We start from the raw sequence: 57,671 nt of genomic DNA, 5'->3' as shown, positions 1-57,671 counted from the left end.
AGCACGATGGTCGGACGATTCGGAGCCTATACGAGTGAGGAAGTGAGGCGGCGGGCCAGCGAGCCGGGGCGCGGACGCGATGCCGAGGGCCCGCTGGATATTCCTTGGAAAGGCTGGAAAGATATCGCCCTTCGGCTCTACACGTCGTTTTTCGACGACCGCGTGATGCTGATTGCGGCCGGTGCGACCTTCTATTTGCTTCTCGCTCTGTTTCCGGCCTTCGCGGTCTTCGTCTCGCTCTATGGCTTTGTGAACGATCCGGCGACGATCTCGGAGCACATCGCTTTTATCGGCCGATTCCTGCCGCAAGCCGGCACCGAGCTATTGCAAAGCCAACTCGACACGTTGGTCAATCAGGATCCGGCCTCGCTCTCGGTCGGCTTTCTGACGGGTCTCGTCTTCGCGCTCTGGAGCGCCAATAACGGCATCAAGACGCTGTTCGAGGCGATGAACATCGCTTATGGCGAGGTGGAGCATCGCAGCTTCCTCAAGCTGAACGCCGTTGCCTTTTGCTTCACCATGAGCATGATCATCGTGGTGATCGTCCTCTTCGCCGCAATCGGCGTCGTCCCGGCGATCATGGCAATCTTCGGCCTTCAGTCCGTCACCGAGTCGATGATCGCTGCCTTGCGCTGGCCGGTCGTGTTCCTGCTGATCGTCTGCGCAATCGCGGCCATCTATCGCTATGGGCCGAGCCGCAGACGGGCGCGATGGAAATGGGTCATGCTCGGGGCCTTTCTGACCGCCCTTGTCTGGCTCGGCGCCTCGATCGGCTTCTCCTGGTATCTGCAGAATTTCGCCAATTACAACGCGACCTATGGTTCGCTCGGCGCGGTCATCGGCTTCATGATGTGGGTCTGGATCTCGTCCGTGATCTTCATCGTCGGCGCCGAGATCAATGCTGAGATCGAGCATCAGACGGCCATCGACACGACGGGCCAGCCCGCTCAACCGATCGGAGAACGGGGGGCGCGCGTTGCCGATACGCTCGGCAAGAGCGGACGCCGCAATTCCGGGGACGCCGCAGACAAACCCGCATCGCGATAAGCTCCCCGGACCCGGAAGAGGTCCGTCAAGCCGCTCCGATGGTTTTGGCTCACCCGGCAGAGCGCTCTGCGTGGTCGCCTATCGAATGAATGTGAAGTCTTCGCCCCCGATCTAGCGATCTGTCACGTCAGCCGTCTCGTCGAGGAATGAGCCATAAACGTAACCCGTGGTGCCGTTCGCGACCACTTCGCACCAGCCATCACAGGAGACGACGGTCACGGCGTCGCCTTTGCCAAGAACCGCGAGAATGACAGCCTCGTTCTCCGGCTTCTCGCGCATATTCACATTCGCATTGGCGACCGCCGTCGACATGGCGCTCGGCATGCCGGGCGCGATGTCCGTCCCCTTGTGGGCGGCCGGCTTCGCTTGATCATCGTCGGAGATGCCGTCAGTGACGGGGACTTCGATCGTTCGTGCGTCGTCGGACGTCTCGATCTGAAGGCTTGCCATTGGCCGCGACGTCGCGGGGCCTTCAACACTCGATTGCCGCCTGTCTTGCGACTGCGCCTGTATGCCCCCGTCAGAATGGGGAACGACGGAGCGAAGCACGTCCACTGACGTTTCCCCAGCAGGCGATCCACTTGAGAGCGCTGTCACCAGCTGGCCAAGATGCGCCTCTTCCGTGTTGTGATCCTCTCGCGGTCGAATGCTGCCGACCACCAACTCGCGATCCGCCGTGGTCGAGAGTGCCGTGGACGTCGCCCGACTGGAAAGAACCAAATCCGGCAAAGCGGCAGAGGCTGCCGGTCGCTCGGCGATGCGAGAGCCGGGCGCGTTCGTCTCATCCTGTGTTGTCGAGGCGAGCGCGACCCCATCTGCGGATGCCGATTGCTTATCACTCGCCTTCGCCCCGCCCATTGTGTTCGGCTCGATCGCGGCAGCTGAGTCCAGGCGGTCGCCCTTCTCCGCCAGGATGAGGTCGTCAGCCTTGTTAGACGCGGCGACGACAGGTGCGTCTCTTCGTGCCCCATACAAGCCGCCTGTCGATATCGCTGATGTCGAAACGAGGTCGGTCGAAAGCGTCGAAGGCATGAGCGACGCGCCCACTGGGATCGCGACGATCAAGAGCAGCGATACGCCAATAAAGCCTTTGACCGGATGGCGGCGCCAAAGGGCTTCGGGGTAGTCACGCGACGCATATTCTTCACGCATCGTTCGGCGCAGTCGCATGGAGGGCGTTTCCATGGAGCGATGCAACTCATACAGGCTCCGGCGATTGCGCAGCCTGTCCCGTATCGTCTGTTCGCTCGGACGGTCCTCACGACGCCGATCCAAATCGTCCATTCCCAATCCACCATCAGTCACGGACGGACCCCAGCAGGCACACAACGGCACAGCGCGCCACCGGCACAAGGCCCGGCTCGTCTCCAGTCGCCCCTTACTTCAAAGACTGCTCGCAATTTCGGCTGAGGCCCCTCATGCTTCAAAATGAAACAGATTCGACCCCGATCCAGCGACTTGGTTCTCGCATGGTTGGCCTCGTAAGGCGAGCGTGAGGATCGCTACCCTCAAGCTTCATGAAAGCCTAAGGCTTCGTGTTGCCATTTGATATCTTCTCACGCAAAGGAAGGAAATTCCGGCCGAGGCCTCTTAAATTACACCTTCGCCAATGGACTTTCCTCAGACTAAACAGAATCTTGAACATCCAATTTAAGAAACCGATTGAACATCGATCGCCAAGTTTGCATTAGTTCGATATGAAACCGTTAAACCATAAGGATCGTTACGATTGCACCCGCCTAGATTGCGCAGCATCTGATTGTACGAAAACGAGAAACGCATGTGAGCGCCGCATTTGTCTCAACGAATGCAAAAAAGGGAAACTCGTTAGCCGTATGAGGAGTCCTTAACCAAAAACACACGGCGCTATGGTTGCCTTATGTTACAATTCACACTTGCGTGAGAGCATCCATGCCCCCCGTCACCTGCCCCGGTTGCCAAACGTCCCGGCCGCTCGATTTCGATTTTTCGATGGCGTTTCAGCCTATTTACGACCTGGAAGCCGCGCGGGTCTGGGGCTATGAAGCGCTTGTCAGGGGACAGGAAGGCCAAAGCGCATTTGAGATTCTCTCGAAGGTCGCGCCCGATCAACGTTATCGATTCGATCAAGCGTGCCGGACCAAAGCGATCGAGCTCGCCGCCAAACTCTTCCCGAGGGAAGAAAACCTGCATTTGTCGATCAATTTCCTTCCGAACGCCGTATACGAGCCTGCGGCCTGTCTGCGTGCAACGCTTGCCGCCGCCCACAAGCATGCCTTTCCCCTCAACGACATCATGTTCGAATTCACCGAGAATGAGGAAATGGCGGATGTCGCCCATCTCAAGCGGATTATCGAGGAATATCGCCGTCGAAACTTCATCACGGCGCTCGACGATTTCGGCGCCGGATATGCCGGGCTCAACCTCCTCGCCGACTTTCAGCCGGACTTGATCAAGATCGACATGAAACTCGTGCGCGGCATCGAAACGTCCCATGCGCGCAAAGCGATCGTCTCGGCGATCATCCATGTCTGCCGCGAACTCGATATTTGCATCTTGGCCGAGGGCGTCGAAACCGAAGCGGAATTCGAGATCTTGAAGGGAGCCGGCGTCCATCTCTTCCAGGGTTATTGGCTGGCCAGACCTGAATTCGAACGCCTGCCATCGATCTCGCAGACATCCATGGCCGCAGCCGGCTGCACGATCGAAGCGGCCTGACGAAACGCGGCTCGCCGCTACGACGCTTACCGGTTAACCCCGATCCCGGCATAGCGTGTCGTCGGGACGGCTATCGGATATTTTCCAGAAAAAAAGCGCGAAGCCTGTCGGTCCGCGCTCAATTTCGGGCACGACGCAAATGTCGGCCCCCTATTCCGTCATCGGCGTCAGTCGGACGAAATCTCGGCTAGTCTGCGACGCACCACGCCGAGAGAGACGTCCATCGCGTTGATTGATTCCTCGATCTCCCGCTTCTGCTCTTCCAGGATGAGACGCTGGTCCTCGAAGCGCTCGAGCGCGACTTCGAGCTGTTTCCGCTGTCCGTCCGGCTGATGATAGATGTCGATTAGCTGCCGGGCTTCCGTCAACGAAAAGCCGAGCGTCTTGGCGAGAAGAACGAGCCTGAGACGAGCCCGATCCTGGCGACTGTAAAGCCGCGTCGTGCCCCGACGTTGCGGGCTCAAAAGCCCGCGGTCCTCATAGAAACGCAAAGTGCGAAGCGTCACGCCGAATTCACGCGCCAGATCGCCGATGCGGTAGGTTTCACGCTTATCGTCTTCTTCGCCGCTGAGACCGAGAAGAAATTCGATATCGACGGACGTTTCATCGTCCGTTCGTTCGTTTTGTTTCAGCTGTGCCATTACCTGATTCCATTGTGGCCATTGAAAGCGGCCTGGTCGACGGCGAATCGTCGGCCCCGTCTAACCCCATCAATATTGGTGCGACTTTGGCACTGACAAGACGCTACGTCATTCCCTATCCTGAATTTATCCTCCAGTTTCAGTCCGGCTCAATCGCCTAACGGTTAACGAGGCGTAACCGAGTTAACCCGTCATTTACCATGTTCCTTGAAAATGACGGGCCATGCGAGGGTAAGAGCGAGACACAGGCTCGCCCATCCGAACCGACTGACCAGGAAAGCGACATGGCCGAGCTGACGGGGTATCAAATCGACTTGGATCGCCGGGCGAAAGGGCACGCCTCGCTTGCGGACCTGACCCGAACTCTGGAAGTGCTGGAGCAGCGCCTGGATCGCGTGTCGCAGACACGCCAGGAGAAACGTCGCAGTGCTCAGCCGCGCGGCGAGACGCAGGGAACGGCGAGAAGCGCCCTTCGCAATCTTGCCGAGGGTGCGCAGACAACCCGGACGCAGATCCACGCCGAGCCGGCCCAGCCGCGCAGACGTCGGCCGGCAAGCCTCAACGACGCCGTCTCCGAAATTGTGATGCGGCAGAAGGTGCTGGATCGCCAGCCGGCGCCGCAGCCGCGGCAAGCCGCCGACCCACGTCGCAACCGTTCGATCGAACGTCCCGCGCGCGCTCCGGCTCATTCCGTTGCCGCGGACAGCGCACGCCACTCTGCGATGTACGAGGATCGTCGACCAAGCTCTCCCCTCGCTCGAACCCAGGCGTCCGATGGACGCTATGGCGACGATCGCGTTCGTCCCAAAAGCTCGACCGTCGAGGAATTGCGCGACGAGTTGATCCGGTTGCGCGAAGAACTCGGCCGCGATCTCGCCTCCGGTGTCGCGGAACAGGTCGAGGATATGCGTCGCGCTTTCGCCGATCTGCGCGAAACGATCGCCGACAAGTCGAGCGTCGAGCGGATCGACGAAGAGATCGGCCGGGTCCATGACGGTCTCGAGAAGATGGCGAGCACCGGCGTCGATCGCAATGTGATCGCCGATATGCGCGACGAATTGGACGACATGCGCCGGCTCGTCGCCTCAACCGCCCGCGAAGAGAGCCTTGAGGCGGTCGCCCGCCGCTGGGATAGTTTCGAAGAGGCGCAGACGAGCCGCGACGACCAGGCCCATGAGACGAAGCGCGAGCTCCATGCCGAGCTCGAGCGCCTGCGCGACTCGCTGTCCCGGCTCGCAAGCGAAGATCAAATCCGCGCGGTCGAACAACGCTGGGTCGATTTCGAGGACCGCGTCGTGGCCGAGATGGGGGCCGGCGACCGCTCGACTGCTTTTGCCGATCGGTTGTCCAACGAGATGGAGAGCCTGCGCCAGCAGCTCGCGAGCCTCGCATCCGAACAATCGATCCACGCCGTCGATACCCGGCTGGGTGAAAGGCTCGGCGCGATCGAGGATCGCTTCGCCTCACGCGAAGAGATGGACGTGACCGTCCGCACGCTCACAGACCGGCTGGCCCATCTCGAAGAATCGCTCGCCACGTTGCCCGAGGTTCTGCCCTTCGGCAGCCTCGATGAGCGGATCGGCGATCTTTCGCAGGCCATCGATCGCATCTCGGCGCGGACCGAGGCGAACGATTCCGCGGATCGATTTGCGCAGGTCGAAGACCGGCTCGACGAAATCACCCGTGCAATCGTTGCGGTCTCCGAACGGCGGCCGGAAATCGATCTCGGCCCGGTCGAGCGCCTGGAAGCCCGCCTCCAATCGCTGGCAGCCCGTGTCGACGACCTTGCCAATGACGGAACCGCCGCGCTTCTCGCCGAGCGGCTGGCGGAGATGACCGCTCGAATCGAGGAAATCGGCGCGCCCGATCCTTTCCCGGCCGAAATCGGTAAGCAGATCGACCGGCTGACGTGTCGCCTCGACGAGATCAGCCTTCCGGACGGCAACACGCAGCGCGACGTCACAGCTCTCGAGGCGCGCATCGCCTCGCTTGCCGAACGCATCGAAGAACAGCTGTCCGCGCCTCGGGACGACGACGCAGCCATGCGAGGCCTTCAGGAACAGATCACCCGGATCGCCGAAGTGGTGAATTCCGATGCATTTGGCGCCTCTTCCGGCCTTGAGAGGCGTATGGAGGAACTCGAACGCCGCATCGACGCGAATGGCGAGAATATCCTCGTCGCCGCCAAGGCCGCTGCCGACGAGGCGGTGCGCCAGATTCTGGAACAAGGCGACATGCGCCAGGGCGAGCATGTGGCGCGCCTGTCGGACGAACTCGCCAAGCTGCAGCAGCTCTCCAAGGACACGACCGTCCGTTCGAAGGACTTTTTCGAAGCTGTCAATTCGGCGCTCACCCGCGTCGTCGACCGGATCGACGCGATCGAGAAGGATCTGTCCCACGCGCCTGCACCGCGCGCCGCCTGGAGCGAGGAGACCTCTGCCTCCGAGCCGCCGAGAGCGATGGCCGCCCATGCCGCCGCAGCCGCCGTTGCGGAAATGGACCGCGAGGAAGAGGAAAAGGAAACCGGTCCTAAAGGGCTTCGCGCTCTTCTCAGCCGCAATTTCAAAGGGACAGGACGCAAGGAGGCGCCGGTCGCAGAGCGCTGGAGCGACGAAGCCGCGCACGGCCATGGCCAGACGGTTGCGCGCGATGACGTCCCCTCGCTGGATGCCGCCGACATCTTCGACAGCCCGGAAGCCAACCGGCCGCTCGCCATCGGCTCGGGCACGCCCGACATCGCCGCCCTTCTGGAACGCGTGCGCAACCAAAAGGCTGACGCGCAGCATCCCGCCGATGAAGGCGCCAAGGCCGATTTCATCGCAGCGGCCCGCCGCGCGGCTATGGCCGCAGCGGAAGAGGCCGAGCATTATTCCGAGGGCACCGAGGAGGAAAGCCGCTCCGGTGGCATCGGACAGGCGCTCGCTCGGCGCCGCAAGCCCATCATGCTGGCGGCCAACGCGGTTCTTCTCGCCCTCCTGGCGCTGCCGGCCGGCAAGTTCGTTGCCGAACAGACGGGGCTGATCGACGATGCACCGCTCGTCGAGCGTGATCTGATGTCGTCCTCGTCCGAGGCGATGTCCGGCGTCGTCATGCCCAAGAACGAGCCCCGTCGGTCTGCCGAGCTGAGCAGCCAGGCGGCCGAGAGCGAAGCCGGGATGGCAGTGCCAAGCGTGCCAGGCGTAGTTTCGGTCGAGGCTCGCAATGAGCCGGCTCCAGCTCCGGTGCAGGCGCCGTCCAGCGCGGAAGATCAGGACAGCCCTCGCCCTGGACCAACGCGGGAGGCCGCCGGCCTCGGCGACACGACCGTCACCAACGCGGCCTTCAGCCCCCAGACACCGCCCCAGTCCGTCACTGCGACCGACGAGACGAGCGCTGCCGCCTCCGTTGGGACAGTGCGCTATGACGAGGTCGTCAATGCACTGCCGGAAGGCATCGGCCCGACGCCGCTCCTCGAAGCTGCAAAGGGGGGCGATCCCAAGGCGCTGTTCGAGATCGGCCTTCGCCTTATGGAAGGGCGCACTGTCTCCTCCGATCCAACCAAGGCGGCCGAATGGTTCGAGCGTTCGGCCAAGCTTGGCTTCGCGCCGGCCCAATACAGCCTTGGAACGCTTTACGAGAAGGGCAACGGCGTCACCCGCGACACAGTCAAGGCCCGCGATTGGTATCTGAAGGCCGCAGAAGCCGGCAATGTGCGCGCCATGCACAATCTCGCCGTTCTCTTCGCGACCGGCGTCGACGGCAAGTCCGAGCCTGAACAGGCAGCCCGTTGGTTCGTCGACGCCGCCGAACACGGCATGACCGACAGCCAATACAATCTCGGCATCCTTTATGCCCGGGGCGCTGGCGTCGATCAGAACATGGTCGAATCCTATAAGTGGTTCTCGATCGTCGGCGCTGCCGGCGACCAGGATGCCGTGAACAAGCGAGACGAGGTGGCCAAGGCGCTTTCGCCACAGGAACTGGCCGACGCCAAGGCCGAAGTCGCGAGCTTCAAGGTCGAGGATCGCAACGAGGAGGCCAACACGGTCGATATCCCGAGCGAGTGGACGGCGGCGGCAGATCGCCCGACGACCACGTCGTCGATCGACATGAAGCGCGCCGTGCGCAACATCCAGGCGATCCTGACGAAGCTTGGCTACGAGCCGGGCGTGCCGGACGGCGTGATCGGCGACAAGACGACCGCGGCGATCAAATCTTTTCAGAAGGACGCGGGCCTTGATCCCAGTGGCGCGATCGACGAACCGCTAATCCGCGCCCTTTTGGAGCGCAAGGACGGCTGAGCCGCGTCGCAGTCGCGAGTCTTCCGCCGGCGACAGGCGGGCGCACATTCGAACGATTTGACAAGGTGGGGTCTTCGCGCCAAGACGTGAAAGGCCCCGCCGCCTTTCGTTTCCCTCGCGAAAAAGCCGAAGAAGCCCGTGTTTCTCTATCTCCCGATCGCGGAAATCTCGGTCAACATTCTCGTCATCATCGGCATGGGCGCTGCCGTGGGATTCCTGTCGGGGCTTTTCGGCGTCGGTGGCGGCTTCCTGATCACCCCGCTTCTCATCTTCTATAACATTCCCCCGGCCGTCGCGGTCGCCACTGGCGCGAACCAGGTCATCGCCTCGTCCTTTTCCGGCGCGCTCGTTCACTACAAGCGTGGAACCGTCGATATCAAACTCGGCACGATGTTGCTGATCGGAGGGACACTCGGTTCGATCGCGGGTGTCGCCTTATTCTCCCTTCTACGCTCGATCGGTCAGCTCGATCTGACGGTCTCCATCCTCTATGTCCTCTTTCTGGGCGGGATAGGCGGCCTGATGCTAACCGAAAGCGTCAAGTCGATGATCAAGCGTCGCAAAGGCGGCGGTGACGGAGACCTGCGGCGACCCGGTCAGCACAATTGGGTTCACGGCTTGCCGCTGAAGATGCGTTTCCCGCGCTCGCGGCTCTATGTTTCCATCATTCCGGTCATCGGCCTCGGCTTCCTCATCGGCGTCTTGGCGGCCATCATGGGCGTCGGCGGCGGTTTCGTCATGGTGCCGGCGATGATCTATCTCCTGCGCGTGCCGACCAATGTCGTCATCGGGACATCGCTCTATCAGATCGTCTTCACGGCCGCGGTCACGACCGTTCTCCAGGCAGCCACCAACGGGACGATCGATGTCGTTCTCGCCTTTCTCCTGATGATCGGCGGCGTCTTCGGTGCCCAGTTCGGTGCCGAGGCCGGGCGAAAGCTGCGGGGCGATCAGCTGCGTGCCCTTCTAGCCCTTCTCGTTCTGGCCGTTGGCATCCGACTTGGTGTCGAGCTGGTCATGCCGCCAAGCGAGATCTTCTCGCTCTCCGCCCCCTCGGGAGCGCGGCAATGACCGAACGACGTGCGAAGAGATTTGGCAGGTTCGCAAGGCGAACGCCCGCTTGCCATTGGCTTGCCGCATCGATCGTCGCCGGCCTTGCGGTGGCGGTTGCCAGCGCCCCCGTCAACGCGCAACTCAACACACAAGAAGAGCCGGTCGAGAGCTTTGAGATCGGGCTCTCCACCAACCGGATTGGCATCACCGCCGACTTCAACGGCGCGCAACTCGTCGTCTTTGGCGCGCTGGACAATGCCGATGCCCGTATCCAGCGCCAGCAGCGCTACGACATCGTCGTCGCCTTGTTCGGCCCCCGCGCTCCGGTGGTGGTGCGTGAGAAGCAGCCGGTTCTCGGCATCTGGGTGAACCAGGACTCGGAGACCTTCGACGCCGCTCCGACCACCTATTCGGTTGCTTCGACCCGCCCGTTTCAAGACATTGCGAGCAAGGCCGTGCGGGAGCGGCTTTCGCTCGGCATCGACTCCGTTCGGCTGTCGATTGCCGACGGTGCCGAGAGCGAGGCGGGTCAAACCAATCGCAGCGAGTTCGAAGCGGCTTTGCGGCGGATACGGACCAATAAAGGGCTCTATTCGGAAGCGACCGGCGAAGTGCGCTTTCTCGGACCTAGCCTCTTTCGCGCCGATCTGCGCCTTCCGGCCGACCTTCCCGTGGGCGTTCACACCGCGCGCGCCTACCTGTTTCGTCAGGGCGTTCTCATCCGCCAGAGCAGCCAACAGCTGACCGTCGTCAAAGTGGGCTTCGAGGCCTGGATCGACCGATTCTCCGAGGAGCACGGCGCCAGCTATGGCGTCCTTGCCGTGCTGCTCGCGGTCTTCACCGGCTGGTTCGGACGGGTGATCTTCCGCCGCGACTGACACCTATGGCCTCGGGATTTGACCGGTTGCGCTTGTCCCTTCCAGGGGGACGATGCGTCTGCATCTCAGATGGCCGGCATGAAGGTCGCCGCTGAGTCTCTTTAAGGCATTCCCTCGACCGTCTCGCTTCGACACGAGCACTTGCTTTTGCCGGTGGCTATCGTTGCGCAACATCATGCCGCATAGGGGAAGCGATTTTCCGGATCTTGAAACCTTTCGGATCGGCCCGAAAATGGAAGCATGAGCCAGACGCGCCTTCATGACGAACCAACCTCGTCGACAACCGATGCAAACGCTTTGCCGATCGAACGGCGGACGGCCTGGGCGCTGGGCCTTGGTGGCCTCATCCCCTTCGTGCTTCTCACCGCCATTATTGCCTATGGCGGAACCTCAACGATCGCGTTGCCGACGATCACCCTGGCGCTCGGCGCCTATTCGGCAGTGATCCTGTCATTTCTCGGCGGCATACGCTGGGGCCTCGCAATTGCGCCAAACCCGCGCTCGCAGCGGCACGATCTCGTCCTGTCCGTCCTGCCCTCGCTTCTGGCCTGGGTGCTGATCCTTGCGCCCGCCCCGTGGATTTTCGCCGGATTTGCGGGCGGGTTCGCTCTTCAGGGGGCGTGGGACTTCGTGTCTGCTCGGCGGGGGCACATACCGGCGTGGTTCGCAAGGTTACGACTGACACTGACGATCGTCGTCACCCTCTGCCAGGTTTTGGCTTTCCTGCGCAGCTGGGGCTGATGGAGCCTATCCGAGAGCCGAGAAGGGTATTGGATAGATCCGCGCCGTCCCGGCGACGAAGGCCTTGGCCGCCCGCGTCTCGAATAGTCCTGAAAAGGCTCGGTCCAGAACATTGAGCCCGCCGGTCGTGATGCCGAACGAAGGAAGAATCATGCGCGTCCCGTCGGAAGCGAAACAAGCGTGGCGCCCCTGGCTCACAGCCCCGCGAATTCGCGCGACGGGATGAAGATGGCCCGCGATCTCGCCGGGGCAGGCCCCAGCCGTCGGCTCATGGCGAAGCGCGAGCCCGCCGACGGATAAGGTCTCGACGGTCTCGCCGCCGAGGCCCTTTGGTGGCTCTGGATCGTGATTGCCGCTCACCCACACCCAGTCATGCCCCACCATCAGATCGACCAGAGCGTCGCGGAAGACGGTCGGCATGGCCTCGGCGCCGCGCCTATCGTGAAACGAATCGCCGAGACATACGACCCGGCGCACCGGATGCCGTGACAAGGCGCGCGCCAGAAGGGCAAGGGTTGCCGCCGTGTCGTAGGGTGGCAGCATCATGCCCCGCCGCGCGAAAGCGGCGCCTTTTTCCAGATGGAGATCCGAAACGACGAGCAGCGATTCGCTGGGCAAGACCAGAACGCCCGAAGGATCGAGCAAGGCGAGGGTGCCCGCGATTTCAGTCTCAAGGGGCTTTCCTGCCGTCTGCCGCATCCGCCGCGCCAATGCGTTCATCAAATTGCCGCCGCTCATGTCTTCAAGACGCGACCGCGTTGGTCGGTCCAATGGCCTGTCGTTGATTCCCTTTTCGTTCTCGCAAGAGAGCCTGACGAAGACAAGATGGATTGCGCCGAGTCGCATCGTCGCGGGTTGATTCCAACGTAAAGATCGGCCAGACGCTGCATTGCACCATGGACCCGGCTCCTTGTCGGGTGGCTATGCCGGGCGCCTATCCCTCGGCCAACGATCTCTCTGCTCTGCCCCCAAATCGGTTTGCTTCAGGCCGCTGGCAGCGCTGTGCTGATCCGCCCTCTCAGGCCGGAGCGCACGGAGAGACCCTTAGAACGAAAGCAGTGGCTGCAGCCGATGTTCTCGACACGCAATCTTAGAGCCGAATGGCTCGGCAATGTGCGGGCCGACCTCCTCTCGGGCCTCGTGGTCGCCCTCGCGCTGATTCCCGAGGCGATCGCTTTTTCCATCATCGCAGGCGTCGATCCGAAAGTCGGTCTCTACGCCTCCTTCTCCATCGCCTGTTTGACCGCCATCTTCGGCGGACGACCAGGTATGATCTCGGCCGCGACCGCCGCGACCGCCGTCCTCATGATCACGCTGGTCGCCGATCACGGGCTTCAATATCTCTTCGCGGCGACCGTACTCGCCGGTCTCATCCAGCTTCTATGCGGCTTCCTGAAGCTCGGCGATGCCATGCGCTTCGTCTCGCGCTCGGTCATGACAGGCTTCGTGAACGCGCTCGCCATTCTCATTTTCATGGCGCAGATTCCTGAACTGACCGGCGTCCCTTCCATGACCTATGTGATGGTCGCGCTGGGGCTCGCCATCATCTATCTCCTGCCGCGTCTGACGACCGCAATCCCCTCGCCGCTCGTCACGATCGTCGTTCTCACAGCTTTGTCGCTGACCTTCGGCATGGATCTGCGCACGGTCGGCGATATGGGAGAACTTCCGGACTCCCTGCCCTTCTTCCTCATTCCGGACGTGCCGCTGACGCTCGAGACGCTGACGATCATTCTGCCTTATTCCCTCGGCATCGCCGTGGTCGGGCTCCTGGAATCGTTGATGACCGCGCAGGTCGTCGACGATCTGACCGACACCGGCTCCGACAAGAATCGCGAATGCGTCGGCCAGGGCATCGCCAACACGGTCACAGGCTTCTTCGGCGGCATGGCGGGTTGTGCGATGATCGGCCAGTCGGTCATCAACGTGAAATCCGGCGGGCGCACGCGTCTGTCCTGTTTCTTCGCCGGCGTCGCGCTTCTGTTCCTGATCGTCGTGTTGGGTGATTTCGTTGCGATCATCCCCATGGCCGCGCTCGTCGCGATCATGATCATGGTCTCGATCGGCACATTTTCCTGGGAATCGATCGTCAATCTCAGGACCCATCCGCGCCGCTCCTCGATTGTGATGCTGGCAACGGTGGTGACGGTGGTCTGGACCCACAATCTCGCCATCGGCGTCATTGCCGGCGTTCTTCTCTCCGGCATCTTCTTCGCGTCCAAGGTCGCGCAGCTCTTCACCGTCGAGAGCGAGCTCTCGCCCGATAGGCGCCATCGGACCTATCGCGTCCTCGGCCAGGTGTTCTTCGCCTCCTCCGGCGATTTCGGCGAGGCCTTCGACTTCCGCGAAGACGTGGACAAGGTCACGATAGACGTCTCCCGCTCCCATATCTGGGACCTGTCGGGCGTCGGCGCTCTCGATCGCGCGGTGCTGAAATTCCGCCGCGAGGGAACGGATGTCGATGTCGTCGGCCTCAACGAAGCCAGCAGCACGCTTGTCGACCGGCTCGGCGTTGCCGACAAGCCAGACGCTCTGGAACGCATGAGCGCGCACTGAAAATCTGCTAAACCAGCGCTGGGAGGACATCGATCTTGGCGAATATCATCGCACTCATCGACGGCTCGACCTATACGGCGAGCGTCGTCGACAATGCCGCCTTCGCCGCCGAAAAGCTCGGAGAAGCGGTGAATCTCGTCCACGTGATCGGGCGACGCGACTTCGATTCGGCGCCTGCCGATCTGTCGGGCAATCTCGATCTCGGCGAACGGGAAGAGCTGTTGAAAGAGCTCGCCGATCTCGACGAGCGCAAGGCGAAACTTGCCCGCAAACGCGGACGCCACGTCCTCGACGATGCGGCGGCCCGTTTGCGGTCCGGCGGCGGCGATATCGTCGTCAAGGACGAGTTGGTCCTCGGCGATCTTCTGGAAACGATCGAAGCGCGGGAAGGCGATGCCGATCTCGTCGTCATCGGCAAACGCGGCGAGGCGGCGGATTTCGCGCAGCTTCACCTCGGCTCCAATCTGGAGCGGGTCCTGCGGCGCACCAAACGGCCGGTTCTCGTCGCGGCCCGAAGCTTTCGGCCCATTCGCCGCTTTCTCGTTGCCTATGACGGGGGCGCCAGCATCGCCAAGGCGATCGACTGGCTACAGACATCCCCATTCTTGAAAGGCTGTCCCTGCGAGCTCGTTTGCGTCTCCGATCGCAGGACCCATACCGAACTCGACCATGCGACCGAGATGCTACGGCATGCGGGCTATGAGGCGACAAGCCGTCTCATAGCCGGGGAACCGGATGAGATCATCGAAAAAGAAGCCGAGCGCGAGGATATCGACCTCGTCGTGATGGGCGCTTACGGGCATTCGCGTATCCGGTCCTTCCTGATTGGCTCCACCACGAGCGAGATCGTGCGCGGCTGCTATCGGCCGGTTCTGCTATTCCGCTAGGCGGCGCGGACGACAATCCGCAGGGCGTCGAAGGAATCTTCACCTTCTCATGGTTTGTTGGCGCGCAAGACAAGCGTGCCAGCGGATCTGCCATGACGCCAAGGGTCACAGTCGAACATCTCTTCGGCGCTCTCGACACGGTCGAGGCGGTGGTCACCCTGCCGACCTTTCGGCGACCGGATCATCTGATCCGCACGCTCGACTCGCTCGCCGCTCAGACCACAACTCGTCCTTTCGCCATCGTCGTCATGGAAAATGACGACGAGCGGCTCGAAGGGCGTGACGCGGCCCGCGCTTGGTTCGAACACACAGACCGAACCGGCATCGTCGTTGTCGCCCATGAACGCGGCAACTGCTCGGCCTACAATGCGGGCTGGGAAACGGCGCTTCGTCACTGCCCGGCCATGACCCATCTCCTTGTCATCGACGACGACGAACTCGCCATTCCCGAATGGATCGAGCGGATGGTCGGGACGGCGGAGAAGCTCAACGTAGATTTCGTTGGCGGTCCCCAGAAGCCGGTCTTCGAAGGCGAGAACGGTGCGCGATTTGCACGCCATCCGGTCTTCGTGCCCCATTACGCCGAGACCGGCCGCGTGCCTCTGCTTTTCTCCTCCGGCAATGTCGTCATGCGGCGGCAGGTGCTCGAGACGATGGGCGCACCGTTTCTCGATACGGCCTTCAATTTCATCGGCGGTGGCGACAGCGATTTCTATTCTCGTGCCAAGGAACGCGGCTTCACCTTCGGCTGGTGTTCCGAGGCGCCCGTGATGGAAACGACGCCGGCCCGGCGAACCGAGACCTCCTGGATCGTCGCCCGATCCTTACGTAACGGCGCCATTTCCGCCATCATCGAGCGGCGCCGTGGCAAGGGCCGTAGCGCCTGGGTGAAGAGGCAGTTAAAGAGCGCCGCCTTGCTCGCCGTCTCGCCCTTCCGCGCGCTTCGGCTCGGCTGGAACACGGGCTCCGCCTTTATCGGTATCTATCACATGCAAATTGCGGTCGGTCGCTTCATGGCCGAGTTCGGGCAGGTCAATGAGCAATATCGCCGGCCTGAACAGAACTAAGGCCTTCGAAGCGCCGGATCTATCGCGCTGGGTGCGTCTCCTGTCGGCGCAGCTTCTCTTCGTCTGTCTTCTCGTCAGCTTCTCGCCCTTTGCTCTCGACGCAAAGGGTGTCGCGGCATCGGGCGGCAATATCGTCAACCAGCTCGGCTATTCGGCCCTTGCCGCTCTGTCGCTGCTGATGATCGTGCTGTTCACCGATCCGAAGGTCGTCCTTTCGCTGTTTCGGCCGGTTTGGCTGCTCCTGTTCGGCGCACTTCTTCTATCTGTCCACGCGTCCGACTGGCCGGATGCCGCTTTGCGAGCCTATCTCTTCAGCGTCATGGTCATGATCGCGGCGGTTGGCGCCATGTGCCTGCCGGCCAGCATCCGCGACTTCCGCATCGCTTTGGCAACCGGCGCAATGGCGGTGCTCGGCCTCAGCTATTTCGGTATCGTCCTGATGCCGTCCATCGCCGTCCACCAGGCAGTTCCGCCCGAACCCCAGCATGCGGGCCTCTGGCACGGCATTTTCAGCCACAAGAATGTCGCTGGCGCCGCCGTCGCCATGCTGTTCTTTGCGGGTCTCTATATCTGGCGTAGCGGCCAGCGAAGCCTCGGCCTCATTATCGCGATCCTCGCCGCCCTCTTCGTCTATAAGACGGGATCGAAAACCACCCTCGTCCTCATGCCATGTGTCGTTCTAATGGTCATTGGCGGGCGCTGGTTCGGTGGCAGCGTCCTGCCGGCCTTCACCGTGCTGGCCGCCTTTTCGACGATGACCCTGATGACCCTTGGCACCGTCCTCTTCAAGCCGCTCGACACACTGCTCCAGGCCATCCTGCCGGGCACGACCTTCACCGGGCGAACCGATCTATGGCGATTCACCCTCGAGCTTCTGCGACCACGCGAATGGCGCGGCTTCGGGATAGAGAGCTTCTGGCTCACCCCCCATGTGACCAAAGCCGAGCAGCCCTTCGAACTGTCTTGGGACATGCGCGAGATCGTCAACGCCCATAATGGCTATCTGGAACTCGTCGTCTGGGGCGGATGGCCCCTGCTTGCCATCGGTATTCTCGTTCTCGTTCTCGCGCCGCTCTGGGACTATATGCGCACACCGCCGAACCGCGAGAACGTGCTCTTGGCCGATTTCTGCCTCATGGTGCTCTCCTTCGGGCTTCTCAACGCCTTTTTGGAAAGCTTCTTCCTATCACGCGGCAACCAGATTTGGCTGATGATGTGGATGGCGATCGTCGGGTTGCATCTTGCCCGCCGCTTCCGAATTACGTGACCTGGTCCGCAAGCATCAGACGATCAATCGGCATCGCCAGATGCTTTTGAATGGATGATCCACATCGGGCGCGGAGAAACCGGTCGCTGTTTTTTCGCCCGGCGTTCTGGCGCAATCGAAACGGGACATCGGTCCTGTTCCCGACGCTCACGGCGTGAGGCGACTTGCGGCAGCACCGCGTTTCGATCTATCGACCGTCACTCTCTTAGAATGAATCCGAGGCGCCTTCCTGTCCGCTCGGCAGACGAGCGCACCTCTTCAAACGTGACGAAGCAATACGAGGATCAGGCCCGATGTCGACGGTGGAAAAGTCCTTTCCGGTTTCCTGGGATCAGTTTCACCGCGATGCCCGGGCTCTCGCCTGGCGGCTCGCCGGTACGGGCCAGGAATGGAAGGCGATCGTCTGCATTACGAGGGGCGGTCTGGTGCCGGCTGCGATCATCGCGCGTGAGCTCGGAACACGCCTGATCGAAACCGTCTGCGTGGCTTCCTATCACGACTATAGCGAACAGGGCGAACTGCGAGTCCTGAAACAGATCTCACCGGAGCTGACGGCCGATGGCGGCGAGAACGTTCTCATCGTCGACGATCTGACCGATACGGGCAAAACCGCTGCGATCGTCCGCGAGATGCTGCCGAAGGCGCATTTTGCCGCCGTCTATGCCAAGCCGAAGGGTCGGCCGATGGTCGACACCTTCATCACCGAAGTCAGCCAGGACACCTGGATCTATTTCCCCTGGGATCTGGGGCTGACCTTCCAGGCGCCGATCGGCAAGGGCAGCGCCGGCTGATCACAGCGCACCTCCCTCTGGGGAGGCTGTGAGACGCAATCGCAGCTTGAGCGACAAGCCGCGCCCACTATCGAGGCGCTCGATTGTCCCGAAGAGTTGACGCTTGATGAGAAGGTCGAGAAGCTCCGTGCCGAAGCCGGAGCTTACCGACTGCTTGGCGCTGGGAGATGAATTCGCGCCCCTGTCCTCGTTCCATTCGAGAACGAGCCAACGATAGCCCCCCTCATCCTCCGCGTTCCAGCGAATGCTCAGAATGCCCTGTCCTTCGGGGTTGAGCGCGCCATGCTTGACCGCATTGGTGGTCAGTTCGTGGACGATCATGCCAAGGAAGACCGCGTCGCGCGCGTCGACGGCAATCGCCGGTCCGACGGCGTCGAGGCGTTCGCCGCCCGGATCATAGGGCGCGACTTCGCCTTTCAGGATCTCCGCAAACGTCACATCGCTGCCGGCCCTCGTGGCAAGCAATTCTTGGGTCGCACCAACCGCACCGATCCGCTCGATGAGGTCGCGGCGAAGACCGGCGACGTCCGGCGCGCGCAGCGAGAGCGAGACGATTGCCTGGACCATGGAGAAGGCGTTCTTCACCCGGTGTTCCAGCTCACGCGCCATGAGATGAAGGTCGTCTTCGGCACTTTTCCGCCGCTTCACCTCGGCGCGCAGATCGATTTCCGTTGCGACGAGTGCTGCCAGTTCGGTGAGGATGGCGAGGTCGTCCGGGCTCCATTCGCGCGCGACATGCTCGATCGCACAGAGGGAGCCCACCACGCGCCCGTCGCCGAGGACGATCGGCGCGCCGAGATAGGCTGCGACGCCGAGATCCTGGATGGCCGGGTTGTCCTTCACCCGATCGTCCTGACGCGAATCGGCGACGACCAACGGTTCGCGATCTTGAACGACCAGCCGGCAGAAGGAATGAGACACGGGCGTTTGCCGGCTCTCGGCATAGGGGCTCGCCAGGCCGAGTTGGCTCTTGAAGAATTGACGATCTGTCTCGACGATGGAGACCAGGGCGACCGGCACGCGTAGAAGCCGGGCGACCAGGGCGCCGATGCGGTCGAATTCGGGTTCCTGTTCCTCTCCGATGATGTCCAGCACGCTCAGTCTCTGACTCCTGACACTCGTCTGCTTGCAGCCCGGATCATCCATTCGCCGCCTTCAGGCTCAAGGTTCCACGCCGTGAGCGACAGACGGGACGGTCTTGCCTTCCTCATCTCGGGATATCCGAACATGAAACGATTGTCGGAACGCTCATCCATTGCGCGGCACGAATAGTCGCCGTCAACGCACCACATAGGAGCCGATCGGCCCTTCGACTACGGGCCCTCATGAATCCTTCGCATTCGATAAACTGCCAATTCGGCGGCCAACTCATGCGTTTCAGGGACCTATCTCTCCGTCCTTCGGTCGGGGGCTGTTTGCTCTTCCCCGCTCGTCTGTCCGCTTGAATCGTCATCCACAGGGTGCGGCGCCTTGGTATCGCTCGAAAATAGTCGAGATTGCCCGCTGATTTCGCCGTGGCTGGCCGGTTCGGCCTTCAGGATATCCACAGAGTTTTATCGATCTGTCAATGACCGGGGGAAGTCGCCAAAGAGGCATTGCCCGAATCCCCTCTGCTCCCTACCCTCCATGTGATCGGCTTCCTCGGCGACCCCGTCAGCCTGGCGTGAGAATCCAGTTGATAACCGGTCGGACAGCCCCGTCTTCCCCGAATTCAGATTCGCTTAACCCTCGCCGATATACTATATCTTGTATCGAGAGGCGCTCAGAAGGGCACATTTAGCGAGCAGGCTGGAACCGCATCGCAGGAGCGGAAGCGGCCGGCTTTTCAGTGTCGTCATCGCCGATCGAAACACACCATCAGTACGGGACGAGGCCGTCATCATGGGCATGAAGTTCGAACGCCGCTACACCCAAGCAGGCGAAAGCGCATATCACTCGATCGAGTTCCGCAAGGCGACGAGCGAGATTCGCAATCCCGACGGCTCGATCGTCTTCCGCCTGGAAGGAATCGACGTCCCGACGCAATTTAGCCAGGTAGCGTCCGATATTCTGGCGCAGAAATATTTCCGCAAGGCCGGTGTGCCCGCGCGGCTGAAGCGCGTCGAGGAGAACGACGTTCCCTCCTGGCTTTGGCGCTCGGTCGCCGACGAGGAGGCGTTGGCCGAGCTGCCCGAAGACGAACGATTCGGCTCGGAAATGGATGCGCGACAGGTCTTCGACCGTCTGGCCGGCACCTGGACCTATTGGGGCTGGAAGGGCGGCTATTTCGACGGCGAAGAGGATGCGGCGGCCTTCCGCGACGAACTCGCCTATATGCTCGCGACCCAAAAGGCGGCTCCGAACTCGCCCCAGTGGTTCAATACGGGCCTTCATTGGGCCTATGGCATCGATGGTCCGGGCCAGGGCCACTTCTATGTGGACTATCGGACCGGCGAGTTGCGCGCCTCGACCTCGGCCTATGAGCATCCGCAGCCCCATGCCTGCTTCATCCAGTCCGTCGCCGACGACCTCGTCAATGATGGCGGCATCATGGATCTGTGGGTTCGCGAGGCGCGTCTCTTCAAATACGGCTCGGGCACCGGCTCGAACTTTTCCAATCTTCGCGGCGAAGGCGAGAAGCTGTCCGGCGGCGGCAAGTCATCCGGTCTGATGAGCTTCCTGAAGATCGGCGACCGGGCGGCGGGCGCCATCAAGTCGGGCGGCACGACCCGCCGCGCGGCCAAGATGGTCGTGGTCGACATCGACCATCCCGATATCGAAGCCTACATCAACTGGAAGGTTCGCGAGGAGGAAAAGGTCGCGGCCCTCGTCACAGGCTCCAAGACCGTTTCCAAACATCTGAAGGCGATCATCTCGGCCTGCGTCAATTGCGAAGGCCCGGACGGCGATTGCTTCGATCCGATGAAGAACCCGGCCCTGAAGCGCGCCGTGAAGGACGCCAAGAAGGCCCAGGTCCCCGAGAATTACGTCAAGCGCGTCATCCAGTTCGCCCGCCAGGGCTACACGGATATTGAATTCCCAGTCTACAACACCGATTGGGACTCGGAAGCCTATCTGACGGTCGCCGGCCAGAACTCCAACAACTCCGTCTCGCTTACCGACGACTTCCTGCGCGCGGTCGAGAAGGACGAGGAGTGGCAACTGATCCGTCGCACCGACGGCAAGGTCCACAAGACCGTCAAGGCCCGCGAATTGTGGGATCAGATCGGCTACGCGGCCTGGGCCTCGGCCGATCCCGGCATCCATTTCAACACGACCATGAACGACTGGCACACCTGCCCCGCGGCAGGGTCCATCCGGGCCTCCAATCCGTGCTCGGAATATATGTTCCTGGATGATACGGCCTGCAATCTCGCCTCGCTGAACCTGCTTCAGTTCGTCGAGACGACGGGCGAAACCAAGCGCTTCGACACGGCGTCCTTCGAGCATGCGGTCAAGATCTGGACCGTCGTCCTCGAAGTCTCGGTGTTGATGGCTCAGTTCCCAAGCCGCGAGATCGCACGCCTGTCCTATGACTACCGCACGCTGGGCCTCGGCTTCGCCAATATCGGCGGTTTCCTGATGTCGTCGGGCATTCCCTACGACTCCAAGGAAGGCCGCGCGATTTGCGGCGCAATTTCGGCCCTTATGACCGGTGTCGCCTATCGCACATCGGCCGAGATGGCGGGCGAGCTCGGCACTTTCCCGGATTACGAGCGCAATGCCGACGCCATGCAGCGCGTCATCCGCAACCATGCCCGCGCTGCACACGGAATTGCCAATGGTTATGAGGCGCTCTCTGTCGATCCGGTGCCGCTCGACCACGCTTCGCTGAAGGACAAGCGTCTTTCGACCCGGGCCAAAGCCGCCTGGACCGAAGCGACCGAGCTCGGCCAGAAGAACGGTTTCCGCAATGCGCAGGTCTCCGTCATCGCGCCGACGGGCACGATCGGCCTCGTCATGGACTGTGACACGACGGGCATCGAGCCGGATTTCGCGCTTGTGAAGTTCAAGAAGCTCGCCGGCGGCGGCTATTTCAAGATCATTAACCGCGCCGTTCCCGACGCGCTGCGCTCGCTCGGCTATTCGGAAAGCCACATCGCCGAGATCGAGGCCTATGCCGTCGGTCATGGCAATCTCAACCAGGCCCCGGCGATTAACCCCTCCTCGCTGCGCTCAAAAGGCTTTGGCGACGCCGAGATCGAGAAGCTGAACGCCGCGCTCGGCTCGGCTTTCGACATCAAGTTCGTCTTCAACCGTTACACGCTCGGCGACGACTTCATGAAGGAGACGCTCGGCGTCTCGGACGAACAGCTCGCCGATTTCACCTTCGAGCTCCTGCCCTTCCTCGGCTTCTCAAGGAAGGATATCGAGGCCGCCAACGTCCATGTCTGCGGCGCGATGACGCTCGAAGGCGCGCCACATCTCAAGAACGAGCATTTCGCCGTCTTCGACTGCGCGACGCCCTGCGGTCGGATCGGCAAACGCTATCTTTCGGTGGAAAGCCATATCCGCATGATGGCGGCGGCCCAGCCCTTCATCTCGGGCGCCATCTCCAAGACGATCAACATGCCGAACGAGGCGAGCGTCGAGGATTGCAACGCCGCCTATCTCCTCTCGTGGAAACTCGCGCTGAAGGCCAATGCGCTCTATCGCGACGGCTCCAAGCTCTCCCAGCCGCTTAATGCCTCGCTCATCGCCGATGATGAAGACGAGGATGAGACGATCGAGGAAGTCGCGGCCGCGCTGCTCCAGGCCCCGGCTCCCGAACAGGCGGTGCAGGTCGCCGAGCGAGTCGTCGAGCGGATCGTCGAGAAGGTGGTGCGCGAGCGCGAGAAGCTGCCGAACCGGCGCAAGGGCTATACGCAGAAGGCGATCGTCGGCGGTCACAAGGTCTATCTCAGAACCGGCGAATTCGACGACGGGCGCCTCGGCGAGATCTTCATCGACATGCACAAGGAAGGCGCCGCCTTCCGCGCGATGATGAACAATTTCGCCATCGCGATCTCCCTCGGCCTGCAATTCGGTGTGCCGCTCGAGGAATATGTGGAGGCCTTCACCTTCACCCGCTTCGAGCCGGCGGGCATGGTTCAAGGCAATGAGGCAATCAAGAACGCCACTTCGATCCTGGACTACGTCTTCCGTGAGCTTGCCGTCTCCTATCTCGGCCGGCACGATCTCGCCCATGTCCAACCCGAGGACATCACCGCTTCGACGGTGGGCCGGGGCGTCGAGGGCGACAAACCCGCGCCGCTGCCGATCTCGAGCGGAATGGTGCGCGGCCAGACAGCGAAGTTCCGCCTCGTCTCATCCAACGAGCCCCAGGGTTCGATGAAAGACGGCGGATCGCGCGCGGAGCCCCCGCGTGCCGAGGCGAGGCCAGCAGCGCCCCGTCCCGCAGCTCAGCCTGTTGCCGCGTCGACCGGACGGCCGACGGCAAAACCGGTGACCGCGATCGCAGCGGCGAAGTCTCCTTCGCCGGTTGCCGCAACCGAGCTTGCCGCGACTGCCTTCAAGCGGGACTATGAAGCCGCGCCTCTATCCGAGCCGGCGCCGGTGGCCGATCATACCCCGGCCCAAGGCCTTTTCGATCAGCCGCTCGCCTATCCGGCCAGCGACCGCGACACGGCCAACGTCTCCTCGGCCCCGGCAGCCCGGAGCGACAGTGCGACCCCATCCCAAGGGTCAGACGCCAAGCCGATGCCCGTCATTGCCAGCGATGGCGAGCGCCGGGCTGTGGCGATGATGAAGGGCTATACGGGCGAGAGCTGCTCGGAATGCGGCAATTTCACAATGGTGCGCAACGGCACCTGCCTGAAATGCGACACCTGCGGCTCGACCAGCGGCTGCAGCTAAGCCGACAGTCGAACGACTGTCCGTATGAATCAACAAAGGGCCCGGCTGGATAAGCCGGGCCCTTTGTTCTTGATACGGAGACCGCGCCGCCATTGAGCTTTCCCGACAAGCGGCGATTAAAGCGAAATGCGATAAATCGGACTCGCGATTTTGCTCTAACTCTTTGTTTTGCCGCACGACGTTTTCCGAAAAGTCGTGCAACTTTTCGGTATCATGCTCTAGCGCGACTGCTCTTCTCGATCAGTCACGACTGGCGTGATCGCTCTGCACGAGGTTTTGCGCGGCGCGGGCCTTTGTCTTGGGCGTTCGTGCCTGGGCGCGGGGCCTTGAAGGCCTTGCGGTCGCGCTCACGCGCTGGGCCCTTCTTCAAGCTGTCCGCACCGTCGGCATAGGAGATCGTGATGTCATCGCCATCGCTATGGGCGGCGCTGTCGGCGAAGCGTTTGGCAACGCTTTCGGCAATCTCGAATTTCGTCTCGCGATCATAGATTTTGATCGCCCCGATCTCCTGGCGGCTGATCTTACCGCGTCGGCACAGAAGCGGCAGAAGCCATTTGGGATCGGCATTGTTGCGCCGCCCGACATCCATCTGGAACCAGACCGATGGGCCGCCGCGCCGCGATTTGGACGCGCCCTTTTCGTCGCGGTCGCGGGACGGACGCGCGCCTTTCGGATCGGGACCGAAATTCGGATCGAACACGTCCTCAGGCGCAGGCAGGCGCGAGCGCCACTGACGCACGAAGGCGGCCGCGAGGGTTTCCGGCGAATGGACTTCGAGAAGCCGGGCGACCACCGCGGCGTCCTCCTCGCTCACATCGCGGCTCAAGCTCGGATCGGCCAGAAGTCGGGCCTCGTCGGCACTGCGGATTTCCTCGGCTGAGGGACAGGCGCACCAGCGCGCATCGACTAGCGCCTCGGCCAGAAGCCGTTCGGCCTTTCGGCGCCGCGAGATCGGCACGAGCAGCGCGGAGACGCCCTTGCGCCCCGCCCGGCCCGTGCGGCCCGAGCGATGCTGCAGCGTTTCGGCATCGCTCGGCAGATCGGCGTGAATGACGAGATTGAGGCTCGGCAGATCGAGACCGCGCGCCGCGACATCGGTCGCGATACACACCTTCGCCCGTCCGTCGCGCAGCGCCTGGATCGCCTGATTCCGCTCGGCCTGGCCGAGCTCGCCGGAGAGCGTCACGGCCGCAAAGCCTCGCTCGATGAGGCCCGAGGAGAGATGCCGGACGCCTTCGCGCGTGTTGCAGAAGACGATGGCGCTCGGCGATTCTTCGTGGCGAAGAATATTCGTCACCGCATGCTCGACCTCGTTCGGCGCGATGCGAACCGCCCGATATTCGATATCGGCATGCCCCGCCTCGCCGCGCGCGATGGCGATGCGCTGGGCGTTGGCCTGATATTGCTTCGCCATCTGCATGATGGTCTTCGGCAGGGTCGCGGAGAACAGCAGCGTGCGCCGGGAGGCCGGCGTTGCCTGGAGAAGAAATTCGAGATCTTCGCGAAAGCCGAGATTGAGCATTTCGTCGGCCTCGTCGAGGACGAGTGCTTTCAGATTGCCGATCTGAAGAGCGCCGCGCGTCAAGTGATCGCGTAAGCGGCCGGGGGTTCCGACGACGATATGGACCCCTTGGGCGAGCCGGCGCCGCTCGGCGCGCGGATCCATGCCGCCAACCAGGGTCGCGAGCTTGGCGCCCGTCTCGGCATAGAGCCAGGTGAGCTCATTCGTCACCTGGATGGCGAGTTCGCGCGTCGGCGCGACAATGAGCGCGACCGGTTCGGCGGTCTCTGGAAAGGTCTCGGCATCGCCGATCAAAGTTGGTGCGATCGCCAGACCGTAAGCAACGGTCTTGCCCGAGCCGGTCTGGGCCGAGACGAGGAGATCGCGCCCGGCGGTTTCCTCCGTCGACACCGCCTTCTGGACGTCGGTGAGGTCAAAATAGCCACGGGCAGCGAGGGCGCGCGCAAGCGGTGCGCACGTCGTAAGAAGGGTCATTCAAGAAATCCTGGAGCGACATGGAGGCGCGAGCAATCGGCGCACGGTCCACGGGGTCAGCCGACGGCACAAAAGCCTTTCGGACTTTGCGGCTCCTTATCAGGGTTTGACGACAAAGCCAATCGCCACACCCCTACGGAATGGCTCTGCTCCGCAGATCGATGCGTCCAAGCACGCTTCCGCAATGCGTTCGGCTTGAACCATCGGATGCGAGAGCCTATCCGCATCAATACACGAACTGCCAATCATGCGGGATCGTCTGAATGCGCATTCTTCATACGGCCGATCTCCATTTGGGCCGACAATTCAATGGGATCAGCCTCGACGAGGACCATCAGGCGGCACTCGATCAGATCGAGACCGCGGTGCGCGAGCATGCGGTCGATGTTCTCGTGATTGCAGGCGATATTTTCGACCGCGCCGCGCCACCGGCGAGCGCCATTCGCCAGTTCAATAATTTCCTGACCCGGATCGCATCCGAGACCGAGGCAGCCGTTGTGATGATGGCCGGCAATCACGATTCCGGTGACCGGATCGGATCGATGGCGGTGATGACCGATCGGCGCCGCGCCCTCATCCGCGGAACGGTCGCCGCCGACGAGCCGCCGCTGGTGCTCAACGACGATCACGGCCAGGTCGCCTTTTCGGCGCTGCCCTTCTGTTACGAATATGCGGCGCGCGAATGCTTTGCGGACGAGACCCTGGCGTGCCCCGAAGACGTTCTGGCAGCGCAGATCGCCGCCGCCAGGCGCCATGTGCCGGACGGCGCGCGTTGGGTGATCGTCGCCCATGCCTTCGTCGCCGGCGGTGAAGGCAGCGAAAGCGAGCGCCCGCTCGTTCGGGTCGGGGGCATTGAGACGGTGCGGCCACAGGTCTTTGCAGGCGCCCACTATGTCGCGCTCGGCCACCTTCATCGCCCTCAGGCGATCGGCGCCGCCCATATCCGCTATAGTGGTTCCCCGCTCGCTTTCGGCTTCGACGAAGCGAATGCGGAAAAATCCATGTGTCTCGTCGAGATGGGCGCTGAGGGCGAGGTGCGCGTCGAGGCCATCCCCTTTTCGGCTCGGCGGGGGGTTAGAGTGTTAACGGGCCGGCATTCGGAGCTTCTGCAGGTCGAGCCCTCCGATGATTTCGTCAAGGCAATCCTCACCGACGAGGCGCCGGTGATCGATGCCATGAAACGGCTGCGCACCGTGTTTCCGAATGCTTGCGAATTGACCTATGCCGCGCGAGAGCGCGCGCCGGAAACGAAGGGAACCCAGAAGCGCCTGGCTCGCCTCTCCGATCCGGTTTCCGTCGCTAAAGACTTCGTTTCACTCGTCGAGGAAGCGCCGATGGGCGAAAGCGAAGAGCGCGTCGTCGCCGCTGCGCTCGATGCGCTTGTAAGAGGTGAGGACGCCGCATGAGGCCTGTTCGACTGACTATGCAGGCCTTCGGCCCCTATCCTGGGCGCGAGGTCGTGGATTTTCGCCATGCGGTCGAGGCCGGTGTGTTCGGGATCTATGGCCAAACGGGCTCCGGCAAATCGACCCTGTTCAGCGCCATGACTTTTGCTCTGTTCGGCCAAGCGTCGAGAAGCGAACAGGAGGCGCCGACGCTGCGCTCCGATCATGCCGATCCGGGCGTCGCGACCGAGGTGGAGTTTGTCTTCGATATGGGTGAAAAGCGCTATGTCGCGCTTCGCCAGCCTGATCAGCTGCGTCCCAAACAGCGTGGGTCGGGCGAGACAAAAAGCCCGCATGAGGCCCATCTCTTCGATGCGACCGGCTTGACGCTCGAAGACATCACCCACGACAGACGTGGCAGGATCCTCGCCGAAAAGAAGGTTCGCGACGTCGATGACGCGATTAGGGGCCTGCTTGGCTATGGTCCCGAACAATTCCGGCAGATCGTCCTTCTGCCTCAAGGGCGATTCGAGACCTTTCTTGCTGCCAAGACCCGCGACCGGCTCGACATTTTGCGCGAGCTTTTTGATGTCTCGCTCTACCGCAATCTCGCTGCGCATCTAAAGCGGCAAGCAGACGAGGCGGAAAAGCGTGTCAGCACCGAGCGCGAGCTTTGCGCGCGCCGGCTTGCCCAGGAAGGCTTCGAAAGCGCTGAAGCTCTCAATATCGGAATCACGGCCGTTCGCCAGTCGCAAACCGAACTCCAGAATGCCGAAGATGCAACACGCTCGGCGCGTGATGCGGCTCACCAGGCGCTGACCGCCGGCGAAACGCTGGAAGGCCGCTTTCACGAGGCCGAGAAGGCGGCGACCGCTCTCGCCGCGTTGTCGAAACGGCAGGATGCCATTACAGCTTTGAAGGAAAAGGTCAGGCAAGCCGATCGGGCCCGCGTTCTTCTCGACCTCGAACGCCATGTCCAAAGAACCGGCGAGGAGGCGCGCGAGGCCGAACGTTTCAAAGCGGAGCGCACGGAAGCGGCTCGGATTGCCGCGAAAGAGGCGATCGCCGCCGCCGAGACAGCGGTCAGCGAAAAGGCCCGTTCGGGCGAGATCGACGCGCTTCGCCGGAAGGCCGACGAGCTCAACACATATCGCGCTATCCTGGCGAATACGGTTCAGGAAAGCGAGGCGGTCTCATCCGCCGAGTGCAAATCGGCCGAACTCCGAGACAAGCTCGTCAAAGTCCTTGCCGGTTTGGAAACGTTGTCCAAACGACGTGTGTCCGGCTTGGAGACATTGAGAACGGCACGCCTCAACGAAGAGCGCCGCCGTGCAATCGCAGAGCGTCTGACGGTGCTGCAAGGAGCCTTGGAAAAGGCACTCGCCTTCGACAGGAGCCGCAAGGCGGTGGACGCGGCGCAGACGGCCTTCGACACGCTTTCCGGCCGATATACGAAAGCTGAACAGCGGGCGCGCGAGGCGCGAGAAACATTCGAGAATGCCGAACGAGCCCTTTCCGGCGCACAGGCGCTTCATCTCGCAGCAAAGCTCGAGGACGGATCGCCCTGCCCGGTCTGTGGTGCGCAGCACCACCCGGATCCCGTGACGGGCCACATCGAATCGGCGGGTCTGAACGACGCGTTCAAGGAAACCAAAGCAAAGTGGCAGACAGCAGACGAGGCCGCTCGTCGCACGGCCAACGAACTGGCAGTCGCCAAGAACACGCTCGAACTTCGTCAGGAGGATTTAAGAGGTTTGGACGTCCCGGAGCAAAGCGCTGAAGCGCTTCGCGAAGCAGTCGAGCAAACGAGCGAAGCGATGAATGCCCATGGCGATCCGGCGGATATTCCGTCCGCCGAAGAAGCGATCGACCAGCTGTCTCGTCGCATCGAGGCCGGAGAGGCCGAGCGGGAACGGGTTCGAACCGCCTTGTCCGAGAGCGAGCGCGATCACGCGTCTCTCAAGGCGGCGCTGGATGCGCGGCTGTCCGTCATCCCCGACGCCCTGCGCGAGCCGAAAGCGCTGACATCGGAAAGCGAGCGGATCGCCAAGGCGCTATCCGAGCGTCAGACGAGGCTCGAGGCGGCGATCACGGCCGAAACCCAAGCGAGCCGAATCGCCCATGGCCTTGAGAAGGAGCGCGAAGCGGCAGAGACAGCGCTCACCAAATGCCAGGCCGCTCACCAAGAGGCACAGGACACGTTTCTGATGCGCCTGACTGAAGCGGGCTTCGACCAGGACGCTTTCGACGCCTTGAAGCCCGCGATCCGCACAATCGAAGACGATCGCAGTCGCATCGAAGGCTTCAGTCGCGACCTCGCGGTAGCCGAAGAAGCGGCAAAGCGAACGGCGGAGGCGGTTCACGACGAGACGCGGCCGGATCTCAACGCCCTGAAGGGCCGCCTCACCGAGGCCGAGGCCGCACTCGCTTCTGCGAGCGAAAGAAAGAGCGAGGCCCAGCAAAGGGTTCGCCATCTTCAGGCGCTCAGAGCGAGTCTTGCGGAAACCCTGAAGCGGCTCGACGAAGACGAGGCGCATACAGGTCCATTGCGCCGGTTGGCCGGGCTATTCGATGGCAAGAATGCCCTCAATCTCGATCTCGAAACCTTTGCCATCGGCGCGATGTTCGATCAGGTCCTGGAGGCGGCCAATCTACGGCTCTCGCCGATGACCGCCGGGCGCTATCGGCTGGAGCGCGATATGGACGCTGGGCGAGGCCGCAGAGGTTTGGGCCTTCAGATCTTCGACCTTTTTACGGGCCGTGCGCGTCCGACATCAACCTTGTCCGGCGGCGAGACCTTCATCGCCGCTCTCGCCCTCGCGTTGGGTTTGGCGGATATCGTCGAGACGACGAGCGGCAAGGTCCGTCTCGACACGATCTTCATCGACGAAGGGTTCGGCAGTCTCGACACCGAAAACGGTTCGGGCACGCTCGACCTCGTCCTGCAAGTGCTCAATTCCTTGGTCATTCAAAACCGGGCCGTGGGCCTCATCTCCCACGTTCCGCTGGTTCAGGAAGCCATTCCAAACGGCTTCTATATCCGCAAAGGCGTGGGCGGAAGCCGCGTCGAGGCGCGCGGTTTTTCCTAAGGTCAAGCTTGGCGGCGCGACGAGGCTCGCGCTCAAGTGCAGTCCGACCGGCGCAAGAAAAAGGCCGGCCGGACTTCGCATGGGAAGCCGAAAAACACATGCGTGTTGGGGCGATGCGGCTTCAACCGAACGGAACCACGACCCTGCCTTCGCCGCCATACCCTGTCCGGGGTATGCTGCGCTAAAGTTGCGCCGCTAAATCTTCAGCATCGAATATTTCAGTTCGGTCGTTACCATGCTCCCCTGACGGCCAGACCCACTTGGCGTCAGAGGCGTGCAAACCGAACGCGGTCATGACGCGGTGTAAGCGTGGCAAATGAATGAAGCTCTGGTCCGTCAGGCCGAGAGGAAAGCGGGGATCATCGAAGCCTTCGAAGCGATGCCCAACGGGATCATCATTTTCGACGAGGCAGGCTCGGTGATCGAGATGAACCCGGCTGCGAAGGCGCTTCTGGCGGCAGGCGATCCGTTGCGCATGTCTGGCGGCATCGTCAGCGCACGGCTACCGGAGACAAGGCGCCGGATTACGGCCTTGATGACGGAGACGCTGCGCTTTCACGTCGGCATTTCCCAAGAACCTCCGGGCGCCGTCCTCGTGCAGCGCGAGAATGGCGGAATGCCTCTGCGTATTACCGCCTATGCCGCTTCGACGCGCTCGGCAAACGGCTTCTTCGGCGTCCTTCAGATCAGGGACATGGCGACGAACGCGATCCCCTCCGCCGATATGATCCTCCAAGCTACGCCGCTCTCGCAAGCCGAGGCCCGGCTCTGCCACGCGCTGCTATCGGGCCTGAAGATTGCAGACTACGCTGCCCAGTCCGGCATTTCGGAGCACACGGTCCGCACGCAGTTCAAGAATGTGCGCCACAAGCTCGACGCCCCGAGCCAAGCTGACGTCCTGGTCACGATCATGCGGCTTTGCGGCGGCTGATAGACGTCGGGCGACAGCATCCACCTCCCGACGCGTGTCATCTTTCGGCTACGCCAAGCCGGACTACTGAACCGCGACGCCCGGCCGGCTTGACTTCAATCGCCCCAGCTCGGTCATGGCCTGCGCCGTCATCGCCAACTGCAGATGAATCGACCCATCCTCGCGATCGTCCCGTGAAAGAACGGAAGCGTTCTCGTAGAACCAGGGAAGAAGCGTCATCGCCTCCGGCTCGAGATCGACTTCCACCTCGCCAATCCGGCCGGCAATGCGCTTTTCGACATCGGCGAGAAGCGGCTCGATACCCTCCCCGGTGATCGCCGAGACGAGGTGAAGATCGTCGCGTTGCAGGCTTCCCGTGGCGGCCGCCTCGATATGCTGGCGACCCGTCTCGTCGAGCCGGTCGATCTTGTTCCAGACCTCGATGACATGGTCGGCGTCATCGGCATCAATGCCAAGATCGCGAAGAATCTGCCGCACGTCCTCCGCCTGCGCCAGCGTGTCCGGATCGGAGACGTCGCGCACATGGAGGATGATATCCGCCTCGATCACCTCTTCGAGCGTTGCCCGGAAGGCCGCGACGAGATGGGTCGGCAATTCGGAGATGAAGCCCACCGTGTCCGAGAACAAAACCTCCGTGCCATGCGGCAGGGTCGCGCGGCGAAGCGTCGGGTCGAGCGTCGCGAAAAGGAGGTTCTTGGCGAAGACGTCCGCGCCGGTCATCCGGTTGAACAGGGTCGACTTACCGGCATTGGTGTAGCCGACGAGAGCGACGATTGGATGGGGGCGCTTGCGCCGCTTCTCGCGGTGAAGTTGGCGCGTGCGGCGCACCTGGTCGAGCTCCCCCTCCAAGCGCTTGATCCGCGTCTGAAGTTGGCGACGGTCCGCTTCGATCTGAGTTTCGCCCGGCCCACCGAGGAAGCCGGCACCGCCGCGCTGGCGCTCCAGATGGGTCCAGCTGCGCACGAGACGCCCGCGCTGATAGTTCAGATGGGCGAGTTCGACCTGCAGGCGGCCTTCCTTGGTGCGGGCCCGGCGACCGAAAATCTCGAGAATGAGCCCGGTCCGGTCGAGAACCTTGGCGTTCAGCTCCTTTTCGAGATTGCGCTGCTGAACTGGCGTCAGCGGATGGTCGATGACCACCAGACCGATCTCCTCGGCCGCAATGATGCCTTTCAGCTCGTCGACCTTGCCCGACCCTATAAGCGTTGCAGGCCGCGGCGAGCGCTGCATCAGAACGCCGCTGGAAACGACCTCTAGCTCGATCGCCGCCGCCAGCCCAAGCGCCTCCTCCAAGCGCGCCTCATGGCTGCGCTTGGGCAAATCGCCCCCCGATGCCGCGGTCTCACTAGCGAGCGCGTCCTTGAAGATCGGGACATAGACGGCCGCCCGGGTCGGCACCGCCTTGTGTTCGATCGGTCCGCGCGGACCGATATCCTTAAATTCTGCCAATCAGGCCTTCCTGTCGTCGTCGCCATCATACAATTGCACCGGCTGAGCCGGCATGATGGTCGATATAGCGTGCTTATAGACGAGTTGCGAATGCCCGTCGCGACGAAGCAGCACGCAGAAATTGTCGAACGAGGTCACGACGCCCGTCAGTTTCACGCCATTGACCAGAAAAATCGTGAGTGAAATCTTTTGCTTACGAACAGTGTTGAGGAACAGATCCTGAAGGTTCTGCGTGCGTTCGGCCATGAGATGGAATGCCTTTCCTTATTCTTATTGAGCCTGCCCGCGACGCGGCATGCTCATTTTTTTGCCGTGCCCAAGGTTAAAGGCTACGTGTGGTGGCGACGCAAGGGGATAGGCGGCAAGTTGCGGCGAAACTTCTTCGGGTTTTTCGGTCCACTCGCTCTTGGGGCGCGATAAACCGTTGCGGTCACCATTCCAGGCTTCCCGCAATTTCTTTAAAAGAATTCGAGACTTACGCGGAACATCTGCTCGACCTGTCGAACCGCGCCGGCTTTGGCAAAGATGACGACGCGGTCCCTCGCCCTGATCTTCAGATTGCCTGTCGGCTTCAGGAATTTCCCTTCCCGATAAACAGCGCCGATCCTTAGATCCTCAGGGAGATTCAATTCCTTGATCGGCGTGCCGACGATAGGGGATGTTTCCAGAGCCTCGGCCTCGATCGCCTCAGCAAGCCCGTTCTGGATGGAATGAACGGCGCGAATGCGGCCCCGACGCACATGCTGCAGAACGCGAGAGATGGTCACCGAGCGCGGATTGATAAAGGCATCGATGCCGAGTGGCCGCGTGAGCCCTTGAAAGTCCTGATTGTTCAAAAGCGCCAGATTGCCATAGCAGCCAAGACGCTTGGCCATGACGCTGGAGAGGACGTTGACCTTGTCATCATTGGTGAGGGCGACGAGCAGATCGCTTGTCTCGATATCGGCCTCCGACAAGAGCCCTTGATCGAGTCCCGATCCGTGCAAGACGATGGTCCGCTTGAGCGTATCGGCAATGCTGACTGCCCGATCGTGATTGGCCTCGATGACGCGCAGCTTGGCCCGGAGGTCCCGTCGCTCCATCTCCCGCGCGACATAATAGCCGATATTGCCGCCACCGACGATGACGATACGCGTCGCTTCCGGCTCGGCATGGCCGAAAAGGCCGAGCGTTCGCTTCACATGGGTGCGCTCGACGACGACATAAGCCACGTCCCCGGCCACCATCTGGTCCCCCGAGCCGGGGATGAAGAGATTGGTGCCGCGAAGGATGCCGACGACCGTGGCGCTAAGATCGGGGAAAAGATCAGTCAATTGGCCGAGCGGCGTGTTCACCACCGGGCAGTCGTCGCGGCACTCGATCGCCACCATCGCGGTCGAATTATCGGCAAAGCGCACCGCATCCATGGCGCCCGGCAGCGCAATGCGCCGGAGCACCATCTCGCCAACCTCCACCTCGGGCGAGATAATCACGTCGATCGGCATGTTGTCGGTCGAGAAGAGATCCTGCCAGTGGGACTGAAGGTAGCTCTGGGCGCGGATGCGGGCGATTTTGGTCGGGATGTTGAATAGCGAATGGGCCACCTGACAGGCGACCATGTTGACTTCGTCATGCAGCGTGACGGCGATCAGCATGTCCGCCTGCTCGGCGCCGGCTTCGGCCAAGACTTCGGGATGGGCACCATGCCCGATGAAGCCGCGTGCATCGAGATTCTCGCGGATCGCCTGGACGAGCGTTGGCGAGGTATCGATCACCGAGACGTCGTTGCGCTCGGAGGCCAGGCGTTCGGCAATACCGTATCCGACCTGGCCAGCGCCACAGATCACCACTCTCATGCGGCCGAAATCCCCGTCCGTCCTTGATGCGGCTTCGCCCTAGCCCAAAATCGCCCTGTCCCGCAAAGCCCATCACGCGGGAAGCTGGCCAAAGACGCAAGGAAACACCGCTCAGCGGCGATCAAATGCCGAGCGACTTCAGCTTGCGATGGAGCGCAGAGCGTTCCATGCCGACGAATTCGGCCGTCCGCGAGATATTGCCGCCGAACCGGCTGATCTGTGCGACGAGATATTCCTTCTCGAACACCTCGCGTGCATCGCGCAGCGGCAGCGCAAGGATTTGGCCGTTTGACTGGCTCGGCGTTCGCGGCAGCATGTCGCCGACCTCCGACGGCAGCATGTCGGCCGAGATCGGCTCGGCATCCTCCGAGTCGCGCGCCAGGATCATCAGACGCTCGATATTGTTACGCAGCTGGCGGATGTTGCCGGGCCATTCCGACGACTGAAGAACCGCGAGTGCCTCAGGGCTCAAGGCGCGAGGTTTGATGCCGGTCTGTTCGCTGATCTGGTTCATGAAGGCCTCGATCATCAGCGGAATATCCTGACGTCGCTCGGCGAGCGGCGGGATCAGGATCGGGACGACGGCGAGCCGGTGATAGAGATCCTCCCGGAATTGGCCCTCGGCGATCGACGATTCGAGGTTCTGCGCCGTCGAGGAGATGATCCGCACATCCACCTTGACGCGCTTGGTGCCGCCGACCCGTTCGAAGGACTGGTCGGTGAGAACGCGCAGAATCTTGTTCTGGGTCTCGCGCGGCATGTCGGCGACTTCGTCTAGATAGAGCGTTCCGCGATGGGCCTGCTCCAGAGCTCCGACCTTACGCTCGACACCGGGCGGCGTCTCATTGCCGAAAAGCTCGATCTCCATGCGCTCCGGCGTAATGGCTGCAGCATTGATCGCGATGAAAGGTCCCTCCGAGCGCTGGGAGGCCGCGTGAATGGCGCGCGCGACCATCTCCTTGCCGGTCCCCGAAGCGCCATGGATCATGATGCGCGAATTGGTCGGCGCCACACGCCCGATCACACCGCGAAGCTGGTTCATCGGCTGGGACTTGCCGATGAGTTCGGGAAAGTCGGAGGAGCGCCGGCGCAATTCGACGACCTCGCGCTTCAGCTTGGAAGTCTCCAGTGCTCGCTCAGCGATCAGGATCAATCGATCGGCCTTGAACGGCTTCTCGATGTAATCGTAGGCGCCCCGGCGGATCGCCGAGACAGCGGTTTCGATATTGCCGTGGCCCGAAATCATGACCACCGGCACTTCCGGATGCTGAGCCTTGATCATGTCGAGGAGGTCGAGCCCATCGACACGGCTCCCCTGCAGCCAGATGTCCAGAAAAACGAGTTGCGGCACGCGGTCGGCGATCGACTGCAATGCCATGTCGGCATTGCCGGCGGTCCGCGTCTCGTGACCCTCGTCTTCCAGAAGACCTGCCACCAGGTCACGGATGTCGGCCTCGTCGTCGACGATCAGGATGTCCGATGCCATCGCGCTTTCACGTCCTTCTCACTCGTTCCCTTCGCTCTCGACGACCGAATCCCCGGCTGGGAGGGCGATGCGCACCATGGCACCCGTCTCCTCCCCCGGCGCGTCATCGAGCAGAATGGAACCCCCATGTTCTTCGATGATCTTGCGAACGATCGCGAGACCCAAACCTGTGCCTTTTTCGCGCGTCGTCATGTAGGGCTCCAAGAGACGATCTCGATTCTCCTTGGGAAATCCCATGCCGTTGTCGACGATTTCGATCTCATGCCAATGGGCGCCGGGCCGAGCGCGGACCTCGATCCGGCCATTTTCGACATTCGCCCCTTCCAGCGCCTCGACCGCGTTCTTGACCAGATTGCCGAAGGCTTGACCGAGAAGGCGCGTATCGTAACGGCCGAGAAGCGGCTCTTCCGGGAGATCGGCGACGAAGGTGATTCCGTGGTCGCCCATTTCCCGCGTGAACATCGCCTCCTTGATGACCTCGCGCAGATCCGTCGGCTCCATACGAGGCTTCGGCATGCGGGCGAAATTGGAGAATTCGTCCACCATGCGGCCGATGTCGGATACCTGCCGCACGATGGTTTCGATGCAGCGATCGAAAACCTCCCGATCATCCTCGACCCGTTTGCCATAGCGCCGGCGGATTCGCTCGGCTGACAGCTGGATCGGTGTCAACGGGTTCTTGATCTCATGGGCAATGCGTCTTGCGACATCGGCCCACGCGGAGGAACGCTGCGCATCCACGAGATCGGTGATGTCGTCGATTGTCACGACGCTGGACTGGGCCTCGCCGGAGGGTTCGGCGCTAGTGATGCGGATCGAGAGGGTACGCTCGCGCTCGCGAATGCGCATCTTCACTTCCTCTTGATGATCCGATCGATGCGAGGCAATCGCCTCGTCGAGAATGCGTGCAAAGACCGGGAAGGCATCGCCCAGCGGGCGGCCCACCACGGCCGTCGCAGGCACGCCGAGAATGCGCTCGCCGGACGGATTGAGCATCGACACCCGACCGGAGGGTGCGACGCCGACGACGCCGACGGTCACACCCGACAGAACCGCTTCGGTGAAGCGACGGCGCTCGTCAATCACATCCTTGGCGTTGATGAGTTCGGCCCGCTGACTACGCAATTGACGCGTCATATTGTTGAAGGTGTTGGAGAGCGAGCCGACATCGCCATCCGAGGCGCGCACGGGAACCGAGACGGACAGATTGCCGGACGAGACCTCGTCGGCGGCGCCCATTAAGAGGCGGATCGGGCGCACCAGGCGGTCCGCGACGCCGATCCCGGTCCAGATAGCGGAAAGTAGGACGATCAGACAGATGCCGAGATAAAGGAGAGCGAAAGCGAGCTGAAGGCCGAAGCGATTATCCTGGAGGCTCGAATATTCCGCCGACCGCTCTTCCATCAAGCGCAACGCTGCCAGCACCTGCGGGTCGACCGCACGCACCGTGTAGAGAAAAGCGCCCGGGATCTGGCGCAGACGGATGACGGCGCCGACGAGATTGGTCACGCCCGGCGGGATGAAGACGAGACTGCCTTCGGCGGCCTGCTGCATGGCGTCGTCCGGCGGCACGGGCAGCGGCTGGTCGGCCTCCACATCGGCGACGAGGAACGGTTCCTTCTCGCGGGTGATGAGCTGGGCGCCGAGGAGGGAGCGACCCCGTGCCTGCTCGGTCATGAAATTCTTGAAGCCGGTGCGGTCAAGATCGAAGAGCCGCCGCTGCTGGTCGAGGTCATAGGCCATCGACAGGGTGGAGCCCTGCAGATTGCGCGCATTCTCGTTCACATAGGCCCGAGCGACGCTGATCGAGGAATCAACGATCGCCCGCGTTCTAATCTCGAACCAACGATCGAGCCCGAGATCGAGCGTCACGGAGGCGACGATGGCGACGAGGATCGCCGGGATCGCCGCGACGATCGAGAAGAGAACGACGATCCGCACATGAAGCCGCGAGGCGGCCCGCCCCTGACGGCGCGCGCGCACCATCCGGCTGACTTCCCGGCCGACCAGGACGATCAGAAGCAGAACGAAGAGACCGTTGACCGCCGTCGCGATCGTCACGACCGTGTCGGTCGGCGCGATCGGCGTCAGCCCCATCAAGACGACGAAGGAGATGGCGCCGCAGACCAGCGCGCCGATGACGGCGAGTAGGCCGGGGACGAGCATGAAACGCCGACGTTCCATCAGGAAAGGCAGCGTCGTCGCCTGATCGATCGATTCGCTTGTCATAGTCGGCCGCTGGTCATCATGTGCCGTTAGAGACACGGATTGTGGCCAGAATGCAACGAGAACGCAATATTCGAACGTTCGCCGCGCAAATGATCTGTGGATACGAAATACGGCGGCCGGCAGGAACTCTAACCGTTCCGCCGCGATCCCATCCGAATGGCCTTGACGATCAGACTACCGGATCGAGCGGACGACCGAAATATCGAGATCGCGAATTTTCTTGCGAAGCGTGTTTCGATTGACGCCGAGAAGGTCCGCCGCCTTCACCTGATTGCCACGCGTCGCCGCCAGGGCCGCAGCGATCAGCGGATATTCCACCTCCCGCAGAATGCGTCCATGCAGCCCCGGCGGGGGGAGATCGTCGCCGAAGGACGAGAAATAGTCCGACAGATACCGCTCCACCGCCTGGCCGAGATCGATCGCCTCTCCGCCGCCATCGTCGTAGCCGCCGAACTGGTTGGCGTCGTTCGACAATTCGTTTTCGACAAGCTCCGCCGTAATCTCGTCCTGCGGATAGAGGGCGCAGAAGCGGCGGATGAGGTTTTCGAGTTCGCGCACATTGCCGGGCCAAGTGTAGCGGCGCATGGCGTCGAGCGCACCGGGCGTCAGCGACTTACGCGGCAGGCCTTCCTTCGTCGCGGCGTTGAAGAAATGGCCGGCAAGGTCGGGAATGTCTTCAATGCGCTCGCGCAACGGCGGCAGGCGCAGGGGGACGACATTGAGGCGATAGAACAGATCTTCGCGGAAAAGGCCGCGACCGATGAGCTGGCGCAGATCCTTGTTGGTCGCCGCGACGATCCGAACATCCGTGGTGATCGGGGTACGGCCACCAACGGGCATATATTCGCCTTGCTGCAAAACACGGAGCAAGCGCGTCTGAGCTTCCATCGGCATGTCGCCGATCTCATCGAGAAAGAGCGTGCCGCCTTCCGCCTGTTCGAAACGGCCGGAGGAGCGCGCCTGGGCTCCGGTAAACGCGCCCTTTTCGTGGCCGAAGAGCTCCGATTCGATGAGATCGCGCGGGATCGCGGCCATGTTGATCGCGACGAAGGGTCCTTTGCGCCGACGGCCGTAATCATGAAGAGCCCGTGCGACGAGCTCCTTGCCCGTGCCCGATTCGCCGGTGATCGTGACGGTCAGGTCCGTCTGCATCATCCGGGCGAGCGCGCGATAGATGTCCTGCATGGCCGGCGACCGGCCGACGAGCGGCATCGCCTCGCCATTGTCGTCGGGCGCCTGACGCTTCTGTTCGCCCTTCGGCTCGGACAGGGCCCGACGCACGACGCCGACCAGTTCGTTGAGATCGAAGGGCTTCGGCACATAGTCATAGGCCCCTTTCTCCGAGGCCTTGATCGCGGTCATGAAGGTGTTTTGGGCACTCATGACGATGACCGGAAGGTCCGGCCGGGAATTCTTGATACGCGGCAGTGTATCGAAGGCATTGCCGTCTGGCATCAGAACATCGGTGATGACGAGATCGCCCTCGCCGCTCGATATCCAACGCCAGAGCGTGGCGATGTTGGACGTCGCGCGCACTTCGAAACCGGCGCGCATCAAAGCCTGGGAGACGACCGTGCGGATCGCGGCATCATCGTCGGCAACGAGAATCTGCTGAACCATATCGTTAACCCCGGCTCTTCTTTGGCAATGGCTTTGCGCCTTGTGGTCTGGTTCGCAGCTCCGACGGCTCTTTCCAGGCGGGCATCAGAATGCGAAAGATCGAGTGGCCCGGCTGCGAGTCGCATTCGATCACGCCGCCATGGTCGCCGATGATCTTCGCGACGAGTGCTAGGCCGAGCCCGGACCCGGACGGCTTAGTCGTCACAAACGGATCGAAGATGTTTTCTCGAATGTCTTCAGGAACCCCCGGCCCGTTGTCCTCGACGGTGAATTCGAGCGGCAGGGTGACCCGATCCCGGGAGCCGGGGACCGACAGGCGCACACCGGGCCTGAAGGCGGTGGTGAGCCTAATCTCCGGCTTTTCGACATGGGTAACCGCCTCGGCCGCGTTCTTCACCAGATTGAGAAAGACCTGAACGAGCTGATCGCGATTGGCATAGACCGGCGGCAGGGACGGATCATAAAGTTCTGCGATCGGAATATCGCGCGCAAAGCCGCTTTTGGCGATCGTCTTCACATACTCTAAGACGGAATGGATATTCACTGCCGAACGCTCGATCGGCCGCTGGTCCGAAAAGACCTCCATCCGGTTGACGAGCTTGCCAATCCGCTCGCTCTCTTCCTGAATGAGGCGGGTCAGGACACGGTCTTCGTCCGAGGCCGAAGTCGCCAGAAGCTGCGCGGCCCCCTTGATGCCCGACAAGGGATTGCGAATTTCATGGGCGAGCATCGCGGCAAGGCCCGTCACGGTACGCGCCGCCGAGCGATGGGTCAGCTGGCGATCCATCTTTTCGGCGATCGAGCGCAGCTGGATGATGACGACAGCCAGATGCGGCGTCTCCGGGACATTGGCGACATAAAGATCGACCAGACGCTCGGCTCCCAGACGGGGCGAAGAGAGATCGACGCGATATTCGCTGAAGCGCGATTGCTCCACCAAGACCTTCTCGATCAACGAGAAGACCGGATTGTCCAGCGGAATGAAATCCTGCAGGCGTCGCCGCAAAAGATAGGTTCGGCTCGCCGAGAAGAACTGCTCGGCATCCGTATTGGCATAGTGAAAGAAGCCGTCCTTGTCGCAAACGATCACCGGATGCGGCAAAGCGCCGAGAATATGCATCTCCTGGTTTTCGCTTCTGGGGTTTGCGGGCGCGGTCATGTCAGGCGGCATCTTTCACTTGACGGGCATCGGAGGCCTCGCCCGTTTCGAGATCGGCAAGGCTCACCCCGGCAAACAGCCGGCGAAGCCGATCGAGAACGAGACCCGGCTCTTTCGCGGTCAGAATCTCGGCTTTGCTTTGCTGAAGATCGGCGCCGGAAAAGGCGCTGAGGCGTTCGATCGACCAGGCGAGATGCTTGCGCGCGTGGCGCAAGCCGGACGCAGCGCCATAATGCGCCAGCATCGCCTCGTAATGTTCGCAGACGAGATCGGACGCCTTGCGCCTTGCCAGTTCATCAAGCGTTACGGCACCGGCGATGAGGCCGGGAAGCCAGGGCCGGCCTTGCGCTCCGCGTCCCACCATAACCGCATCGGCCCCGCTCGCCTCCAGCATGCGCGGCAGATCGGCGGCGCGGGTCAGATCACCATTGGCGACAAGCGGCACCTCGACCGCGCGCCTGACCTCGGCGATAGCGTGCCAATCCGCCTGGCCTTCGTAAAAATCAGCGCGAGTTCGGCCGTGAACCGTGATCATGGCGACGCCCGCCGCCTCGGCCCTTGCCGCGATCTCAGCGGCATTCATGGTCGCGCGATCCCAACCGAGACGCATCTTCAGACTGACAGGAACCTCGCTGGCCCCTCGCACGGTCGCCTCGACGATCCGAAGCGCAAGCTCGGGTTCGCGCATCAAGGCCGAACCGGAGAGACCGCCGACCACTTTTTTGGCGGGGCAGCCCATGTTGATATCGATGAGATCGACACCCGATTCGGCGAGCTGCCGCGCGGCGCGCTCCATCCATTGCGGGTCGCGGCCGGCAAGCTGGACAGCATGAATGCCGTCGCCGGCCCGCATCGCCCGGACAGCGCTTTCTGCGCAGCCCTTCACGAACTCACCGCTGGCAACCATTTCGGAAAAGACCAGGCCTGCCCCGAACCGGCGCGTCAGACGGCGGAAGGGCACATCCGAAATGCCGGATAGGGGCGCAGCAAAGACGCGATTGGGCAAGGTCAAGCCGCCCAACACCATCGGACGCATTGCCGATACCGCCGCTGTCCGCGTTTGGCTCATTTATTACGCGCCACTCGAATCTGTCTTCTTTTTCGTCACTGGTGCTGTACCTTAATCAGGCATGCACAAAAGACAAGCATAGCACCACCCGCTTGACGGCATGGCTGACCTGCATTCATTCGGTAGCTATCCGAAGGGAGTGGTGAATGATGTTCCAAAGGGTTGCGGCGCTCGTGGTCGCCGGTGGTCGCGGCGAGCGTGCGGGGCCGCATGCGGATGGGCCGAAACAGTTTCGACGGATCGGCGGGGTTGCCGTGCTTTTGCGCACACTTCGCCTTTTTGCCGCTCACCCTCGCATCTCCGACCTGATCCTCGTCGGCCATGCCGCGGATCGCGAGCGGATCTTCGATCTTCTTGCCGGCACCGATCTGAGTGAAAGGGTCGATCTCGTCGATGGTGGCCCAAGCCGACAGGCTTCGGTCGCCAACGGCCTGCAAGCCATGGAGCGACGAGCGCCGGATGCCGTGCTGATCCATGACGCGGTACGCCCCTTCGTGGACGCAGCACTGATCGACCGGGTGATCGCAGCCATAGAGCCCAGTGCCGGCGCCCTGCCAGTCGTCGCCGTCGCCGATACGCTCAAGGCAGGGAAGGACGGCCTCGTTGTGCGAACAGTCGACCGCGCCGGGCTTTATGCCGCGCAAACGCCGCAAGGCTTTCCGTTCAGTCCTATACTCGAAGCTCATCTCAAGGCGGCTCGATCCGGCGGCGAAGCCTTCACCGACGACGCGTCGATCGCCGAATGGGCGGGCCTCCCCGTTCGCCTCGTCGAAGGCGACCCGAGCAATGTGAAACTGACGACGGCGCGCGACATCGCGCTCGCCGACCGTCAGATTAGTCAATCCAAGGAGGCGCAATTGCCGATCGATGTACGGACGGGCAATGGCTATGATGTCCATCGTCTCGTCGAAGGCGACCACGTTACATTGTGCGGCGTACGGATCCGGCACGATCAGTCGCTTTCAGGCCATTCCGACGCCGATGTCGGCTTCCACGCCCTCACCGACGCTCTTCTCGCCACCTGCGGGGCAGGCGATATCGGAGATCATTTTCCGCCCAGCGATCCCCAATGGCGGGGCGCGGCCTCGCACATTTTCCTCAGCCACGCCAAGGCTGTCGTGGAAGCCAAAGGCGGACGCATCATGAATGCCGATGTCTCGCTCATTTGCGAGGCGCCGAAGATCGCGCCCCATCGCGAGGCCATGTGCGCCGAGATCGGGCGCCTTCTCGGCCTCGAGCGCGACCGCGTCTCCGTCAAGGCGACGACCAACGAGACGATCGGCTTTGTCGGGCGCCGGGAGGGGATCGCCGCGATCGCGACGGCATCGGTCGCCTTCGGGGAAGATCGATGAGTGAACGGAGCGACGAGATTATCGGCCTGGCAGAGCGGCTCGTGCGTCACTTTGCGGACAAAGGCCTGATGCTGGCCACCGTCGAATCCTGCACGGGCGGCCTGGTCGCCGGCGCGGTTACGGAGATCGCCGGCTCCTCCGCTGTTCTCGACCGCGGCTTCGTGACCTATACGAACGAGGCCAAGATGGATCTCGTCGGGGTTGATCCCGCCGCCCTCGCCGCCCATGGCGCGGTGTCCGAAACCGTCGCGCGGCAGATGGCCGAAGGGGGCTTGAGCCATTCCCGCGCGGCCGTCAGCGTCGCGATCACGGGGATTGCCGGACCCGGCGGAGGGTCGGACGCAAAGCCGGTCGGCCTCGTCCATTTCGCTTGCGCCGGTCCGAAGGGCATCATCCATAAGGAATGTCGCTTCGGCGCCATCGGTCGACAGGCCGTGCGCGAAGCCAGCGTCATTCAAGCGCTGCAAATGGCGCTCGAGGCGAGCTAGCTCGGATTCGGCCCATAGATTTCGTCGGCGCGTTTCTCAAAAGCCTCGGCAAACCGGCGAAAGGCGAAATCGAACATCGAGCCCATTAGAAGACCAAGAGTGCGGCTCTTGAATTCGTAGTCGATGAAGAATTTCACGTCGCACTGCGCTTCGCCAGCGGGTTCGAAGGTCCAGCGATTGTCGAGATATCGGAAGGGACCGTCGACATATTTCACATCGATCTGATGGTCTTCAGGCTTCAGGAGCACCTGGCTCGTGAATGTCTCGCGGACCATCTTGTAGGCCACCGTCATGTCGGCGATCAAAAGCCGCTTGCCGTCCCGCTCGCGCTCTGAGCGCACGACGAGGCTCTGGCAGAGAGGCAGAAACTCCGGATATTTCTCCACATCCGCCACGAGCTCGAACATTTCCTCGGGCGTATGGCGGACACGGCGGGTCGTTTCGTATTTCGGCATCGCTTGTCAGAACGCTCTCAAGCCGCCCGAAGGCGTGCGAGACGCGCAGCCTTCAACCGCTCGAAGTCCTCGCCCGCATGATGGGACGAGCGTGTGAGGGGGCTGGCGGACACGACAAGGAAGCCCTTGGCCATCGCCACCGTTTCGAAGGACTTGAACTCGTCCGGCGTCACATAGCGGATGACCGGATGATGCTTGCGGGTCGGCTGAAGATACTGGCCGATGGTCAGGAAGTCGACATCGGCCGAACGCAGGTCATCCATCAGCTGCAGAACTTCGTTCCGCTCCTCGCCCAGGCCGACCATGATGCCGGATTTGGTGAAGATCGTCGGATCAAGCTCTTTCACCTGTTGAAGAAGCCGGATTGAATGGAAGTAGCGAGCACCTGGACGAACCGTCAGATATTTTGACGGGACGGTCTCCAGATTGTGGTTGAAGACGTCGGGCCGCGCCTCGACCACGCGCTCCAGCGCGCCTGGCTTGCGCAGAAAGTCCGGCGTCAGGATTTCAATGGTCGTGCCAGGAGCCGCAGCCCGGATCGCGCGGATCGTGCGCACGAAATGCTCGGCGCCACCATCGGCCAGATCGTCCCGATCAACCGAGGTGATGACGACGTGGTTCAAGCCCATCTTGGCGACAGCACGGCCGACGCTTTCCGGCTCGCTCTCGTCGAGAGCATGGGGCATGCCGGTCGCCACATTGCAGAAAGAGCAGGCGCGCGTGCAGATGCCGCCCATGATCATGAAGGTCGCGTGCTTCTTGTCCCAGCATTCCCCGATATTCGGGCAGCCAGCTTCCTCGCAGACCGTCACAAGCTTATTGGAGCGGGCGATCTTGCGGGTCTCTTCGAAGCCACGCCCAACAGGCGCGCGCACTCTTATCCAGTCCGGCTTGGGCGGGCTGGCGGCCGTATCCGGCCTATGCGCTTTTTCCGGATGACGAAGCCGCGGCTTGGCGGCTTCGTCGCGATTATCGAGCACGGTGACCATGGACGTTACTTAAGTCGAGCGGCACACCGATGCAATCGTTGCGTCAGGCGCGGCCGCGGATGAGACGGAAGATGAAGATCAACAGGCAGGCGCCGACAAAACCCGTGATCAGATAGGCGAAGGAGAACGACGCGCCGGCGCCGACACCAAGCCCGGTCAGCTGCAGGAGAAAGCTCAGAACGATCGCACCGACAATACCGAGTATGATGTTCATGAACACGCCCATGTCGCTGCCCATGACCTTTTCGGCAAGCCATCCTGCGATGCCGCCGACGATGATTGCTGCAAGCCAACCCATTACCAAATCTCCTTGAGAGTCCGATTTCGCTCAAGGAAGATAGGGGCTCTCGCGACGAGACAAGACGAATTGTCGCGATTCGCCCCCGATTTTCTTGCGCAAGTTTCGACGGCGAGCGGTCAGTGGGCCCCTCGCCTCGCCCCTTACATGTGAATGACACGACCAAAGGCGTCGAGCGCGGATTCATGCATCATTTCCGACAAGGTTGGATGCGGGAAGACCGTGTGGAAAAGCTCTTCCTCGGTCGTCTCCAACCCCATGGCGACGACGAAGCCCTGAATGAGTTCGGTGACTTCCGCGCCCACCATATGGGCGCCCAGAAGCTCGCCGGTCTTGGCATCAAACACAGTCTTGACCATGCCGTCCGGCTCGCCGAGCGCGATCGCCTTGCCGTTGCCGGTGAAGCTGAAACGGCCGACCTTCACCTCGCGGCCAGCCTCCTTCGCCTTCGCCTCAGTCAGGCCGACACTGGCAATCTGCGGCTGACAATAGGTGCAGCCCGGGATCTGAGTGGACTTCATGGGATGGGCGTCGAGGCCTTTGATCGCTTCCACACAGATCGTGCCCTCATGCTCGGCCTTGTGGGCGAGCATCGGGGGACCGGCGACGTCACCGATGGCGTAGATACCGGAAACGTTGGTGCGACCGAGGCCATCGGTCTTGACAACGCCGCGTTCGATGGTGACGCCCGCTTCTTCCAGGCCGAGCCCCTCGATATTGCCCTGAACGCCAACGGCCGAGATCAGGCGCTCGGCCTTCAAGGTCTCGCTCTTACCGCCCTTCGTCTCCACCGTGACCGTGACGCCATCCGAACCCTTCTCGACCTTCGCCACCTTGGCGTCGGTCATGATCTTCATGCCCTGCTTCTCGAACTGCTTGCGGGCAAGCTTAGCGACCTCGGCATCCTCGACGGGCAGAATCTGCGGCAGAAGCTCGATAACCGTCACGTCGGCGCCCATCGTGCGATAGAAGGAGGCGAATTCGATGCCGATCGCGCCCGATCCCATGACGATCAAGCTCTTCGGCATCGCCTTCGGCTTCATCGCCTCGAAATAGGTCCAGATCCGATCGCCATCGGGCTCGATACCGGGCAGGACGCGCGGGCGCGCGCCCGTCGCGACGATGACGTGCTTGGCCTTGTAGGTCCCCTCGCCCAAGACGCCTTTCGGGACCGGGTTCTGCGGCTCCACGGCCGGTTTGGCACTCTTGCCGACGGAGACTTCGACCGGCGCGCCCTTGGCCGCCTTGGCGATCTTCGCCTGGCCCCAGATGACATCGATCTTGTTCTTCTTCATCAGATAGGCGACGCCGCCATTCAGCTGCGCAGAGACGCCCCGCGAGCGCTTGACCACGGCCTCCATGTCGAAGCTCGGCTTCTCGATCTTCAGACCGTAATTGGCACCATGTTCGGCATAGTGGAAGATTTCCGCCGAGCGCAGCAGGGCCTTGGTCGGAATGCAGCCCCAGTTCAGGCAGATGCCGCCGAGATGCTCGCGCTCGACGACGGCGGTCTTGAAGCCGAGCTGGGCGGCGCGGATCGCCGCCACATAGCCCCCCGGCCCGCCGCCGATGATCAAGATATCGTAGGTGTCAGCCAATGGGTCGTCTCCCCGATCTGTTCGTTGTGTCGACGCGTTGAACGTCTCAAATTATCGTTGGCCGTCGCGGTCAGTCGCCGAGATCGAGCAATTCACGGACGGGGCCGACCAAGGCCTCGCCAAGGCGCCTCGTGTTCTCGGCATCGAGATGAACCCCGTCGAGCGGCGAGGTCTCGCACACCTCGCCGGCGTCGAACATCGCGCATCCATATTCCTCGGCAACCTTGGTGACCGCCGAGCGGAAATGGATCGATTCCTCGACCGCATGGCCGAAGAGCAGCGCAAAGTCCGGCTCCATCGTCTCGCAGAAGGGCGGCGGCGCGACGAGCAGAAGCTTAGGCGCCTCATAGCCCCGCTGATAGGGAAAGCACTGGACGATCTCGACCAGCCTTTCGAGACCCTGCCGGCTCTCGAAGACCCGCCCGCCGCCGGTGCTTCTCTTCAGATCGTTGGTCCCCAGCATGATGACGACGAGGTCGAGCGGCTGATGGCTGGCGAGAAGCGTGGGCAACACTCGCGCGCCATTGCGATCGGCCGCGACGAAATCCTCGTCAAACGCCGTGGTCCGCCCGTTCAGCCCTTCTGAGATGACGCGCACCTTATGGCCAAGAGCGCGGCCGACGACGTTCGGCCAACGGTCGAAGAACTCGTGGCGCAAGGCCGTTTCCGGATTGTAGCCCCAGGTGAGCGAGTCGCCGAAGGCGAGGATCGTCTTCATCGATCGTCGCCCCTTAGACCAGCATGGACATCGGGTTTTCGATGAACTGCTTGAAGGCCGAGATCAGCTCGGCGCCCAGCGCGCCATCCACCGTGCGGTGATCGGTCGACAGAGTGACGGTCATCACCGTCGCGACCTTGATCTCACCATTATTCACGACCGCGCGCTGCTCGCCGCCGCCGACCGCCAGGATCGTCGAATGGGGCGGGTTGATCACGGCGGAGAAGTCCTTGATCCCGAACATACCGAGATTGGACACCGCCGTCGTACCGCCCTGATATTCCTGCGGCTGGAGCTTGCGGGCACGGGCTCGCTTGGCAAGGTCCTTCATCTCGTTGGAGATGGTCGACAGCGTCTTCTCCTCGGCCTTACGGATGATCGGCGTAATCAAACCGCCTTCGATCGCAACCGCGACGCCCACATCGGCGTGCTTGTGTTTGATCGTCGCCGTCTCGGTCCAGGAGACATTCGCCATCGGCACGGCCTTCAAAGCCAGCGCCATGGCCTTGATGACCATATCGTTGACGGACAACTTGTAGGCCGGCTTGTCGCCCTGGTCGGTCTTGACCGATGGCGCGGCGCCATTCAGTTGCTGACGGAGGGCAAGAAGCGCGTCGAGCTCGCAATCCACCGAGAGATAGAAATGCGGGACGGTCTGCTTGGATTCGACCAACCGCTTGGCGATCGTCTTGCGCATTCCATCATGAGGAATCTTTTCGTAGGAGCCTTCCTCGAAGAGCTTGAGGATCGCCTCCTCGCTGGCGCCCTTGGCCATCGGCGCGGGGGCTGCTGCCTTCGGCGCCTCTTTCGGCTGCTCGCTCTTGGCGGCGGCCGCCTTGCCGGTGCCTTCGCTCTTGGCCTTTTCGATATCGGCCTTCACGACGCGGCCATGCGGCCCGGTCCCCGACACTGCGGACAAGTCGAGGCCTGCATCCTTGGCGAGACGGCGTGCAAGCGGCGAGGCAAAAACACGATCGCCGCCGCCCGATGCCTTGGCGTCCGACCCACCGCCCGCGGGACGGCTGTCGCCGCGCATCTCCGGGTCCTTGGCATCGGCTTCGCTGCCCTTGGCCGGCGCATCGGCTTTCGTATCGGCATTCATCGCGCCGCCCTTGGCATCGCCAGACGGTGCCGGATCGCTATCGCCACCGCCTTTGGCGGCCTCGGACACGTCCTCGCCCTCGGCCGCCAGGATCGCGATCACGGCATTGACCTTCACGCCCTCGGTGCCAGCCGGAACGACGATCTTGGCAAGAACGCCCTCGTCGACCGCCTCGACTTCCATCGTCGCCTTGTCGGTCTCGATCTCGGCGATGACATCGCCCGCCGCGATCTCGTCGCCTTCCTTCTTCAGCCATTTGGCGAGGTTGCCCTCCTCCATGGTCGGAGACAGAGCGGGCATGGTGACGTTGATCGGCATGGGCGTCTCCGGACGGTTCTTAGTTGTCGTCTTTTGCAGTTTCAGCCGCCGTCTTCAGCGGCCAGAGAATGGAAAGAGGAAAGGCGATGGCGTCGAAGGGCGGCGCGGCAACCTCGTCGCCCTCCTCATAGGTTCGACCCACCAACCACTCGCCATTCGTGAGAACGAAGGTCTCCAAGATCTCCAAACGCGGATCCAGCAACCAGTAATGCGACACGCCGGCCTGCGCATAGGTCCGCCGCTTTCGCCCCCGATCCAGGCGTTCCGTCGAAGGAGACAGAACCTCACAGACCCAGTCGGGCGCGGTCTCGAAATAAGCTTTGTCGGGAAGGACCCGCAGGCGATCGATCCGCCATCCGGCGAGATCGGGGACGATAACTTCCTGGCACAGATGTAATTCAGGCTCGTCGAAAAACACCCAACCGCCGGGCCCCGAACGGCCGCGCTCGAAAGCGTCGCCAAGTTCAATGCCGAGCGATGTTGCTGCCTTGGCGTGTTTCGGCGCCGGACGCGGATGGGTCACCAATTCGCCGCCGATGATCTCGGCGACGAGATGGTCCGGCACGGCTTCGAGATCGGCATAGGTCGCGCGGCGCGTGCCGCTATGCCCCTCGCTCTCGAAGCCCATTTTTCCCATGACCGTTCAATGCCCCTCATTCGGTTCGTCGCCGCCGCCGCCATGTTGTTCGGCATGGCTTGCGAGATTGGCCAGATGAAGCGTCCAGCCGATCTCATGTTCGCCGAGAAGATCTGCCCGATCCGCCTCCGGCGCCTTCTCCCAGCCCTGATGCTCGATCGAGATGCGGGTCCCGCCCTCGACCTCTTCAAGCGTCACGGACACCACCGTATCGAAGGTCCAGTCCTCGTCGGCCCAGACCATGACGAAGCCCTCGGGCGGATGATAGGCGGTGACTTGCGCGCGGGTGGTTCGCATCGTTCCGTCAGGGGTCTTCCAAGGCTCGGTGAAACGTCCCCCGAGCTTCGGCTCGAAATCGACGGTCTCTCGCCACCATACCTTGAAGCAGTCGGGCTCGGTGAGACACCGCCAGACATGCTGGCGGGAGGCTGCGATCGTCTTTTCGATCAGCAGCCGACCCGTTTCGGCATCGACCCGTTCGGACCCGGCAGTGACGGGAGCGAGCATCGCCTCACCTCAGTCGCGATAGCAGACGGCCTTGACCGCATCGATCACATCTTTGACCGAAGGCAGCGCCAGCTTTTCGAGATTGGCCGCATAGGGCATCGGCACATCCTTGCCCGCGACCTTCAGGACCGGCGCATCGAGATAGTCGAAGGCATGGACCATAATTTCCGAGGCGATATGGGCGCCGACGGAGGATTGCGGAAAGCCCTCCTCGACGGTCACGCAGCGATTGGTCTTCTTCACCGAGCGAAGCACCGTCTGCATGTCCATCGGGCGGATGGTGCGAAGATCGATGACCTCCGCATCGATTCCCTGACCGGCAAGCTCCTCGGCGGCCTTCACTGCATAGGTCATGCCGATGCCGAAGGAGACGATCGTCACGTCGCTCCCCTTGCGATGGACGCGGGCCTTGCCGATCGGCACCGTCCAGTCATCGAGCTTCGGCACGTCGAAGGACTGGCCGTAGAGGATCTCGTTTTCCAGGAAGATGACAGGATTCGGATCGCGAATGGCCGATTTCAAGAGGCCCTTCGCGTCGGCAGCTGAATAGGGCTGAACGACCTTCAGACCCGGAATATGGCTGTACCAGGCAGCGTAATCCTGGCTGTGCTGAGCCGCCACGCGCGCCGCCGCGCCGTTCGGACCGCGGAAGACGATCGGGCAGCCCATCTGACCGCCGGCCATATAAAGCGTCTTCGCCGCCGAATTGATGATCTGATCGATCGCCTGCATGGCGAAGTTGAAGGTCATGAATTCGACGATCGGGCGCAGACCGCCGAAAGCAGCACCGACTCCGAGACCGGCAAAGCCATGTTCGGTGATCGGCGTATCGACGACGCGGCGGGCACCGAATTCGTCGAGCAGACCTTGGGTGATCTTATAGGCGCCCTGATATTCGGCGACCTCTTCACCCATGACGAAGACCGCCTGGTCGCGGCGCATCTCTTCGGCCATGGCATCACGAAGCGCTTCGCGAACCGTGGTGGAGACCATCTCAGTGCCTTCCGGGATCTCCTGAGCGAAATCGCCGACGGGATCTTCCGGGTCAGGATGGGTCTTGCCTTCGGCCGGGACGCGGCGCTCTTCGAGCGGCGTCACCGTCGCGGCGCTGCGGGCCTGGTCTCCGCTATGGGCAACCGGCTCGTCGTCGGTCTTGGTCGCGACCTTCGGCTCGCCGCCGGCAGAGCCGCCGCTCTTGCCGATATCGCTTTCACTCTCGCCTTCTGCGAGAAGAATGGCGATCGGCGCATTCACCTTCACGCCTTCGGTGCCGGCCTCGACGAGGATCTTGCCGATCCGGCCCTCGTCGACGGCCTCGACTTCCATGGTCGCCTTGTCGGTCTCAATCTCGGCGATGACGTCGCCGGGCGCGACCTCGTCACCGACATTCTTGACCCATTTGGCGAGCGTGCCTTCCTCCATCGTCGGAGAAAGAGCGGGCATCAGGATTTCGGTTGGCATGTCCGCCCCTCCCCTTAATTATTCTGCGACCTGCGGAATCTCGTCCGCATAAATGTCCGTCCAGAGCTCGGAGGGATCCGGCTCGGGATCGTTCTGAGCGAAATCGGCGGAGTCGGCGACGATCTCGCGGACCTCCTTGTCGATCTCCTTGACCTCGTCTTCGGACATCCCATGATTTTCGAGGAGCCGCTTCTTGACCTGCTCGATCGGATCGGATTCCGAGCGCATCTTCTGCACTTCGTCGCGGGTCCGGTATTTCGCGGGGTCGGACATGGAGTGGCCGCGATAGCGATAGGTCATCATTTCGAGAATGATCGGCCCCTCGCCCGAGCGGCAATGCTCTGCCGCCATGTCGCCGGCCGCCTTCACGGCGCGCACATCCATACCGTCGATCTGAATGCCCGGGATCTTGAAGGACAATCCGCGATGGGAGAAATCGGTCTCCGCCGACGCGCGGGCGACAGACGTGCCCATCGCATATCGGTTGTTCTCGATCACGTAGATGACCGGGAGCTTCCACAACGAGGCCATGTTGAAGCTCTCATAGACCTGACCCTGATTGGCCGCGCCATCGCCGAAATAGGTGATGGCGACCGAGTCCTGATCGTTGTAGCGATTGGCGAAGGCAAGACCGGTTCCGATCGGCACCTGCGCGCCGACGATGCCGTGACCTCCGTAGAATTTCTTCTCCTTGGAGAACATGTGCATCGAGCCGCCCTTGCCTTTCGAGTAGCCCGAACGGCGACCCGTCAGCTCGGCCATGACGCCCCGCGCCTCCATGCCCGTGGCGAGCATGTGGCCGTGATCGCGGTAACCGGTGATCACCTGATCACCGTCCTTCATCGCCATCTGCATACCGACGACAACGGCTTCCTGGCCTATGTAGAGATGGCAGAAGCCGCCGATGAAGCCCATGCCATAAAGCTGGCCGGCCTTCTCCTCAAAGCGGCGAATCAGGAGCATGTCCCGATAGGCTCTAAGCTCATCGTCATTCGAAAAATCCGCAGGCTTGGGCGCCGAGAACTCTTCGAGGGTGCGGACGATCTCCTTGCCGGATTCGGTATCGACGGTTTTCGACCGTTTGGATTTTGCCGAACCGCCGGAGGCGCTGCTTTGCCGACCCGCCATGGTTCCTCCCAGCTGAACGAAGGTTTCGATTGTTTGTCAGCTGATGAGTAGCGCAGGAACCCAAGCCCTTCAAGCGCTCGAGGCACTTTAACCTGATTTCAGTTCAACAACGCAACTGCACAATCTTTAACGCAATTTCGGTTGAAGCTTGGCAAAACTCGATTGTTCGCGCTGAAATCAGCACGGCGCTCCTCATCGCCATTTGACCCCATACTTAGAGCATTTTGCGCGGAAGCAATCCAAACGAATGATCAAAGCAATCAGTTGAGGATCACGATCTCGTCTGCCGTCACGACGTTCAGAGCGCGGCGCGCCTGTTCGTCGATCATGTCGCGCTCCAGCGTTCCGTCGTGCAGCATTCCGACCCGGCGCTCCAAGCGCTCACGCTCGCCCTTCAACTCGTTGAGCGCCGCTGTCCGCACGGCGATCCGCCGCTCGAGCTGCTCCTTAGCCAAAAGGCCATAGCCCCCCGTCTGCGCATGGACGGTGAAATAGGCCAGAATGATCGCGGTGATCGTCGGAACGATCAATCGTCCGAGCCGTGTCCGTCGTTTCTGAATGGTCCGCATAGGGGTCTCCTTGGGCCGGAGCCTGCCATGAGATGGTTAAAGCATTGTATAACCGCACCTTTCACAGGTCCGTCATCGGCTCGTTCCTGACATGGGGTAGCGAAATTCGACGGCGAACCGGCGTCGAGAGTCGACCTCGACAAGAAGACGCGAAGCGGGCCGGCGGTTTGACGTTGTGACGGGGCTTGCAGTTCATTTCGTCCGCCATGGAAGCCCTCCAATCGGTGCGGTTCTGCACTACGACTACCCGCAATCCCGTTCTGTCCCGACATGATCAAACTCTCGGCATCGTGCCGACTTCATCAGTGCAAGCTCTAATTTCGAAAGATCAACATTTGGCATCGGCGATCATCGTTGGATGCCGCAGCGGGACGGAGTGCTTATGGACAGACCGGAAGATGACATCGTCCGCAAGGAAAATCGCCAGAGCGAAAAAGAAGAGGCGATGCGCCGAAGCGATCCGGATGACGAACTGGAAAATGCGCCGGACAAGGGTGAGACGCTGGCCGATTATTTCTCCTTCGAGGAAGTCTTCGCCCGGGTCCTGTCATCCGCCGATCACGAGCTCCACGTCACCAACCGCTATCTCTTCTGGAGTGGGCTCGGCGCCGGCGGCGCGATCGGACTGACCTTCCTAGCCCGTGTCATCTTCACCGAAGCGTCCGGCGAGGCCGAGCCAGGACTTCTCGGGAACCTGCTCTACCCCGTCGGCTTCCTCATCATCGTTCTCGGCCGATATCAGCTCTTCACCGAAAACACCCTCACCCCCGTCGTCCTGGTCCTCACCAAGCTTGCAAGCATCGTCAATCTCTTGCGGCTTTGGGGCGTCGTTCTCGTCGCCAATCTCGTCGGCGCGCTCGGCGTTGCGGCTCTCGTCGCCTATTTCGATGTCCTTGATCCCGAACGCGTCGCGAAGGGAATCGAGATCGGCCGCCACGCTTACGAGACGGGATGGTACACGCTTTTCTCCAAAGCCGTCATCGCCGGATGGATCGTCGCTGCCATGGTCTGGCTTATTCATGCCTCGCGCGATACGATCTCGAAAATCGCCATCGTCTATATCCTGATGTATTTTCTCGCGGTCTGCGGATTCTACCACGTCGTCACCTCGTCGGTTGAAGTGTTCTATCTGTCCTTCCGCACGGATGTTCCTTTCCTCCCGCTGTTCCCACAATTCGTTCTGCCAGTCCTTCTCGGCAATACGATCGGTGGGGTCACCTTCGTCGCGGTCCTCAACTACGCGCAATTTGCTGAGCACAAGGATTCGTTGATGTTCGAGCGCTATGGCGAGCGGATGAGCTTGAAGGATTGGGTGTTCGGTCGACGCTCGAATGAGGCGAGTTGATCGACCGCCTCTCGCCGGCCGATAAAAAAGCGTAGCGCATAGCCGTCACCATGTCTGTGCTGTTTGCATCGGGCGATGAGCCATCATCGCCCGATGTCATATGTGGTGACGAGATCGCCGCTGGCTCTAGCGCCGTCGCGACGCTCCCACGCATTTGCCTTTAATCCCAGTAACGGTTCCCATCGCTGGCAAGGACCAACACAGGCCCTTCGTAGACTGGGTGACACTCGTGCTTACTGCCGTCCATGGTTTGACGCCGCCTTGGAAGAAGCGCCTGCACCCTTTCAAGCGGCCGCGGAGAGATCGATCCCCGAATAGAACCATCCCGAATGAGTTTCGGTCATCCGGGATGCAAGAGCATATAGCGAAAAGAGAGACCTATCGTGCAGGTTCGGGATCCGGCCCCTTATCGGCGGCAGCACGATCGTCGGCTTCGCCCCCGCTGGTTTTATTCGACTCTTTTCTGGCGCGCGCCCATGGGAAGCCCATCCCCGTCTTGGCGCGCTCACGGCCCGGACCGTCGCCGTCATCCTCCTGGCCCCAGAGCTTGCCCTTCTTGCCCTCGGCCAGACGCTGCACCAAGGCGTAAAGGGCCGGCACGATGAAGATGCCGATCAGCGTCGCCGCCAGCATTCCGCCGATCGAGGTCATACCGATCGCGTTTCGAGCCGCCGCACCCGCCCCTGTCGCCAGAGCTAGAGGTACGATGCCGAGGATGAACGCGATCGCCGTCATCAGCACCGCGCGAAGACGCTGGCGGGAGCCGGTGATCGCAGCCTCGGTGATCGAAGCGCCTTCGTCATGCCGATCGCGGGCGAATTCAACGATGAGAATGGCGTTTTTCGAGGCAAGGCCGATCAGCATGACGATGCCGATCTGGGAATAGATGTTCGACGTGTAGCCGAACAGATAGAGCGTGCCGGCAGCACCCGCCGCCGCAATCATCAGCGAGAACATAACGGCGAGTGGCAGAAGCCAGCTTTCATATTGGCCAACCAGGAAGAGATAGGCGAAGACGAAGGCCAGGGCGAAGGCGATATAGGTGACGTCTCCGGCTTGCTGCTCCTGATAGGACGTGCCGGAAAACTGGTAGGAATAGCCGTCTGGCAGGGTCTGGGACGCAACCTCTTGAAGCGCGCTCAACGCCGCGCCAGACGAATAGCCCTGGGCGGGATTCCCCGACAATTCCGCCGCGAGATAAAGGTTGAATCGCGGTATCGCATAGGGTCCGAACTCGGTACGCACGGTCACAACGGTTCGGATCGGCACCATCTGCCCTTGTCGGTTCTGGGCGTAGATGTTGAGAATATCGTCTTCGGTGGCCCGCTGCGCAGCTTCGGCCTGAAGGCGAACCTGATAGACGCGGCCTTGATAGTTGAACTGATTGACGAAGACCTGTCCGAGGGTCGAACCAATGGCGTCATAGATCGAAGATGTCGTCAGTCCGAGTGTTTCGGCTCGGTCGCGATCGATCTCCAGAAAGAGACGGGGCACATCCGCCGAGAAGGTGGTGCGTGCTCCCGAAATTTCGGGTCGTTCATTGGCCGCCGCGACAAAGGCTCGGGCGACTTGCGCCATCTCCTGAGGATCCTGGCTCTGCTGGGCGAGAATCTGGAAGCTGAAGCCGCCGACGGAGCCGAGGCCGGGAATGGGCGGCGGCGGGAAAGCCGCCACGGTCGCCCCGGGAATTTGCGAGAACCGGCCGGTCAACTCCCCGAGGATGGTGAACAGATCCCGTCTCTCGCCCCACACCTTGAGACCGATAATGCCGACGCCGGCGGAGGGCCGCTGAGCGGACTGAAGCAGGCTGAAGCCCGCGGCCGTCGTGTAAGCCTCAACCCCGTCCGTCGTATCGATAATCTTGGCAATCTGCTCCATCACCTCGTCAGTTCGCTGAAGAGAAGCGGCATTGGGCAAGGAGACGTCGAAGAGAATTGCACCCTGGTCTTCATCGGGAATGAGGCTCTGGGGCAGGCTCGTGAAGGAGAAGGCAGCGATCACCGCGCCGGCGGCTAGAATGACCAGCGCGACCAGCACACGGCGAACGAGGAAGCCGACCACGCGGGAATAGCCTGACGAGGTTTTCTCCAGCCCTTTCGAGAAGAGGCGCAAGGGCAGCCAGCTTTGACGCGGCGGCTTGAGAAATATGGCAGCCAGAGCCGGAGTGAGGGTCAGGGCGACCAGCGAAGACAAGAGCAGGGAGATCGAGAGTGTCACGCCGAATTGACGATAGAGCTGGCCCGACAATCCCGGCAGAAAGGTCGTCGGCAGGAATACCGCCAAGAGCACAAGCGTGGTCGAGATGATCGGACCCGTGACCTCGCGCATGGCCTGACGGGAAGCCTCCGGGGCATCGAGGCTTCGCTCGACCATCACGCGCTGACAATTTTCGACGACGAGGATCGCATCGTCCACCACCAGTCCGATCGCCAGGATCAAGGCGAGGAGCGTGATCACATTGATCGAGAAGCCGAAGGCAAGAAGAAAGATGAATGTGCCGATGAGCGAGACCGGAATCGCCATCGCTGGCACCAGGGTTGCGCGCCAATCCTGCAAAAAGACATAGACCACGATCACGACGATGGCCGCGACGAGGAAAAGAGAAAAGATGATCTCCTCGATCGTCGCATTCACATATTCGGTTGAGTCGTAGATGACGGCATATTCGAGGCCCGGCGGAAAGGATTGGGAGAGCCGGTCGAGTTCGGCCTGGACCGC

At 62.0% G+C, this 57,671-nt stretch carries 44 protein-coding genes and 1 other annotated feature (1 of these 45 cut by a window edge); of the genes, 18 read left to right on the top strand and 26 right to left on the bottom strand.

The annotated features are described in order from the left end of the window. Nucleotides 1-6 precede the first annotated feature (6 nt). A complete protein-coding gene (locus tag B9A15_RS10265) occupies nt 7-1,047 on the top strand; it encodes a YihY/virulence factor BrkB family protein (protein ID WP_244556891.1) in 1,041 nt (346 codons plus the stop codon). 111 nt (nt 1,048-1,158) lie between these two features. Here the strand turns inward: B9A15_RS10265 and B9A15_RS22940 are convergent, their stop codons facing one another. Next, nucleotides 1,159-1,497: an SH3 domain-containing protein gene (locus B9A15_RS22940; protein WP_170923242.1), complete on the bottom strand. Its 339-nt coding sequence runs from the start codon at nt 1,495-1,497 to the stop codon at nt 1,159-1,161. 1,461 nt (nt 1,498-2,958) lie between these two features. Between B9A15_RS22940 and B9A15_RS10255 the strand changes: the two genes are divergently transcribed. Further along, nucleotides 2,959-3,744, top strand: coding sequence for an EAL domain-containing protein (locus B9A15_RS10255; protein WP_084409958.1), 786 nt, complete (start codon nt 2,959-2,961; stop codon nt 3,742-3,744). Between the two features lie 167 nt (nt 3,745-3,911). Here the strand turns inward: B9A15_RS10255 and B9A15_RS10250 are convergent, their stop codons facing one another. Both B9A15_RS10250 and B9A15_RS22935 read right to left on the bottom strand, forming a co-directional pair. Then, entirely contained in the window at nt 3,912-4,385 is a 474-nt protein-coding gene (locus B9A15_RS10250) for a MerR family transcriptional regulator (RefSeq protein WP_084409957.1), read from the bottom strand. Between the two features lie 191 nt (nt 4,386-4,576). Continuing rightward, nucleotides 4,577-5,377, bottom strand: a complete 801-nt coding sequence (locus tag B9A15_RS22935; RefSeq protein WP_170923241.1) for a hypothetical protein — start codon at nt 5,375-5,377, stop codon at nt 4,577-4,579. Between B9A15_RS22935 and B9A15_RS10245 the strand changes: the two genes are divergently transcribed. From B9A15_RS10245 to B9A15_RS10230, 4 genes are all read left to right on the top strand, one after another. Next, nucleotides 5,291-8,665, top strand: coding sequence for a peptidoglycan-binding protein (locus tag B9A15_RS10245; RefSeq protein ID WP_170923240.1), 3,375 nt, complete (start codon nt 5,291-5,293; stop codon nt 8,663-8,665). The genes B9A15_RS22935 and B9A15_RS10245 overlap by 87 nt on opposite strands. Before the next feature lie 138 nt (nt 8,666-8,803). Next, complete coding sequence (locus B9A15_RS10240; protein ID WP_084409955.1) at nt 8,804-9,736, top strand: sulfite exporter TauE/SafE family protein; 933 nt, start codon at nt 8,804-8,806, stop codon at nt 9,734-9,736. Next, on the top strand, nt 9,733-10,596 hold the full coding sequence (locus B9A15_RS10235; RefSeq protein ID WP_084409954.1) for a TIGR02186 family protein: 864 nt from the start codon (nt 9,733-9,735) through the stop codon (nt 10,594-10,596). The genes B9A15_RS10240 and B9A15_RS10235 overlap by 4 nt, the downstream gene beginning before the upstream one ends. A 240-nt stretch (nt 10,597-10,836) precedes the next feature. Beyond that, entirely contained in the window at nt 10,837-11,337 is a 501-nt protein-coding gene (locus B9A15_RS10230; RefSeq protein WP_084409953.1) for a DUF3429 domain-containing protein, read from the top strand. A 6-nt stretch (nt 11,338-11,343) separates the two neighbouring features. Here B9A15_RS10230 and pdeM read toward each other — a convergent pair whose 3' ends face one another. Continuing rightward, nucleotides 11,344-12,036 (bottom strand): ligase-associated DNA damage response endonuclease PdeM, encoded by a 693-nt coding sequence (gene pdeM / locus B9A15_RS10225; protein ID WP_425292954.1) that lies wholly within the window; start codon nt 12,034-12,036, stop codon nt 11,344-11,346. 196 nt (nt 12,037-12,232) lie between these two features. Then, nucleotides 12,233-12,288, top strand: a sequence feature (sul1 is cis-regulatory element that is thought to sense ions involved in sulfur or methionine metabolism; They are found in Alphaproteobacteria). Nucleotides 12,289-12,408: 120 nt separating this feature from the next. Between pdeM and B9A15_RS10220 the strand changes: the two genes are divergently transcribed. From B9A15_RS10220 to gpt, 5 genes are all read left to right on the top strand, one after another. Then, nucleotides 12,409-13,893: a SulP family inorganic anion transporter gene (locus B9A15_RS10220; protein ID WP_084409952.1), complete on the top strand. Its 1,485-nt coding sequence runs from the start codon at nt 12,409-12,411 to the stop codon at nt 13,891-13,893. A 35-nt stretch (nt 13,894-13,928) separates the two neighbouring features. After that, nucleotides 13,929-14,780, top strand: a complete 852-nt coding sequence (locus B9A15_RS10215; protein WP_084409951.1) for a universal stress protein — start codon at nt 13,929-13,931, stop codon at nt 14,778-14,780. A 92-nt stretch (nt 14,781-14,872) separates the two neighbouring features. Further along, nucleotides 14,873-15,847: a glycosyltransferase family 2 protein gene (locus B9A15_RS10210; protein WP_084409950.1), complete on the top strand. Its 975-nt coding sequence runs from the start codon at nt 14,873-14,875 to the stop codon at nt 15,845-15,847. Continuing rightward, nucleotides 15,816-17,114 (top strand): O-antigen ligase family protein, encoded by a 1,299-nt coding sequence (locus B9A15_RS10205; protein ID WP_084409949.1) that lies wholly within the window; start codon nt 15,816-15,818, stop codon nt 17,112-17,114. The genes B9A15_RS10210 and B9A15_RS10205 overlap by 32 nt, the downstream gene beginning before the upstream one ends. A 293-nt stretch (nt 17,115-17,407) precedes the next feature. Next, entirely contained in the window at nt 17,408-17,905 is a 498-nt protein-coding gene (gene gpt / locus B9A15_RS10200) for a xanthine phosphoribosyltransferase (protein ID WP_084409948.1), read from the top strand. Here the strand turns inward: gpt and B9A15_RS10195 are convergent, their stop codons facing one another. Beyond that, complete coding sequence (locus B9A15_RS10195) at nt 17,906-19,000, bottom strand: GAF domain-containing protein (protein WP_170923239.1); 1,095 nt, start codon at nt 18,998-19,000, stop codon at nt 17,906-17,908. Between the two features lie 792 nt (nt 19,001-19,792). Here B9A15_RS10195 and B9A15_RS10190 point away from each other — a divergent pair. Further along, nucleotides 19,793-23,740 (top strand): vitamin B12-dependent ribonucleotide reductase, encoded by a 3,948-nt coding sequence (locus B9A15_RS10190; RefSeq protein WP_084409986.1) that lies wholly within the window; start codon nt 19,793-19,795, stop codon nt 23,738-23,740. Nucleotides 23,741-23,984: 244 nt separating this feature from the next. Here B9A15_RS10190 and B9A15_RS10185 read toward each other — a convergent pair whose 3' ends face one another. Continuing rightward, entirely contained in the window at nt 23,985-25,736 is a 1,752-nt protein-coding gene (locus B9A15_RS10185) for a DEAD/DEAH box helicase (protein ID WP_084409946.1), read from the bottom strand. Between the two features lie 263 nt (nt 25,737-25,999). On the opposite strand from B9A15_RS10185, the gene B9A15_RS10180 reads away from it, so the two are divergent. The 3 genes from B9A15_RS10180 (at nt 26,000) to B9A15_RS10170 (ending at nt 31,141) form a co-directional block, all read left to right on the top strand. Further along, a complete protein-coding gene (locus B9A15_RS10180) occupies nt 26,000-27,142 on the top strand; it encodes an exonuclease SbcCD subunit D (protein WP_084409945.1) in 1,143 nt (380 codons plus the stop codon). Then, entirely contained in the window at nt 27,139-30,210 is a 3,072-nt protein-coding gene (locus B9A15_RS10175) for an AAA family ATPase (protein WP_084409944.1), read from the top strand. Before B9A15_RS10180 ends, B9A15_RS10175 begins: the two co-directional genes overlap by 4 nt. 316 nt (nt 30,211-30,526) lie before the next feature. Next, nucleotides 30,527-31,141 carry a helix-turn-helix transcriptional regulator gene (locus tag B9A15_RS10170; protein ID WP_084409943.1) on the top strand — a complete coding sequence of 205 codons (615 nt, stop codon included), beginning with the start codon at nt 30,527-30,529 and terminating at the stop codon, nt 31,139-31,141. A 63-nt stretch (nt 31,142-31,204) separates the two neighbouring features. Here the strand turns inward: B9A15_RS10170 and hflX are convergent, their stop codons facing one another. The 8 genes from hflX to dusB form a co-directional block, all read right to left on the bottom strand. Further along, complete coding sequence (gene hflX, locus B9A15_RS10165) at nt 31,205-32,590, bottom strand: GTPase HflX (protein ID WP_084409942.1); 1,386 nt, start codon at nt 32,588-32,590, stop codon at nt 31,205-31,207. Further along, on the bottom strand, nt 32,591-32,836 hold the full coding sequence (gene hfq, locus B9A15_RS10160; protein ID WP_084409941.1) for an RNA chaperone Hfq: 246 nt from the start codon (nt 32,834-32,836) through the stop codon (nt 32,591-32,593). A 212-nt stretch (nt 32,837-33,048) separates the two neighbouring features. Further along, nucleotides 33,049-34,425: a Trk system potassium transporter TrkA gene (gene trkA / locus B9A15_RS10155; protein WP_084409940.1), complete on the bottom strand. Its 1,377-nt coding sequence runs from the start codon at nt 34,423-34,425 to the stop codon at nt 33,049-33,051. A gap of 121 nt (nt 34,426-34,546) precedes the next feature. Next, nucleotides 34,547-35,911, bottom strand: a complete 1,365-nt coding sequence (gene ntrX / locus B9A15_RS10150) for a nitrogen assimilation response regulator NtrX (protein ID WP_084409939.1) — start codon at nt 35,909-35,911, stop codon at nt 34,547-34,549. A gap of 18 nt (nt 35,912-35,929) precedes the next feature. Then, nucleotides 35,930-38,140: a sensor histidine kinase NtrY-like gene (locus B9A15_RS10145; protein WP_084409938.1), complete on the bottom strand. Its 2,211-nt coding sequence runs from the start codon at nt 38,138-38,140 to the stop codon at nt 35,930-35,932. Between the two features lie 174 nt (nt 38,141-38,314). Beyond that, nucleotides 38,315-39,760, bottom strand: coding sequence for a nitrogen regulation protein NR(I) (gene ntrC, locus B9A15_RS10140; protein ID WP_084409937.1), 1,446 nt, complete (start codon nt 39,758-39,760; stop codon nt 38,315-38,317). A 4-nt stretch (nt 39,761-39,764) separates the two neighbouring features. Next, a complete protein-coding gene (locus tag B9A15_RS10135) occupies nt 39,765-40,919 on the bottom strand; it encodes a two-component system sensor histidine kinase NtrB (RefSeq protein WP_244556889.1) in 1,155 nt (384 codons plus the stop codon). Nucleotide 40,920: 1 nt separating this feature from the next. Beyond that, the gene (gene dusB / locus B9A15_RS10130) at nt 40,921-41,988 is read right to left on the bottom strand and encodes a tRNA dihydrouridine synthase DusB (protein WP_084409935.1); all 1,068 of its coding nucleotides are present in this window, start codon (nt 41,986-41,988) and stop codon (nt 40,921-40,923) included. Nucleotides 41,989-42,134: 146 nt separating this feature from the next. On the opposite strand from dusB, the gene B9A15_RS10125 reads away from it, so the two are divergent. After that, entirely contained in the window at nt 42,135-43,340 is a 1,206-nt protein-coding gene (locus B9A15_RS10125) for a bifunctional 2-C-methyl-D-erythritol 4-phosphate cytidylyltransferase/2-C-methyl-D-erythritol 2,4-cyclodiphosphate synthase (protein WP_244556888.1), read from the top strand. Continuing rightward, nucleotides 43,337-43,828 carry a CinA family protein gene (locus B9A15_RS10120; protein ID WP_084409934.1) on the top strand — a complete coding sequence of 164 codons (492 nt, stop codon included), beginning with the start codon at nt 43,337-43,339 and terminating at the stop codon, nt 43,826-43,828. The genes B9A15_RS10125 and B9A15_RS10120 overlap by 4 nt, the downstream gene beginning before the upstream one ends. On the opposite strand, the gene B9A15_RS10115 is transcribed toward B9A15_RS10120, so the two are convergent. The 11 genes from B9A15_RS10115 to B9A15_RS10065 form a co-directional block, all read right to left on the bottom strand. Continuing rightward, nucleotides 43,825-44,283: a type II toxin-antitoxin system RatA family toxin gene (locus B9A15_RS10115; RefSeq protein WP_084409933.1), complete on the bottom strand. Its 459-nt coding sequence runs from the start codon at nt 44,281-44,283 to the stop codon at nt 43,825-43,827. The genes B9A15_RS10120 and B9A15_RS10115 overlap by 4 nt on opposite strands. Nucleotides 44,284-44,300: 17 nt before the next feature. Next, nucleotides 44,301-45,272, bottom strand: coding sequence for a lipoyl synthase (gene lipA / locus B9A15_RS10110; protein ID WP_084409932.1), 972 nt, complete (start codon nt 45,270-45,272; stop codon nt 44,301-44,303). A gap of 43 nt (nt 45,273-45,315) precedes the next feature. Beyond that, on the bottom strand, nt 45,316-45,570 hold the full coding sequence (locus B9A15_RS10105; protein WP_084409931.1) for a GlsB/YeaQ/YmgE family stress response membrane protein: 255 nt from the start codon (nt 45,568-45,570) through the stop codon (nt 45,316-45,318). A gap of 143 nt (nt 45,571-45,713) precedes the next feature. After that, nucleotides 45,714-47,168, bottom strand: coding sequence for a dihydrolipoyl dehydrogenase (lpdA, locus tag B9A15_RS10100; RefSeq protein WP_084409930.1), 1,455 nt, complete (start codon nt 47,166-47,168; stop codon nt 45,714-45,716). Between the two features lie 70 nt (nt 47,169-47,238). Beyond that, nucleotides 47,239-47,886, bottom strand: coding sequence for an SGNH/GDSL hydrolase family protein (locus B9A15_RS10095; protein WP_084409929.1), 648 nt, complete (start codon nt 47,884-47,886; stop codon nt 47,239-47,241). Nucleotides 47,887-47,899: 13 nt separating this feature from the next. Beyond that, nucleotides 47,900-49,306 carry a pyruvate dehydrogenase complex dihydrolipoamide acetyltransferase gene (locus tag B9A15_RS10090; RefSeq protein ID WP_084409928.1) on the bottom strand — a complete coding sequence of 469 codons (1,407 nt, stop codon included), beginning with the start codon at nt 49,304-49,306 and terminating at the stop codon, nt 47,900-47,902. A gap of 19 nt (nt 49,307-49,325) precedes the next feature. Continuing rightward, the gene (locus B9A15_RS10085; RefSeq protein WP_244556887.1) at nt 49,326-49,943 is read right to left on the bottom strand and encodes a Uma2 family endonuclease; all 618 of its coding nucleotides are present in this window, start codon (nt 49,941-49,943) and stop codon (nt 49,326-49,328) included. A gap of 6 nt (nt 49,944-49,949) precedes the next feature. Next, nucleotides 49,950-50,450: an SRPBCC family protein gene (locus tag B9A15_RS10080; protein WP_084409926.1), complete on the bottom strand. Its 501-nt coding sequence runs from the start codon at nt 50,448-50,450 to the stop codon at nt 49,950-49,952. Between the two features lie 9 nt (nt 50,451-50,459). Further along, on the bottom strand, nt 50,460-51,911 hold the full coding sequence (locus B9A15_RS10075; protein WP_084409925.1) for a pyruvate dehydrogenase complex E1 component subunit beta: 1,452 nt from the start codon (nt 51,909-51,911) through the stop codon (nt 50,460-50,462). An 18-nt stretch (nt 51,912-51,929) separates the two neighbouring features. Then, on the bottom strand, nt 51,930-53,039 hold the full coding sequence (pdhA, locus tag B9A15_RS10070; RefSeq protein ID WP_170923238.1) for a pyruvate dehydrogenase (acetyl-transferring) E1 component subunit alpha: 1,110 nt from the start codon (nt 53,037-53,039) through the stop codon (nt 51,930-51,932). A 260-nt stretch (nt 53,040-53,299) separates the two neighbouring features. Further along, the gene (locus B9A15_RS10065; RefSeq protein ID WP_084409924.1) at nt 53,300-53,608 is read right to left on the bottom strand and encodes an FtsB family cell division protein; all 309 of its coding nucleotides are present in this window, start codon (nt 53,606-53,608) and stop codon (nt 53,300-53,302) included. Between the two features lie 382 nt (nt 53,609-53,990). On the opposite strand from B9A15_RS10065, the gene B9A15_RS10060 reads away from it, so the two are divergent. Then, nucleotides 53,991-54,953, top strand: coding sequence for a formate/nitrite transporter family protein (locus tag B9A15_RS10060; RefSeq protein ID WP_244556886.1), 963 nt, complete (start codon nt 53,991-53,993; stop codon nt 54,951-54,953). A 378-nt stretch (nt 54,954-55,331) separates the two neighbouring features. On the opposite strand, the gene B9A15_RS10055 is transcribed toward B9A15_RS10060, so the two are convergent. Further along, a protein-coding gene (locus tag B9A15_RS10055) for an efflux RND transporter permease subunit (RefSeq protein ID WP_084409923.1) crosses the window boundary here: on the bottom strand, nt 55,332-57,671 show its 3' portion. It continues 924 nt past the right edge of the window; only the last 2,340 of its 3,264 coding nucleotides appear in the window; the start codon falls outside the window, past its right edge; the stop codon is at nt 55,332-55,334.

Source organism: Fulvimarina manganoxydans (genome assembly GCF_900176465.1).
Lineage (GTDB): Bacteria > Pseudomonadota > Alphaproteobacteria > Rhizobiales > Rhizobiaceae > Fulvimarina > Fulvimarina manganoxydans.
The sequence above is the reverse complement of the archived record's forward strand: the minus strand, read 5'-3'. Positions and strand labels throughout refer to the sequence as shown.

Excerpts from the sequence above, each read along its gene's own strand:
- B9A15_RS10265 (WP_244556891.1), top strand. The coding sequence starts at position 7 with ATGGTCGGACGATTCGGAGCCTATACGAGTGAGGAAGTGAGGCGGCGG.
- B9A15_RS22940 (WP_170923242.1), bottom strand. The coding sequence starts at position 1,497 with ATGGCAAGCCTTCAGATCGAGACGTCCGACGACGCACGAACGATCGAA.
- B9A15_RS10255 (WP_084409958.1), top strand. The coding sequence starts at position 2,959 with ATGCCCCCCGTCACCTGCCCCGGTTGCCAAACGTCCCGGCCGCTCGAT.
- B9A15_RS10250 (WP_084409957.1), bottom strand. The coding sequence starts at position 4,385 with ATGGCACAGCTGAAACAAAACGAACGAACGGACGATGAAACGTCCGTC.
- B9A15_RS10245 (WP_170923240.1), top strand. The coding sequence starts at position 5,291 with ATGCGTCGCGCTTTCGCCGATCTGCGCGAAACGATCGCCGACAAGTCG.
- B9A15_RS22935 (WP_170923241.1), bottom strand. The coding sequence starts at position 5,377 with ATGGACCCGGCCGATCTCTTCGTCGATCCGCTCGACGCTCGACTTGTC.
- B9A15_RS10235 (WP_084409954.1), top strand. The coding sequence starts at position 9,733 with ATGACCGAACGACGTGCGAAGAGATTTGGCAGGTTCGCAAGGCGAACG.
- B9A15_RS10230 (WP_084409953.1), top strand. The coding sequence starts at position 10,837 with ATGAGCCAGACGCGCCTTCATGACGAACCAACCTCGTCGACAACCGAT.
- pdeM (WP_425292954.1), bottom strand. The coding sequence starts at position 12,036 with ATGCGGCAGACGGCAGGAAAGCCCCTTGAGACTGAAATCGCGGGCACC.
- B9A15_RS10220 (WP_084409952.1), top strand. The coding sequence starts at position 12,409 with ATGTTCTCGACACGCAATCTTAGAGCCGAATGGCTCGGCAATGTGCGG.
- B9A15_RS10210 (WP_084409950.1), top strand. The coding sequence starts at position 14,873 with ATGACGCCAAGGGTCACAGTCGAACATCTCTTCGGCGCTCTCGACACG.
- B9A15_RS10205 (WP_084409949.1), top strand. The coding sequence starts at position 15,816 with ATGAGCAATATCGCCGGCCTGAACAGAACTAAGGCCTTCGAAGCGCCG.
- gpt (WP_084409948.1), top strand. The coding sequence starts at position 17,408 with ATGTCGACGGTGGAAAAGTCCTTTCCGGTTTCCTGGGATCAGTTTCAC.
- B9A15_RS10190 (WP_084409986.1), top strand. The coding sequence starts at position 19,793 with ATGAAGTTCGAACGCCGCTACACCCAAGCAGGCGAAAGCGCATATCAC.
- B9A15_RS10185 (WP_084409946.1), bottom strand. The coding sequence starts at position 25,736 with ATGACCCTTCTTACGACGTGCGCACCGCTTGCGCGCGCCCTCGCTGCC.
- B9A15_RS10180 (WP_084409945.1), top strand. The coding sequence starts at position 26,000 with ATGCGCATTCTTCATACGGCCGATCTCCATTTGGGCCGACAATTCAAT.
- B9A15_RS10175 (WP_084409944.1), top strand. The coding sequence starts at position 27,139 with ATGAGGCCTGTTCGACTGACTATGCAGGCCTTCGGCCCCTATCCTGGG.
- B9A15_RS10170 (WP_084409943.1), top strand. The coding sequence starts at position 30,527 with ATGAATGAAGCTCTGGTCCGTCAGGCCGAGAGGAAAGCGGGGATCATC.
- hfq (WP_084409941.1), bottom strand. The coding sequence starts at position 32,836 with ATGGCCGAACGCACGCAGAACCTTCAGGATCTGTTCCTCAACACTGTT.
- trkA (WP_084409940.1), bottom strand. The coding sequence starts at position 34,425 with ATGAGAGTGGTGATCTGTGGCGCTGGCCAGGTCGGATACGGTATTGCC.
- ntrX (WP_084409939.1), bottom strand. The coding sequence starts at position 35,911 with ATGGCATCGGACATCCTGATCGTCGACGACGAGGCCGACATCCGTGAC.
- B9A15_RS10145 (WP_084409938.1), bottom strand. The coding sequence starts at position 38,140 with ATGACAAGCGAATCGATCGATCAGGCGACGACGCTGCCTTTCCTGATG.
- ntrC (WP_084409937.1), bottom strand. The coding sequence starts at position 39,760 with ATGGTTCAGCAGATTCTCGTTGCCGACGATGATGCCGCGATCCGCACG.
- B9A15_RS10135 (WP_244556889.1), bottom strand. The coding sequence starts at position 40,919 with ATGACCGCGCCCGCAAACCCCAGAAGCGAAAACCAGGAGATGCATATT.
- dusB (WP_084409935.1), bottom strand. The coding sequence starts at position 41,988 with ATGAGCCAAACGCGGACAGCGGCGGTATCGGCAATGCGTCCGATGGTG.
- B9A15_RS10125 (WP_244556888.1), top strand. The coding sequence starts at position 42,135 with ATGATGTTCCAAAGGGTTGCGGCGCTCGTGGTCGCCGGTGGTCGCGGC.
- B9A15_RS10120 (WP_084409934.1), top strand. The coding sequence starts at position 43,337 with ATGAGTGAACGGAGCGACGAGATTATCGGCCTGGCAGAGCGGCTCGTG.
- B9A15_RS10115 (WP_084409933.1), bottom strand. The coding sequence starts at position 44,283 with ATGCCGAAATACGAAACGACCCGCCGTGTCCGCCATACGCCCGAGGAA.
- lipA (WP_084409932.1), bottom strand. The coding sequence starts at position 45,272 with ATGGTCACCGTGCTCGATAATCGCGACGAAGCCGCCAAGCCGCGGCTT.
- B9A15_RS10105 (WP_084409931.1), bottom strand. The coding sequence starts at position 45,570 with ATGGGTTGGCTTGCAGCAATCATCGTCGGCGGCATCGCAGGATGGCTT.
- B9A15_RS10095 (WP_084409929.1), bottom strand. The coding sequence starts at position 47,886 with ATGAAGACGATCCTCGCCTTCGGCGACTCGCTCACCTGGGGCTACAAT.
- B9A15_RS10090 (WP_084409928.1), bottom strand. The coding sequence starts at position 49,306 with ATGCCGATCAACGTCACCATGCCCGCTCTGTCTCCGACCATGGAGGAG.
- B9A15_RS10085 (WP_244556887.1), bottom strand. The coding sequence starts at position 49,943 with ATGGGAAAAATGGGCTTCGAGAGCGAGGGGCATAGCGGCACGCGCCGC.
- B9A15_RS10080 (WP_084409926.1), bottom strand. The coding sequence starts at position 50,450 with ATGCTCGCTCCCGTCACTGCCGGGTCCGAACGGGTCGATGCCGAAACG.
- B9A15_RS10075 (WP_084409925.1), bottom strand. The coding sequence starts at position 51,911 with ATGCCAACCGAAATCCTGATGCCCGCTCTTTCTCCGACGATGGAGGAA.
- pdhA (WP_170923238.1), bottom strand. The coding sequence starts at position 53,039 with ATGGCGGGTCGGCAAAGCAGCGCCTCCGGCGGTTCGGCAAAATCCAAA.
- B9A15_RS10065 (WP_084409924.1), bottom strand. The coding sequence starts at position 53,608 with ATGCGGACCATTCAGAAACGACGGACACGGCTCGGACGATTGATCGTT.
- B9A15_RS10060 (WP_244556886.1), top strand. The coding sequence starts at position 53,991 with ATGGACAGACCGGAAGATGACATCGTCCGCAAGGAAAATCGCCAGAGC.